General features: G+C 65.6%; 55 protein-coding genes (1 of these 55 cut by a window edge). 25 read left to right on the top strand and 30 right to left on the bottom strand.

What is annotated here, in order from left to right:
- Positions 1 to 189: 189 nt before the first annotated feature.
- The 5 genes from EWH21_RS08910 (at position 190) to EWH21_RS08890 (ending at position 3,661) form a co-directional block, all read left to right on the top strand.
- A complete protein-coding gene (locus EWH21_RS08910) occupies positions 190 to 546 on the top strand; it encodes a metalloregulator ArsR/SmtB family transcription factor (protein ID WP_277700311.1) in 357 nt (118 codons plus the stop codon).
- 9 nt (positions 547 to 555) lie between these two features.
- Entirely contained in the window at positions 556 to 1,839 is a 1,284-nt protein-coding gene (locus tag EWH21_RS08905; RefSeq protein WP_277700310.1) for an arsenic transporter, read from the top strand.
- Positions 1,840 to 1,856: 17 nt separating this feature from the next.
- Positions 1,857 to 2,327 carry an arsenate reductase ArsC gene (locus tag EWH21_RS08900; RefSeq protein WP_277700309.1) on the top strand — a complete coding sequence of 157 codons (471 nt, stop codon included), beginning with the start codon at positions 1,857 to 1,859 and terminating at the stop codon, positions 2,325 to 2,327.
- A 10-nt stretch (positions 2,328 to 2,337) separates the two neighbouring features.
- Positions 2,338 to 3,027: an arsenical resistance protein ArsH gene (arsH, locus tag EWH21_RS08895; protein ID WP_277700308.1), complete on the top strand. Its 690-nt coding sequence runs from the start codon at positions 2,338 to 2,340 to the stop codon at positions 3,025 to 3,027.
- 79 nt (positions 3,028 to 3,106) lie between these two features.
- Positions 3,107 to 3,661 carry a nucleotidyltransferase family protein gene (locus EWH21_RS08890; RefSeq protein ID WP_277700307.1) on the top strand — a complete coding sequence of 185 codons (555 nt, stop codon included), beginning with the start codon at positions 3,107 to 3,109 and terminating at the stop codon, positions 3,659 to 3,661.
- Positions 3,662 to 4,125: 464 nt separating this feature from the next.
- On the opposite strand, the gene cyoE is transcribed toward EWH21_RS08890, so the two are convergent.
- The 8 genes from cyoE to hrpA form a co-directional block, all read right to left on the bottom strand.
- On the bottom strand, positions 4,126 to 5,082 hold the full coding sequence (cyoE, locus tag EWH21_RS08885; RefSeq protein ID WP_047585551.1) for a heme o synthase: 957 nt from the start codon (positions 5,080 to 5,082) through the stop codon (positions 4,126 to 4,128).
- Complete coding sequence (gene cyoD / locus EWH21_RS08880) at positions 5,082 to 5,417, bottom strand: cytochrome o ubiquinol oxidase subunit IV (protein ID WP_179553800.1); 336 nt, start codon at positions 5,415 to 5,417, stop codon at positions 5,082 to 5,084. The genes cyoE and cyoD overlap by 1 nt, the downstream gene beginning before the upstream one ends.
- The gene (gene cyoC, locus EWH21_RS08875; RefSeq protein WP_037048821.1) at positions 5,418 to 6,044 is read right to left on the bottom strand and encodes a cytochrome o ubiquinol oxidase subunit III; all 627 of its coding nucleotides are present in this window, start codon (positions 6,042 to 6,044) and stop codon (positions 5,418 to 5,420) included. It abuts the gene before it with no gap.
- A 2-nt stretch (positions 6,045 to 6,046) separates the two neighbouring features.
- Positions 6,047 to 8,035, bottom strand: coding sequence for a cytochrome o ubiquinol oxidase subunit I (cyoB, locus tag EWH21_RS08870; RefSeq protein WP_037048823.1), 1,989 nt, complete (start codon positions 8,033 to 8,035; stop codon positions 6,047 to 6,049).
- 2 nt (positions 8,036 to 8,037) lie between these two features.
- Complete coding sequence (cyoA, locus tag EWH21_RS08865; RefSeq protein WP_037048826.1) at positions 8,038 to 8,955, bottom strand: ubiquinol oxidase subunit II; 918 nt, start codon at positions 8,953 to 8,955, stop codon at positions 8,038 to 8,040.
- Positions 8,956 to 9,830: 875 nt separating this feature from the next.
- Positions 9,831 to 10,406 (bottom strand): DUF6436 domain-containing protein, encoded by a 576-nt coding sequence (locus EWH21_RS08860; RefSeq protein ID WP_037048830.1) that lies wholly within the window; start codon positions 10,404 to 10,406, stop codon positions 9,831 to 9,833.
- Entirely contained in the window at positions 10,403 to 10,666 is a 264-nt protein-coding gene (locus tag EWH21_RS08855) for a hypothetical protein (RefSeq protein ID WP_037048833.1), read from the bottom strand. Before EWH21_RS08855 ends, EWH21_RS08860 begins: the two co-directional genes overlap by 4 nt.
- A gap of 77 nt (positions 10,667 to 10,743) precedes the next feature.
- On the bottom strand, positions 10,744 to 14,787 hold the full coding sequence (gene hrpA / locus EWH21_RS08850; protein ID WP_277700306.1) for an ATP-dependent RNA helicase HrpA: 4,044 nt from the start codon (positions 14,785 to 14,787) through the stop codon (positions 10,744 to 10,746).
- Between the two features lie 215 nt (positions 14,788 to 15,002).
- On the opposite strand from hrpA, the gene EWH21_RS08845 reads away from it, so the two are divergent.
- Both EWH21_RS08845 and EWH21_RS08840 read left to right on the top strand, forming a co-directional pair.
- Entirely contained in the window at positions 15,003 to 15,305 is a 303-nt protein-coding gene (locus EWH21_RS08845) for a type II toxin-antitoxin system RelE/ParE family toxin (protein WP_150608788.1), read from the top strand.
- Entirely contained in the window at positions 15,298 to 15,588 is a 291-nt protein-coding gene (locus tag EWH21_RS08840) for an addiction module antidote protein (protein WP_037048838.1), read from the top strand. The genes EWH21_RS08845 and EWH21_RS08840 overlap by 8 nt, the downstream gene beginning before the upstream one ends.
- 108 nt (positions 15,589 to 15,696) lie before the next feature.
- On the opposite strand, the gene EWH21_RS08835 is transcribed toward EWH21_RS08840, so the two are convergent.
- Positions 15,697 to 16,185: an Lrp/AsnC family transcriptional regulator gene (locus EWH21_RS08835; protein ID WP_277700305.1), complete on the bottom strand. Its 489-nt coding sequence runs from the start codon at positions 16,183 to 16,185 to the stop codon at positions 15,697 to 15,699.
- A 143-nt stretch (positions 16,186 to 16,328) separates the two neighbouring features.
- On the opposite strand from EWH21_RS08835, the gene EWH21_RS08830 reads away from it, so the two are divergent.
- Positions 16,329 to 16,958: a LysE family translocator gene (locus EWH21_RS08830; protein ID WP_152488274.1), complete on the top strand. Its 630-nt coding sequence runs from the start codon at positions 16,329 to 16,331 to the stop codon at positions 16,956 to 16,958.
- Positions 16,959 to 17,120: 162 nt separating this feature from the next.
- Here the strand turns inward: EWH21_RS08830 and EWH21_RS08825 are convergent, their stop codons facing one another.
- Positions 17,121 to 18,287 carry an MFS transporter gene (locus EWH21_RS08825; RefSeq protein ID WP_047586300.1) on the bottom strand — a complete coding sequence of 389 codons (1,167 nt, stop codon included), beginning with the start codon at positions 18,285 to 18,287 and terminating at the stop codon, positions 17,121 to 17,123.
- A 95-nt stretch (positions 18,288 to 18,382) separates the two neighbouring features.
- Here EWH21_RS08825 and EWH21_RS08820 point away from each other — a divergent pair, with 95 nt between their 5' ends.
- The gene (locus tag EWH21_RS08820) at positions 18,383 to 19,276 is read left to right on the top strand and encodes a LysR family transcriptional regulator (protein ID WP_277700304.1); all 894 of its coding nucleotides are present in this window, start codon (positions 18,383 to 18,385) and stop codon (positions 19,274 to 19,276) included.
- 125 nt (positions 19,277 to 19,401) lie between these two features.
- On the opposite strand, the gene EWH21_RS08815 is transcribed toward EWH21_RS08820, so the two are convergent.
- Both EWH21_RS08815 and EWH21_RS08810 read right to left on the bottom strand, forming a co-directional pair.
- Positions 19,402 to 20,271, bottom strand: coding sequence for an AraC family transcriptional regulator (locus EWH21_RS08815; protein ID WP_152488272.1), 870 nt, complete (start codon positions 20,269 to 20,271; stop codon positions 19,402 to 19,404).
- Positions 20,272 to 20,399: 128 nt separating this feature from the next.
- The gene (locus EWH21_RS08810; protein ID WP_277700303.1) at positions 20,400 to 20,912 is read right to left on the bottom strand and encodes a MarR family transcriptional regulator; all 513 of its coding nucleotides are present in this window, start codon (positions 20,910 to 20,912) and stop codon (positions 20,400 to 20,402) included.
- 85 nt (positions 20,913 to 20,997) lie between these two features.
- Here EWH21_RS08810 and EWH21_RS08805 point away from each other — a divergent pair, with 85 nt between their 5' ends.
- The gene (locus tag EWH21_RS08805) at positions 20,998 to 21,900 is read left to right on the top strand and encodes a DMT family transporter (protein WP_277700302.1); all 903 of its coding nucleotides are present in this window, start codon (positions 20,998 to 21,000) and stop codon (positions 21,898 to 21,900) included.
- On the top strand, positions 21,897 to 23,069 hold the full coding sequence (locus EWH21_RS08800; protein WP_277700301.1) for a cyanate transporter: 1,173 nt from the start codon (positions 21,897 to 21,899) through the stop codon (positions 23,067 to 23,069). Before EWH21_RS08805 ends, EWH21_RS08800 begins: the two co-directional genes overlap by 4 nt.
- 12 nt (positions 23,070 to 23,081) lie before the next feature.
- Here the strand turns inward: EWH21_RS08800 and EWH21_RS08795 are convergent, their stop codons facing one another.
- From EWH21_RS08795 to fadD2, 3 genes are all read right to left on the bottom strand, one after another.
- On the bottom strand, positions 23,082 to 24,767 hold the full coding sequence (locus EWH21_RS08795; RefSeq protein WP_152488269.1) for a methyl-accepting chemotaxis protein: 1,686 nt from the start codon (positions 24,765 to 24,767) through the stop codon (positions 23,082 to 23,084).
- 313 nt (positions 24,768 to 25,080) lie between these two features.
- The gene (fadD1, locus tag EWH21_RS08790) at positions 25,081 to 26,769 is read right to left on the bottom strand and encodes a long-chain-fatty-acid--CoA ligase FadD1 (protein ID WP_152488268.1); all 1,689 of its coding nucleotides are present in this window, start codon (positions 26,767 to 26,769) and stop codon (positions 25,081 to 25,083) included.
- A 404-nt stretch (positions 26,770 to 27,173) separates the two neighbouring features.
- Positions 27,174 to 28,862: a long-chain-fatty-acid--CoA ligase FadD2 gene (gene fadD2 / locus EWH21_RS08785; protein ID WP_037048861.1), complete on the bottom strand. Its 1,689-nt coding sequence runs from the start codon at positions 28,860 to 28,862 to the stop codon at positions 27,174 to 27,176.
- Positions 28,863 to 29,079: 217 nt separating this feature from the next.
- On the opposite strand from fadD2, the gene EWH21_RS08780 reads away from it, so the two are divergent.
- The 5 genes from EWH21_RS08780 to codA all read left to right on the top strand — a co-directional run bounded on the left by EWH21_RS08780 (position 29,080) and on the right by codA (position 34,445).
- On the top strand, positions 29,080 to 30,030 hold the full coding sequence (locus EWH21_RS08780; protein WP_037048863.1) for an alpha/beta hydrolase: 951 nt from the start codon (positions 29,080 to 29,082) through the stop codon (positions 30,028 to 30,030).
- Positions 30,027 to 30,497 carry a MaoC family dehydratase gene (locus tag EWH21_RS08775; protein WP_037048873.1) on the top strand — a complete coding sequence of 157 codons (471 nt, stop codon included), beginning with the start codon at positions 30,027 to 30,029 and terminating at the stop codon, positions 30,495 to 30,497. The genes EWH21_RS08780 and EWH21_RS08775 overlap by 4 nt, the downstream gene beginning before the upstream one ends.
- Positions 30,498 to 30,705: 208 nt before the next feature.
- Positions 30,706 to 31,977, top strand: a complete 1,272-nt coding sequence (gene codB, locus EWH21_RS08770) for a cytosine permease (protein WP_277700300.1) — start codon at positions 30,706 to 30,708, stop codon at positions 31,975 to 31,977.
- Positions 31,974 to 33,197, top strand: coding sequence for a PucR family transcriptional regulator (locus EWH21_RS08765; protein ID WP_277700299.1), 1,224 nt, complete (start codon positions 31,974 to 31,976; stop codon positions 33,195 to 33,197). Before codB ends, EWH21_RS08765 begins: the two co-directional genes overlap by 4 nt.
- A gap of 12 nt (positions 33,198 to 33,209) precedes the next feature.
- Positions 33,210 to 34,445, top strand: a complete 1,236-nt coding sequence (gene codA, locus EWH21_RS08760) for a cytosine deaminase (protein WP_179553788.1) — start codon at positions 33,210 to 33,212, stop codon at positions 34,443 to 34,445.
- Between the two features lie 514 nt (positions 34,446 to 34,959).
- Here the strand turns inward: codA and EWH21_RS08755 are convergent.
- From EWH21_RS08755 to ccoM, 4 genes are all read right to left on the bottom strand, one after another.
- Positions 34,960 to 35,811, bottom strand: coding sequence for an HlyD family secretion protein (locus EWH21_RS08755; RefSeq protein WP_179553787.1), 852 nt, complete (start codon positions 35,809 to 35,811; stop codon positions 34,960 to 34,962).
- 10 nt (positions 35,812 to 35,821) lie between these two features.
- On the bottom strand, positions 35,822 to 36,025 hold the full coding sequence (locus EWH21_RS08750; RefSeq protein ID WP_152488264.1) for a DUF1656 domain-containing protein: 204 nt from the start codon (positions 36,023 to 36,025) through the stop codon (positions 35,822 to 35,824).
- Entirely contained in the window at positions 36,012 to 38,000 is a 1,989-nt protein-coding gene (locus EWH21_RS08745) for an FUSC family protein (protein ID WP_277700298.1), read from the bottom strand. The genes EWH21_RS08750 and EWH21_RS08745 overlap by 14 nt, the downstream gene beginning before the upstream one ends.
- A 207-nt stretch (positions 38,001 to 38,207) precedes the next feature.
- Entirely contained in the window at positions 38,208 to 38,324 is a 117-nt protein-coding gene (gene ccoM, locus EWH21_RS08740; protein ID WP_017361612.1) for a cytochrome c oxidase subunit CcoM, read from the bottom strand.
- Between the two features lie 272 nt (positions 38,325 to 38,596).
- On the opposite strand from ccoM, the gene EWH21_RS08735 reads away from it, so the two are divergent.
- The 4 genes from EWH21_RS08735 to EWH21_RS08720 are packed head-to-tail and all read left to right on the top strand — an operon-like array spanning position 38,597 to position 42,203.
- Complete coding sequence (locus EWH21_RS08735; protein ID WP_037048895.1) at positions 38,597 to 39,238, top strand: TetR/AcrR family transcriptional regulator; 642 nt, start codon at positions 38,597 to 38,599, stop codon at positions 39,236 to 39,238.
- Positions 39,228 to 40,190, top strand: a complete 963-nt coding sequence (locus EWH21_RS08730) for a biotin/lipoyl-binding protein (RefSeq protein ID WP_277700297.1) — start codon at positions 39,228 to 39,230, stop codon at positions 40,188 to 40,190. The genes EWH21_RS08735 and EWH21_RS08730 overlap by 11 nt, the downstream gene beginning before the upstream one ends.
- Positions 40,183 to 41,121 carry an ABC transporter ATP-binding protein gene (locus EWH21_RS08725; protein ID WP_218571703.1) on the top strand — a complete coding sequence of 313 codons (939 nt, stop codon included), beginning with the start codon at positions 40,183 to 40,185 and terminating at the stop codon, positions 41,119 to 41,121. The genes EWH21_RS08730 and EWH21_RS08725 overlap by 8 nt, the downstream gene beginning before the upstream one ends.
- Complete coding sequence (locus EWH21_RS08720; protein WP_037048902.1) at positions 41,118 to 42,203, top strand: ABC transporter permease; 1,086 nt, start codon at positions 41,118 to 41,120, stop codon at positions 42,201 to 42,203. Before EWH21_RS08725 ends, EWH21_RS08720 begins: the two co-directional genes overlap by 4 nt.
- 13 nt (positions 42,204 to 42,216) lie before the next feature.
- Here the strand turns inward: EWH21_RS08720 and EWH21_RS08715 are convergent, their stop codons facing one another.
- The 3 genes from EWH21_RS08715 to EWH21_RS08705 are packed head-to-tail and all read right to left on the bottom strand — an operon-like array spanning position 42,217 to position 43,302.
- Positions 42,217 to 42,378 carry a hypothetical protein gene (locus EWH21_RS08715; RefSeq protein WP_167494330.1) on the bottom strand — a complete coding sequence of 54 codons (162 nt, stop codon included), beginning with the start codon at positions 42,376 to 42,378 and terminating at the stop codon, positions 42,217 to 42,219.
- Entirely contained in the window at positions 42,375 to 42,974 is a 600-nt protein-coding gene (locus tag EWH21_RS08710; protein ID WP_037048905.1) for an alpha-ketoglutarate-dependent dioxygenase AlkB, read from the bottom strand. Before EWH21_RS08710 ends, EWH21_RS08715 begins: the two co-directional genes overlap by 4 nt.
- Before the next feature lie 34 nt (positions 42,975 to 43,008).
- A complete protein-coding gene (locus EWH21_RS08705; protein ID WP_037048908.1) occupies positions 43,009 to 43,302 on the bottom strand; it encodes a hypothetical protein in 294 nt (97 codons plus the stop codon).
- A gap of 324 nt (positions 43,303 to 43,626) precedes the next feature.
- Here EWH21_RS08705 and rapA point away from each other — a divergent pair, with 324 nt between their 5' ends.
- Positions 43,627 to 46,470 carry an RNA polymerase-associated protein RapA gene (gene rapA, locus EWH21_RS08700; protein ID WP_152488258.1) on the top strand — a complete coding sequence of 948 codons (2,844 nt, stop codon included), beginning with the start codon at positions 43,627 to 43,629 and terminating at the stop codon, positions 46,468 to 46,470.
- A 138-nt stretch (positions 46,471 to 46,608) separates the two neighbouring features.
- On the opposite strand, the gene EWH21_RS08695 is transcribed toward rapA, so the two are convergent.
- Positions 46,609 to 47,844 (bottom strand): RNA polymerase sigma factor, encoded by a 1,236-nt coding sequence (locus EWH21_RS08695; RefSeq protein ID WP_277700296.1) that lies wholly within the window; start codon positions 47,842 to 47,844, stop codon positions 46,609 to 46,611.
- A 154-nt stretch (positions 47,845 to 47,998) separates the two neighbouring features.
- Between EWH21_RS08695 and EWH21_RS08690 the strand changes: the two genes are divergently transcribed.
- From EWH21_RS08690 to cmoB, 3 genes are all read left to right on the top strand, one after another.
- A complete protein-coding gene (locus tag EWH21_RS08690; protein WP_037048916.1) occupies positions 47,999 to 48,637 on the top strand; it encodes a lysoplasmalogenase in 639 nt (212 codons plus the stop codon).
- A gap of 91 nt (positions 48,638 to 48,728) precedes the next feature.
- A complete protein-coding gene (gene cmoA / locus EWH21_RS08685) occupies positions 48,729 to 49,472 on the top strand; it encodes a carboxy-S-adenosyl-L-methionine synthase CmoA (protein ID WP_179553781.1) in 744 nt (247 codons plus the stop codon).
- Complete coding sequence (gene cmoB / locus EWH21_RS08680) at positions 49,469 to 50,437, top strand: tRNA 5-methoxyuridine(34)/uridine 5-oxyacetic acid(34) synthase CmoB (RefSeq protein WP_277700295.1); 969 nt, start codon at positions 49,469 to 49,471, stop codon at positions 50,435 to 50,437. Before cmoA ends, cmoB begins: the two co-directional genes overlap by 4 nt.
- A 3-nt stretch (positions 50,438 to 50,440) precedes the next feature.
- Here cmoB and EWH21_RS08675 read toward each other — a convergent pair whose 3' ends face one another.
- Entirely contained in the window at positions 50,441 to 50,725 is a 285-nt protein-coding gene (locus EWH21_RS08675; RefSeq protein ID WP_277700294.1) for a hypothetical protein, read from the bottom strand.
- A 117-nt stretch (positions 50,726 to 50,842) separates the two neighbouring features.
- On the opposite strand from EWH21_RS08675, the gene EWH21_RS08670 reads away from it, so the two are divergent.
- Positions 50,843 to 51,727, top strand: coding sequence for a LysR substrate-binding domain-containing protein (locus EWH21_RS08670; RefSeq protein WP_277700293.1), 885 nt, complete (start codon positions 50,843 to 50,845; stop codon positions 51,725 to 51,727).
- Between the two features lie 66 nt (positions 51,728 to 51,793).
- Here the strand turns inward: EWH21_RS08670 and pdxJ are convergent, their stop codons facing one another.
- The 6 genes from pdxJ to lepB all read right to left on the bottom strand — a co-directional run.
- Entirely contained in the window at positions 51,794 to 52,540 is a 747-nt protein-coding gene (pdxJ, locus tag EWH21_RS08665; RefSeq protein ID WP_037048930.1) for a pyridoxine 5'-phosphate synthase, read from the bottom strand.
- Complete coding sequence (gene recO / locus EWH21_RS08660) at positions 52,533 to 53,222, bottom strand: DNA repair protein RecO (protein ID WP_134676305.1); 690 nt, start codon at positions 53,220 to 53,222, stop codon at positions 52,533 to 52,535. Before recO ends, pdxJ begins: the two co-directional genes overlap by 8 nt.
- Positions 53,223 to 53,276: 54 nt before the next feature.
- On the bottom strand, positions 53,277 to 54,176 hold the full coding sequence (era, locus tag EWH21_RS08655; protein ID WP_047592068.1) for a GTPase Era: 900 nt from the start codon (positions 54,174 to 54,176) through the stop codon (positions 53,277 to 53,279).
- Complete coding sequence (rnc, locus tag EWH21_RS08650; protein ID WP_037048940.1) at positions 54,169 to 54,858, bottom strand: ribonuclease III; 690 nt, start codon at positions 54,856 to 54,858, stop codon at positions 54,169 to 54,171. The genes era and rnc overlap by 8 nt, the downstream gene beginning before the upstream one ends.
- Positions 54,855 to 55,232 (bottom strand): DUF4845 domain-containing protein, encoded by a 378-nt coding sequence (locus EWH21_RS08645; protein ID WP_047592093.1) that lies wholly within the window; start codon positions 55,230 to 55,232, stop codon positions 54,855 to 54,857. Before EWH21_RS08645 ends, rnc begins: the two co-directional genes overlap by 4 nt.
- 88 nt (positions 55,233 to 55,320) lie before the next feature.
- A protein-coding gene (gene lepB, locus EWH21_RS08640; protein WP_037048943.1) for a signal peptidase I crosses the window boundary here: on the bottom strand, positions 55,321 to 55,813 show its 3' portion. Its footprint extends 362 nt past the window's final position; 493 of the gene's 855 nt are visible here — the last part of the coding sequence; its start codon lies beyond the right edge, outside the window; the stop codon is at positions 55,321 to 55,323.

The raw sequence follows: 55,813 nt of genomic DNA, 5'->3' as shown, positions 1-55,813 counted from the left end.
GATCGCTCGAAGAAGCGCAGTTTACATGCTGTAAATGAGCATTCTGAGAGCGATTTCAACGCAGCATCACCGAGCGCAGGCACTTTTCGTACAAAGCCTAGAGCAAAGCCGGCCTCGGCCACCACCGCTGTTGCCCACCACATATGGAATTACGTATATTCGCAAAACCATATATGCGAGACACCGCGCATGCCTGCCCCGCTCTCTCCAACCGAACTGTTCAAGGCCCTGGCCGACGAAACCCGCGCGCGAGCCGTGCTGCTGATCGTCGAGCAGGGCGAGCTGTGCGTCTGCGAACTGGTCTGCGCACTGGGCGACAGCCAGCCGAAGATCTCCCGCCACCTGGCGCAGCTGCGCAGCTGCGGGCTGCTGCAGGACCGCCGCCAGGGGCAGTGGGTGTACTACCGCCTCGTCCCGGACCTGCCCCAGTGGATAGGTGAAGTGCTCGCCGCCACCCTGACAGCCAACCGCAGCTGGCTGGAGCAGGACTGCACACGCCTCGCCAACATGGGCGAGCGCCCTGCCCGCCTTGCCACCTGCTGCTGAGATACCTGCATGCTGATCGCCGCCGCCATCTTCGTCTTCACCCTGATTCTGGTCATCTGGCAACCACGTGGCCTCGGCGTCGGCTGGAGCGCCTCGCTGGGCGCGCTGCTGGCGCTGCTCGCCGGGGTGGTCAGCCCGGACGACATCCCGACCGTGTGGCAGATCGTCTGGAACGCCACGGCCACCTTCATTGCCGTGATCATCATCAGCCTGCTGCTGGACGAGGCCGGCTTCTTCGCCTGGGCCGCGCTGCACGTGGCGCGCTGGGCCAATGGCAGCGGCACGCGCCTGTTCGCCTTCAGCATCCTCCTCGGCGCCGGCGTCTCGGCATTGTTCGCCAACGACGGCGCGGCACTGATCCTCACCCCCATCGTCATCTCCATGCTGCTGGCCCTGCGCTTCTCGCCGGCCTCGACCCTGGCGTTCGTCATGGCCGCCGGCTTCATCGCCGACACCGCCAGCCTGCCGCTGGTGGTGTCGAACCTGGTCAACATCGTCTCGGCGGACTACTTCGACCTGGGCTTCGCCCGCTATGCGGCGGTGATGGTGCCGGTCAACCTGGTCAGCGTGGCGGCCACCCTGGGCATGCTCTGGCTGTTCTTCCGCCGCGACATCCCGGCGCAGTACGCGGTGGACAGCCTCCCGGCACCCCGCGAGGCGATTCGCGACCCACGCACCTTCTTCGTCGGCTGGATCGTCCTGCTGGTGCTGTTGCTCGGCCTGTTCGCTCTGGAACCGCTGGGCGTGCCCATCAGCGCCATCGCCGCCGTGTGCGCGGCGGTGCTGTTCGCCATCGCCGCACGCGGCCGCCATATCGCCACCGGCAAGGTCCTGCGCGAGGCGCCCTGGCAGGTGGTGATCTTCTCCCTGGGCATGTACCTGGTGGTCTACGGATTGAGCAACGCCGGCCTGACCGCCAGCCTCACCAGGCTGCTCGAGCGCTTCGCGCAGTACGGCGTGTGGGGCGCGGCACTGGGCACCGGGCTGCTCAGCGCGCTGCTCTCCTCGATCATGAACAACATGCCCAGCGTGCTGATCGGCGCCCTGGCCATCGACGCCAGCCAGGCCAGCGGGGCCGTGCGCGAGGCGATGATCTACGCCAACGTGATCGGCTGCGACCTGGGCCCGAAGATCACTCCCATCGGCAGCCTGGCCACCCTGCTCTGGCTGCACGTCCTGGCACGCAAGGGCATCCGCGTGACCTGGGGCTACTACTTCCGGGTGGGCATCGTCCTCACCCTGCCGATCCTGCTGCTCACCCTTGCTGCTCTGGCCGTGCGCCTGAGCCTCTGACCTCGCGGAGCCTTCCGATGAAAATCCTCTTCATGTGCACGGCCAACAGCTGCCGTAGCATCCTTTCCGAGGCGCAGTTCAACCACCTGGCACCCGCCGGACAGCTGGCGGTGAGTTCCGGCAGCTTCCCGCGCGGCGAGGTGCTGCCGCGCACCCTGCTGACCCTGCGCGCGGCCGGCATCGCCACCGAGGGCCTGAGCAGCAAGGGCAACGATGCCTTCGTCGACAGCCCACCGGACATCGTCATCACCGTGTGCGACAAGGCCGCCGGCGAAGCCTGCCCGGTGTACTTCGGTCCGGCGCTGAAGGCGCACTGGGGGCTGGAAGATCCGTCCCACGTGGAAGGCGACGAGGCCAGCATCGACGCCGCGTTCCAGGCCACCCTGGCGCATATCGAACGGCGTTGCCGCGCCTTCCTCGCCCTGCCCCTGGCGCACATGAGCCGCGACGAGCTGCAACAGGCGATCAACCGCATTGGCCAAGAGTGAAGACGCACGCATGAGCGACGACCTGCCCAACCTCGACCTCGACCTGCTGCCGGCCCAAGGCAGCGACTCAGCCCCGGCGCCGCGCATCCTGCTGCTGTACGGTTCCACCCGGCCGCGCTCGTTCAGCCGTCTGCTGGTACAGGAGGCCGCACGCCTGCTGCGCCACCTCGGCGCCGAGGCACGCATCTTCGACCCATCCGGCCTGCCACTGCCCGACGACGCACCGGTGGAACACCCCAAGGTGCAGGAGCTGCGCGATCTGATGCAGTGGTCGGAAGGCCAGGTGTGGTGCTCACCGGAGCGCCATGGCGCCATGTCGGCGGTGTTCAAGGCGCAGATCGACTGGGTGCCGCTGGCCCTCGGCGCCATACGCCCGACCCAGGGCAAGACCCTGGCGGTGATGCAGGTCTGCGGCGGCTCGCAGTCGTTCAACGTGGTCAATCAGCTGCGCGTGCTCGGCCGCTGGATGCGCATGTTCACCATCCCCAACCAGTCGTCGGTGCCCAAGGCCTTTCTCGAATTCGGCGACGACGACCGCATGAAGCCCTCCCCCTACTACGACCGCCTGGTCGACGTGATGGAAGAGCTGATGCGCTTCACCCTGCTGCTGCGCGAGCACCCGGAACTGGTGGATCGCTACTCCGAACGCAAGGAGTCGGCCGAAGCCTTGATGCAGCGGGTCAACCAGCGCGAGATCTGAAGCGCATGGCAGGCACCTTGCGGCGGAAGCCGGCTCCAGGGTGTGGAGCAGCGACAGGTCGCGCTGCTAGGCTGCGCGCATGAACCTGACCACTCGACTCCAGGCGATCATCTGCGCCGACCCGCAGCGCCTGCGCATCCTCCGGCTGGTACGCGAACTCGACCTGCCCGACTGCTGGGTGGCCGCCGGTTTCGTGCGCAGCGCGGTCTGGGATCACCTGCACCAGCGCAGCGACGCGCCGCTGCCAGCGGACATCGACGTGATCTGGTTCGAACGCAGCCAGGCCTCCGCTGCGCGCGATGTCGAACTGGAGAAGCTCCTGCGCCACAGGGACGAGCGACTGCAGTGGTCGGTGAAGAATCAGGCGCGTATGCACCTGCGCAATGGCGACGCACCTTACGCCTCGGCTAGCGACGCGATGCGCTATTGGCCGGAGACGGCGACGGCGGTGGCCGTGCGACTGGATGAGCACGGTGAGGTTGAAGTCGCCGCACCACTCGGCCTGGAGGACCTGTTCGGCCTCATCGTGCGACCGGCCGGAAGGTTCAAGGGCGAGAAACAGCCGATCTACCAGGAGCGACTGCGCAGCAAGAACTGGCTGGCCACCTGGCCGCAGCTGAAGGTACTGCCGTAGGGTGGACCAAGCTTCACCGATCCACCGGCTGGTGGATGTAAAGAGCGACATCCACCCTACAGGCTGGCCGAAGCCGAAGGTACTGCCGTAGGGTGGATCGCGCTGCACCGATCCACCGGCTGGTGGATGTAAAGAGCGACATCCACCCTACAGGCTGGCCGCAGCTGAAGGTACTGCCGTAGGGTGGATCGTGCTTCACCGATCCACCGGCTGGTGGATGTAAGGAGCGACATCCACCCTACAGGCTGGCCGACGCTGAAGGTGCCGCCGTAGGGTGGATCGCGCTTCACCGATCCACCGGCTGGTGGATGCAAAGAGCGACACCCACCCTACAGGCTGGCCGCAGCTGAAGGTGCCGCCGCAGGGTGGATCGCGCTTCACCGATCCACCGGCTGGTGGATGTAAAGAGCGACATCCACCCTACAGGCTGGCCGCAGCTGAAGGTGCCACCCTACCCGTCCCGATCAGATACCGGCCACCACCGCGCAGATGCCCTGCGCACTGGCGGCGAACTGGCTGCACAGGTGGTTGATGGAGGTCACCAGCACCTGCTCCGGCGCGGAGATGAAGTCCACCGACATCATCACGCTGAGCATGGTGATGGTGACGATGGAGAAGGTGAACAACTTGCGCGCCCACACCGTATCGTCGACGGCCTTGTATCCCGATACGCCCATCCACAGCCAGTAGGCACCGCTCAGCGCGGCGACCACGAAGTAGCTGTAGCCGGCGTAACCGCTGAGCGTCAGCATCAGGGTCGCGACCACGAAGGCGGCGATGTACAGCACGATCTGCCGCTTGGCAGCCGAGATCCCCTTGATGACGGGCAGCACCGGAATGTTTGCGGCCTGGTAGTCATTGAAACGGAAGATGGCGATGGCATAGGAATGCGGCATCTGCCACAGGCTGAAGATCAACAACAGGATGGCCGCGCCAGCATCGAACTCGTTGCTGACCGCGCAGTAGCCCACCACGGGCGGAGCCGCCCCCGACAGGCTGCCGACCAGGGTGCCGTACACCGAGCCGCGCTTGAGCCACAGGCTGTAGAGGCCGACGTAGACCACGAAGCCCATCAGCACCAGCATCACCGCGAGGGTGTTGCTGGCGGCATACAGCACGGCCACACCGGCGACCCCGAGCACGCAGGCATAGACGATGGCGTGCGCAGGAGACACCAGCCCCTGCGCCAGGACCCGGTTGCGAGTCCGCTCCATCTTCTGGTCGATGTCCCTGTCGATGTAGTTGTTGAACACGCAGCCTGAGGCGATCACCAGCGCAACCCCCAGCGCTGTCGCGAGGAACAGCGTCAGGTCGGCATCGCCACGCGAAGCCAGGAAGAACCCACCCGTCACGGAAATCAGATTGCCGAAGACGATGCCTGGCTTGGCGAGGTTGAGGTACTGCTTCAGGAGCGCCAGCATCAGTTGATCATCATGTGATAGTGCATGCTCCACATGATCCAGACCGACAGGCCCACGACGAACGCGATGATCAACACGGTGAAGATCATCGATACGACGTTCCAGCGGCCTTCCGCGTCGGTCTTCATGTGCAGGAAGTACACGAGGTGGACGAGAACCTGCACCAGGCCGAAGATCACCACGGTGATCAGGGTCGCGCCACGGCTCAGGCCCAGCGCTTCAGGATGCATGACCAGGGCGAAGGGGATCACGGTAAGGATCACCGAGAGGATGAAACCGCTCAGGTAATCCTTGAAACCCACGGCGTGCGCCGCGTGATTGTCTTGATGAGCCATTTACAGCACTCCCATCAGGTAGACGACGGTGAAGACGCAGATCCACACCACGTCGAGGAAGTGCCAGAACAGGCTGAGCAGTCCGACCCGCGTCTTGTTGGTGTCGGTCAGGCCACGGCTGCCGACCTGCAGCATCAGCACCAGCATCCACAGCAGGCCGGCACTGACGTGCAGACCGTGGGTGCCGACCAGGGTGAAGAAGGCCGACCAGTAGGCGCTGGTCTGCGGCCCGGCCCCTTCATGGATCAGGTGACGGAACTCGTACAGCTCGATGCTGATGAAGCTCACCCCGAACAGGAAGGTGATGCCCAGCCAGCGCAGCACCGCGGCCTTGTCGCCCCGGTAGGTGGCGAGCATGGCCATGCCGTAGGTGATGCTGGAGAACAGCAGCGCGAAGGTTTCCACCAGCACCAGGTGCAGGCCCGGACGGAGCATCTCCTTGGCGGTGGGGCCACCGGCGAAGGCGTTGCTCAGCACCGCGAAGGTGGCGAACACCGTGGCGAAGATCAGCAGGTCGGTCATCAGGTAGACCCAGAAGCCGAACAGCTTGATGCCACTGCTGTCGTGGTGGTGCTCATGGCCGTGGCCATGAGCGTCATGTGGATAGTGGGGTTCGTATGCGGTCATGGTTATGCCTGTACCACTGCGTTGGCTTTGGTTTGATGGTGCGCCTGCTCGATCCGCGCGATCTCTTCGGGCTGCACGTAGTAGTCGATGTCCTCGTCGTAGGAACGCACGATGAAGCTGACCACGGCACCGACCAGACCGACGATGGCGAGCCACCAGATGTGCCAGATCATGGCGAAGCCGAAGGCGATGACGAACGCCGACACGACCAGGCCGTTGCCGGTGTTCTTCGGCATGTGGATCGGCTCGTAGTGCTCGGGCGCCGGCATCAGCTCGACGCCGTTCTTCTTCGCCTCATAGAAGGCGTCGATCTTGTCCGCCGTCGGGATGACCGCGAAGTTGTAGAACGGCGGCGGCGAGGACGTTGCCCATTCCAGGGTACGGCCATCCCAGGGATCGCCCGTGACGTCGACGTTGTCCTTGCGCTTGATGTAGCTGGTGACGAACTGCACCACGGTGAAGACGATACCGATGCCGATCAGCACCGCACCGACCACGGCCACCTGCACCCACGGCACCCAGGCCGGGTTGTCGAAGTGGTTCAGGCGACGGGTCATGCCCATGAAACCGAGCACGTACAGCGGCATGAAGGCGAAGTAGAAACCGATCAGCCAGCACCAGAAGGAGTAACGGCCGAAGCGATCGAGCAGCTTGAAGCCGAAGGCCTTCGGGAACCAGTAGATGATGCCGGCCAGGTAGCCGAACACCGCGCCGCCGATGATCACGTTGTGGAAGTGGGCGATCAGGAACAGGCTGTTGTGCAGCACGAAGTCCGCCGCCGGCACCGCCATCAGTACGCCGGTCATGCCGCCGATGGAGAAGGTCACCAGAAAGCCCAGGGTCATCCAGGTCATGGCGTTGAGTTGCAGACGGCCACGGAAGATGGTGAACAGCCAGGTGAAGATCTTCACCCCGGTGGGGATGGCGATGATCGAGGTCATGATGCCGAAGAAGGCGTTGACGCTGGCACCGGAGCCCATGGTGAAGAAGTGGTGCAGCCACACCACGAACGACAGCACGCCGATCGCCGCAGTCGCCCAGACCATCGAGGCATAGCCGAACAGGGTCTTGCGCGAGAAGGTCGCCACCACTTCGGAGAACACGCCGAACGCCGGCAGGATGAGGATGTACACCTCCGGGTGACCCCAGATCCAGAACAGGTTGGCGTACATCATCGGGTTGCCACCCAGTTCATTGGTGAAGAAGTGGAAATCCAGGTAGCGGTCGAGCGACAGCATCGCCAGGGTCGCGGTCAGCGGAGGGAAGGCGCCGCAGATCAGGATGCAGGTGATCAGGATGGTCCAGGTGAAGATCGGCATCTTCATCAGGCTCATGCCCGGAGCACGCATCTTGAGGATGGTGGCGATGAAGTTGACCCCGGTCAGGGTCGTCCCCAGTCCCGATAGCTGCATGCTCCAGATGTAATAGTCCATGCCCACGCCCGGACTGTACTGGATGCCTGACAACGGTGGATAAGCCACCCAGCCGGTCTTGGCGAACTCGCCCAGGCCCAGCGACAGGTTGATCAGCAGCGCGCCACCGACGAACAGCCAGAAACTCAGCGAGTTCAGGTAGGGGAAGGCCACGTCACGTGCGCCGATCTGCAGCGGCACGACGATGTTCATCAGGCCGGTGACCAGTGGCATGGCCACGAAGATCAGCATGATGATGCCGTGAGCGGTGAAGATCTGGTCGTAGTGCTCGGGCGGCAGGTAGCCCTGCCCGTCACCGTGGGCCATGGCCAGGTGGGTACGCATCATGATCGCGTCGGCAAAGCCACGCACCAGCATGACCAGCGCAACGAGGATGTACATCACGCCGATTTTCTTGTGGTCCACCGAAGTGAGCCACTCGCTCCACAGGTAACCCCACTTCTTGAAGTAGGTCACCGCGGCGAACACTGCCAGACCACCCAGCGCGACGATGGCGAGGGTGATCATGATGATCGGCTCGTGATACGGCACCGCATCCAGAGTCAGTTTTCCAAACATATTCACTCCTGCACCTCCGCTGCTTCGCGCATGGCCGTGCTGTGGGAATCCTTCAGGGTCACGTACTGGCCGATCACCTTGTTGAACAGGTTCGGCTCGACCTGGCCGAAGTAGCGGATCGGGTAGATCGGGTAGCGGTGGTTGACCATCTCGCCGGGCTCGCCCACCTGCTTGAACGCCGCGAAGTCCATGACCTCGGGCGACTGCCTGACCTTGTCGACCCACTGCGCGAAGCCTTCATCGCTGACCGAGTGGGTGGTGAAGCGCATGGCCGAGAAGCCCTCGCCACTGAAGTTGCCGGACTGGCCGAAGAACTCGCCCTGTTCGTTGGCGATCAGGTTGAGCTGCGTGCGCTGGCCGCCCATGGCATAGATCATCCCGCCGAGCTGCGGGATCGACAGCGCGTTCATCACCGTGTCGGAGGTGATGTGGAAGGTCACCGGAGTCTTCTCCGGGATCACCAGCTCGTTGACCACGGCAACGCCCTGATCCGGGTAGATGAACAGCCACTTCCAGTCGAGCGAGACCACCTCGATGTTGAGTGCCGGCTTGTCCGATTCGATCGGGCGGTAGGGGTCGAGCGAGTGCGAGGTTTTCCAGATGATGACCGCCAGTACCGCGACGATGATCAGTGGAACACCCCAGACGACCAGTTCGATCTTGTGCGAATGTGCCCAGTCGGGCATGTAGGTGGCCTTCTCGTTCGACTCGCGATAACGCCAGCCAAACAGGAAGGTCATGATGATCACGGGTACGACCACGATCAGCATGAGTCCGATGGAGATCAGGATCAGGTTGCCCTGCTCGACACCGATCTGCCCTTTCGAGTTGAACAGTGCCCAGTCACATCCACCGAGCGCTGAGCAGGCGATCGCCATCAGCAACCAGCGCACACAACGATGGTATTTCTCTTCTTTCATGTCACGACCTTCAACTGAGTGATGTCCCACATTCGGCTTCAGTCGCCGTGCGGCCCATCGAGCAAAAGGCCGGCAGCGGAAACTCTGAGCTTGAGCATCCGTGCAAGCGAAACGGTAAAACCGTGGGACGGGCGATCTTGAGGGCTGGGGCGCGCCCGCACAATTCATTAGCAACCTACTCATGAGCAAACTGACAGCCTCTTGCCGACATGTTTCGCAACAAATACGCAATGTTTTGAAACACCTTGCTGCGAGAACGCAGCAAAGATGCGCAGGGGTGCGACAAATGATCACACCCGCGTTTTAGAGCTGTTTGTCAGCAAATTGACAGGAATCATTGACATGCAAGATGCCGTCAGCCGACGGCGCCACGGCGCTTGACATCGAGGAAATTTCGGGATTCTCGAATGCGCACGCGAAGCGCGTCAGCCCTGCAGAAAGCTGGGCCTGGAACGGCGGTCGGCTCGACTGGCGGCGTAGCCCGGATGTAATCCGGGGCCACCACGGTCGGCCAAAAGCATCGCGGCTGAAGCCGCTCCCACGGGACCGCTGACCGTTTGCAGCCACCGCCTCAGGCGCGAACTACCGTGTGGGCATGCCCCAGCAGCCGCCAAGCACCTGTAGGAGCGGCTTCAGCCGCGATAGCCCTATCTGCCGAACCCGCATGCAAAGCATGTACGGACCCCATGCCCGCCCCGGATTGCATCCGGGCTACGCAACGGCAGTTGGCAGGAGGGACTCCTGTGGGAGGCGCTTCTGTGGGAGGAGCTTCAGCCGCGACCAGCCTCACGGCCGGAGCCGAACGCCGCCCAAGCCTCAGGATGCCCACTCACAAGCCACCGCCCTACTCCCGGCCCCCGCAGCTGCCATCGCCACTACTTCCAGGCGCAGTAGCAGCCCACGGCCAGACCGCTGGCCAGCGACACATGGCGCCCCTGGGTCAGCGCATCGAGCACCGGCTCGACGAAACTGTTGCTGGAATTGCACACCAGCCCCTCGCTGTAGGGTCCGGCATAGGCCAGGTTGCCATCGCGGTCCCAGATCGCCAGGGCCGGGCTGGCCGGCAGCGACTCCATGCCCTCGATGCCGGGCAATGGTTTCATCCGCCCACGCAGGAAGGGCGCGATCTCACCCTTGCTGCCGGGTTTCTGCACGCTGTAGAACTCGACATCGGCATTGCGGTGCAGACCGATCAGGTAGCGCAGGTGCGCATCGGTCTCCGCGTTGCAGGGGCAGTCAGGGTCCCAGAAGTGCACCACGCGAATGGGCCCCGGGCCTGCCAGCGAGGCGGGAAGCTTCAGGCCGTCCTGGCTGAAGATCACCGTCTGCTCCGCATAGGGACGCAGGTAGGCGGCGCCGCTGAGCCACCAGATCAGCACCACGAGCCCCAGCGCCAACACGCAGAACCCCACCACGAAGTGCTTGAAGCTCAGACGTTGCAGCAGGCTCATGGCTGATGGCCGAACTTGCGCAGGAACTGCTTTTCCATTTCCTGGCAGCTTTCCACGGTGAAGCTGCGCTCCGTGGCATCGGCGCTCTTCCAGCAGGCTTCGATCGCCTCGCGCTCGGCGGCTTCGATCTCGCCATCCTGCGGACGCGTCATGATGTAGATGAGACCGACGAACACCAGCACGACGAACAGCAGACCCGCCAGGAACAGGCCGAGGCAGCCACGGCGCCCCAGCCCGACGTTTTCATCATTCACGCTCATGCTTCTCTCTTTGCCAATTCACAGTGGATGCATCCTGTCCGTTCGGCGATGCGGACATCGCCGAACGGCACCGACCTTCAACCCTCGACCAGCATCCACTGCTTGTTCAGGCGCTTGTCCGAAACCGCCATCTTCGTCCCCAGCTGCTGGGCGAACAGCGACACGCGGTACTCCTCCAGCATCCAGCGGTACAGCACCAGCTGCGGGTCGCGCTTGCCTTCCTGGAGGTGCTTGGCGGTGCGCGCCTGGTACTGCTCCCAGTAGCCGCTCAGCTCACCGGTCCACACGCGGTCGCGCTGCACCTGCGCGCCGACCTTGTCCAGGCGCTGCTCGATGGCCTTGAGGTAACGCGGTACTTCCTTGAGCCACTCGCCCGGCGTTTCACGCACGAAGCCGGCGTAGACCAGGTTGCCCAGTTGCTGCTTGATATCGTTGAGCGCCATGGCCTGGGCCAGGTCGATCTTGCCCTTGAAGCGCTTGAGCAGACCGTGGTGCAACTTGAGGATCTCCAGCGCCAGGCGGGCGATGCGTTCGGCGTGCGCGGTCCAGTCGCCACGCTTGCGCTCGGCCAGTTGCGCCAGCGCCGCACCGTCGCGCGGCAGCGTTGCCTCGCCGTCGAGGATGCAGGCATCCAGGCTGGCCAGCAGAATGTCCTCGACCAGCGCCTCGACACGCCCCAGCTCGCGATACAGCAGGCCCAGCTCGGTCAGCCCCGGCAGCTTGCCGCGCAGGAACTTGGCCTGCTCGCTCAGCTGCTGCAGCAACAGACGCTGCAGGGCACGGCGGTGCTGACAGTCGGCCTCGGCCTGAGTCGGGAAGCGCCCTTCCTTGACCACCCCGGCCTCTTCCACCAGCGCCGGATAAACCGTCATGGAAAGTCCGGCAATCTTCTGCTGAGCCTTCTCCGCCACCTCGGCGAAGGCCTTGGCCTCCACCGTTTTCGGCGCCTTGTCCTGCTGCGGGATGGCCAGAGCGGCCTGGCTGGCCTCGGCGAAACGCGCGGTCAGCTCGGCCAGGTCACGGCCCTCGCCGAGGAACTTGCCACGCGCATCGACCACCTCGATGTTCATCTTCAGGTGGCTCTCCAGACTGTCGGCCGCTTCCGCCCAGGCCTCGTCGGAGACCCGCGCGCCGGTCATGCGCAGCAGCTCGGCGCCGAGCGCGTGCGGCAGCGAACCCTGACCGAAGTGCAGCTTGTCCAGCGCCGCACCGACGAAGTCCGGCACCGGTACGAAGTTCTTGCGCAGCGCCTTGGGCAGGCCACGCACCAGCGCCACGCACTTGGCCTCCAGCAGGCCCGGCACCAGCCAACCCAGGCGCTCGGGCTGCAACTGCGGCAGCAGCGGCGCCGGCACGCGCAGGGTCACGCCGTCACGCGGGTGATTGGGCTCGAAGTGATAGGACAGCGGCAGCTGCAGCTCACCGATGTGCAAGGCGTCCGGGTACTGCGCGGCGGTCACCTCCCTGGCATCGCGGGCCAGGGCGTCCTCCTCGCGCATGATCAGGAGCTGCGCATCGCTGGCGCTGCCCTTCTTGTACCAGCTCTCGAAACTGGCGGCCTGGTAGATATCCTGCGGGATGCGCGCCTCGTAGTAGCCGAACAGGGTCTCCTCGTCAGCGAGGATGTCGCGGCGACGCGACTTCGCCTCCAGCTCGTCGAGGCGTTCGAGCAACTGGCGGTTGGCGGTCAGGCAGCGCACGCGGCTGTTGATCTCGCCACGCACCAGGCCCTCGCGAATGAACATCTCGCGTGCCACCGGCGGATCGATGGGGCCGTAGTGCACGGGCCGGCGACCGACGATGATCAGCCCGTAAAGGGTGACCTGCTCGTAGGCCACCACCTGGCCGCGCTTCTTCTCCCAGTGCGGTTCCAGGTGGTTCTTCTTCACCAGATGCGCCGCCAGCGGCTCGATCCAGTCCGGCTCGATCTTCGCCACCATGCGCGCGAACAGCTTGGTGGTTTCCACCAGTTCGGCCGCCATCACCCAGGTGGGCTTCTTGCGCCCGATCACGCTGGACGGATGGATCCAGAAACGCCGCTGACGCGCGCCGAGGTAGTCGCCCTCTTCGGTCTTCTGGCCGATCTGACTGAGCAGGCCGGCGAGAATCGCCTTGTGCACGGCGGCGTAGTTCTTCGCCCGCACCGCCGCCTCGCTGGCCTCGGCCTGCTGGCGGGCGATGGCGTTGACGCGGGTATCCCTGGTCGGCGTCGGACTTTGAGCCTTTTCGTGGGATGGATGGCCGGAGCCATCCACCTGGGTGGACGCGCTATCCGCCTTGCGTGCGCCTTTGCCGCTCAACTGCAGGTCACGGGCGATCAGCACCAGTTGCCGGTGCGCATCGCGCCATTCGCGCAGGCGCATGTAATTGAGGAAGTTCTTCTTGCACCAGGTGCGCAGCGGGTTGCTGCCCAGCTCCTGGCGTTTTTCCTCGAAGCCGCGCCACAGGTTGATCAGCGCGGCGAAGTCGGAGTCCACGTCCTTCCATTGCGCGTGCGCCTGATCGGCCGCCTGCTGGCGATCCATCGGCCGCTCACGCGGGTCCTGCACCGACAGCGCGGCGGCGACGATGAGAATTTCCTCCAGGCTGCCCTGCCTGGCGCCTTCCAGCACCATGCGCCCCAGGCGTGGGTCGATGGGCAGGCGCGCCAGTTGCCGGCCGATGGGGGTCAGCTGGCTTTCGCGGTTGACCGCCGACAGCTCCTGCAGCAGGTTGAAGCCATCGCTGATGGCCTTGCCGTCTGGCGGCTCGATGAAGGGGAAGTCCTCGATGCTGCCCAGGCGCAGGTGCAGCATCTGCAGGATCACCGCCGCCAGGTTGGTACGCAGGATCTCCGGGTCGGTGAACTCGGGACGGCCGAGGAAATCCTCCTCGCTGTACAGGCGAATGCAGATGCCCGGTTCGACCCGGCCGCAGCGGCCCTTGCGCTGGTTGGCACTGGCCTGCGACACCGCCTCGATGGGCAGGCGCTGGACTTTGGCGCGGTAGCTGTAGCGGCTGATGCGCGCCGTACCGGAGTCGATCACGTAACGGATGCCCGGCACCGTCAGCGAGGTTTCCGCGACGTTGGTGGCCAGCACCACCTTGCGCCCCGGCATGGGCGCGAAGATCTTCTGCTGCTCGGCCGGCGTCAGCCGCGCATACAAAGGCAGCACCTCGGTAAAACGCAGATTGGCCTTGCGCAGCACCTCGGCGGCCTCGCGAATCTCACGCTCGCCGGGCAGGAATACCAGCACGTCGCCCGGGCGCTTGCCGACGCTCTGTTCGTGCGCGGCGATCTCGTCCAGCGCGGCGAGGATGCCCTGGTCGACGGTGAGGTCATCGAGCAGGCTCTCGCCCTCCTCGTCCACCTCGGCCGCCAGCGGCCGGTACCAGGTTTCCACCGGGTAGGTGCGCCCGGACACCTCGATGATCGGGGCGTCATTGAAGTGCTTGGAAAAGCGCTCCAGATCGATGGTCGCCGAGGTGATGATCAGCTTCAGATCCGGGCGACGCGGCAGCAGGGTCTTCAGATAGCCGAGCAGGAAGTCGATGTTGAGGCTGCGTTCGTGCGCCTCGTCGACGATGAGGGTGTCGTACTTTTCCAGAAAGCGGTCGTGCTGGGTCTCAGCGAGCAGGATGCCGTCGGTCATCAGCTTGATCAGCGTGCCGTCCTTGCTCTGATCCTCGAAGCGCACCTGATAGCCGACCAGCTCGCCCAGCGGCGTGCCGATTTCTTCCGCCACGCGGGTAGCGACACTACGCGCCGCCAGCCGACGCGGCTGGGTATGACCGATCAGACCATGCACACCCCGACCGATCTCAAGGCAGATCTTCGGCAACTGGGTGGTCTTGCCCGACCCCGTCTCGCCGGCGATCACCACCACCTGGCTCTTTTCCAGCGCGGCCTTGATCTCGTCGCGCTTGGCCGCAATCGGCAGCGCATCGTCGTAGCGCATCGCCGGGATGCTGCTGCGCCGCGCTGCGACCTTGTCGCTGGATGCCTGAAAACGCTCCAGCCACTGCGCCAGCTTGGCCTCGTCGGGCTGCTTCTGCAGCTCATGCAACTGCCGGCGCAAGCGATGACGCTCGGCGATCATGACGTGGTCGAGATTGTTCTGCAGGGTGGCGATGTCAGTCATCTGGATCGGGGCAATCAGGGCAAAGGCGGGATTGTCGCAGATTCCGCACCTGGACGCAGAGAGCAGGACTAACGCGGGCGGATCGGGGCGCCGTAGGGCCAACGAACAGTCGATCGACCCATGCTGAAACGGCGCCACAACCTACAGCCAGCACTACCCGACGCTGCCAGAGCCTCCACCTTGGCAATTCGTACTTTATAAACTACATTCGATTCATGCGAAAAATCGAATCCGCCACCTTCAGAAATTGGCTGAAGAAGCTCAAGGACGACACTGGCAAGGCACGCATCGTGGCCCGGATCAACCGGCTGATGGAAGGCTTGCCAGGCGACGTGGCGCCGGTCGGCCATGGCGTCAGCGAACTGCGGATTCACTATGGCCCCGGCTACAGGGTGTATTTCCACCAGCAAGGCGACACGCTGGTGATTTTGCTCTGTGCAGGCGACAAGGGCAGCCAACGCCGCGACATCGAGGCCGCCCAACAGATCCTGCAGACGTGGAGAAAACGAGATGACTGAAACCTTTAGCGACTTCGACCCCGCCGAATACCTCACCAGCCCCGCAGCCATTGCCGAGTTCATGAGCGACGCCCTGGAAACCGGCGATGCCGGCTATATCGCCAAGGCGCTGGGCGTGGTGGCACGCGCCAAAGGCATGACCGAGCTGGCCAGAGAAACCGGCCTGTCCCGCGAGCAGCTTTATCGCTCATTCAGCGAGCACGGCAATCCGACACTGAAAACCATGCTTGCGGTGATGAAGGCGCTGGGGATTGAAATGTCTGCGCGCCCACACGCGCGGTAGTAGCTGGAAAACACATTTGTCCCCTTTTCCGCACAAGGCGGCATGTGCCACGTGGCAGCTGCCGCCGCCATTGGTGCCGAAGCGCCGTGCTAACGACGCGGCCTGCAGTCAGGCCCCGCTGCTGGCCTGCGGCAGATGCCCGAGCGGCAATGCGGTCTGATCCTTGACCGTCGCGATGGCGAAGTTGCTGCGAATGTCGCTGACGCCTGGCAATTTCAGCAGGGATTCCAGCAGGAAGCGCTCATAGGCCCTGAGGTCCTGGACGACCACCTGCAGCAGGAAATCCGACTCCCCCGACACCAGATGGCAGGACACCACCTCATGCAAAGCGCTGACGGCCTGGCGAAAGGCCGTGGACGTCTCGTCCTGGTGGCGCTCGACCTTGACGCCGACAAATACGGTCAGCCCCAAGCCGATGCCGTCGCGGTCCAGATCGGCGTGATACCCCCGAATGATGCCGGCTTCCTCGAGCAGGCGTACCCGTCGGAGACAGGGCGACGGCGACAATCCCACTTCCTCGGCGAGCTGCACGTTGGTCAGCCTGGCATCGCGCTGCAGGGCCGCCAGTATTCGTCTGTCCAGATTATCCAGTTTCATAATTGGCATACTCTTAATTCTATACGTAGATCACTGGCATGATATGCCAATTATCAAGACACAAGAGGCCAAATTAGCAACTCCACGAAATCACCCTGACTGTATGCTTTTTGGCCTGGGTCATCGCAGGGTTGAGTGTGAATATGACGAACCTCGAGTTGTTCATCGGTGCATTGGTCGTGGTGTACGTGGTTCCCGGTCCGGACATGGTGCTGGTGTTGCAGACGTCCAGCATGCAGGGCCGCTGGCACGCCGTGGCGACGGCTCTCGGCCTCGCCCTGGCGCGGGCAGCGCATGTCTTGCTGGCGGCGATCGGCCTGGCCGTGCTGTTGAAAACCGTCTCCTGGGCATTCGACGTGGTCAGGCTGGCAGGTGCGCTGTACCTGATCTGGCTGGCCGTGAAGATCGCTCGCGCCCCCTCGCTGATAGCTGAGGCCTGCGCGCCGTTGCCTGCATCCTCCACCAGGGCCTATGGCGCTTCCGCCTGCCGCGGGCTGCTGACCAACATCAGCAACCCCAAGGCGCTGCTGTTCTGCTCGGTGCTTCTGCCACAGTTCGTCGATGCCAGTGCCGATGTGGCCGGCCAGTTCCTCGTGCTGGGTAGCGTGCTGGTGCTGACCGGCCTGCTTTTCGATCTGCTGTACGCCATGCTGGGCGCGGCGCTCGGGCATTGGATGCGCCGCTATCCACTGCTGCAGGTAGTGCAGCGCTGGACCTTCACCACCTTGCTGATGGGCTTCGGCCTGCGTCTGGCCATGGCGACGCGGCCCTGATAAGCGCTTGGCCTTGATCCGCAAACGGTGGATGAAAACAGCATCATCCACCCTACGGCGCCCTCGGGTAGGGTGGACAACGCGAAGCTTGTCCACCGCTCCTGCGCAACGAAAAAGGGGGCAGACCGGTTCAGTCTGCCCCCTTTTCTATCGCCGCCCTTGTTAGGCCACCGCAGCCGCTCCCGCCCTGGAACGCCAGGCAAACCCCAGCACCATCAGCAGCCCCAGCCCCGCCATTGCCGCGCCGGCCAAGGAGATTGCCGGATAGCCCAGCCCGACCTTGATCACCGCGCCGCCCAGCGCCGCGCCGATCGCGTTGCCCAGGTTGAAGGCACCGATATTCACCGCCGAGGCCAGGTTGGGCGCGTCCTTGGCTGCCTCCATCACGCGCATCTGCAGCGGCGGCACGATGGCGAAGCTGGCGATGCCCCAGATCAGGATGGCCACGGCAGCCGGCAGCGGCCAGCGCATCAGCACGGTGAACGCCAGCAGCACCAGGATCAGTGCACTCAACGAGACGATCAGGGTGCGGTCGACCGAACGGTCCGCCGCCTTGCCACCCCACATGTTGCCCAGCGTCAGGCCCACGCCGTACAGCACCAGCATGGCAGTGATGAAGGCGGTCGAGGCATGGGTTTCGCTGCTGAGGATCGGTGCGATATAGGTGAATACGGTGAACATGGCACTCGAACCGACCACCGTCAGTGCCAGCGCGGCCAGCACCGGGCCTCGGCCCAGCACGCGGATTTCGGCCAGCACGCCATCGCTCTTCGGCAGCGGCACGTTGGGCAGGGCGAACCACAGCGCCAGCATCGCCAGGACGCCCAGGCCGGTAATGCCCCAGAACGCGGTGCGCCAGCCGAACACTTCGCCAAACCAGGCGGCCAGCGGCACGCCGCCGATGGTCGCCAGGGTCAGGCCCATGAACATCGCCGCCACCGCGCCGGCGCGCTTGTCCGGCGCCACCACGCTGGCGGCGACGATGGAGCCGACGCCGAAGAAGGCGCCGTGGTTCAGCGAGGTCACCACCCGGGCAGTCAGCAGGGTGTAGTAGTCGGTGGCCAGGGCCGACATCAGGTTGCCCAAGGTGAAGATGGCCATCAGGCCGATCAGCAGGTAGCGCCGGGGAATCCTGCCGGTGGTCAGGGTCATCAGCGGCGCGCCGAGCAGCACGCCCAGCGCATAGGCGCTGACCAGCAGCCCGGCGGCCGGAATGGAAACGCCGAGATCGGCGGCGATACCCGGCAACATGCCCATGGGCGAGAACTCGGTGACGCCGATGCCGAAGGCACCGATGGCGAGTGCAACAAGGGGGGGATTGATACGCATGCAAAGGCTCCTCATCTATGCCGCGAATGCTAGGATCCAAACCCTGAACGCGGTAGATGGCATTTCTGGCAAACACCTTTGCCTATGGAGCACAAATGGATTTCAACGGCAGGTCAGGCGAAATGCTCGTGTTCGTCACCGTCGCGGAGCAAGGCAGCCTGTCGGCCGCCGCTCGCGCACTGGGGCTGACACCTTCGGCCGTCAGCCGGATCATCGCGCGCACCGAACAGCGCCTCGGCACCCGCCTGCTGCTGCGCACCACCCGCGCGCTCACCTTCACCGCCGAGGGTGAAGCCTACCTGCGCGGCGCGCGGCGCATCCTCGCCGACCTGGCGGAAGTCGAAGAGGCCATTGCCGATCAGGGCGTACCACGAGGCCGCCTGCGTGTGAGTGCAGCCCTCGGCCATGGCCGGATGACCATCGTGCCGCTGGTCGCGGCCTTCATTGCCCGCTATCCGAACATCACCGTCGACCTGTCCCTGGGCGACGAGGTGGTCGACATTCTCGGCGGCCAGGCCGACGTGGCGGTGCGTTTCGGCCACCTGCCCGACAGCCCACTGACTGCCCGCCGCATTGGTGAAACCGGCCAGGTGGTGGTGGCCTCCCCCGCTTACCTGGAACGCCACGGCACACCGCAGCAACCGGAAGACCTGTTGCAGCACAACTGCCTGCGCTTCAACTTCCGCCGCGCCGAGCCCAACTGGCCCTTCATCCGCGAAGGCCAGGGGTTTTCCCTGAAGGTCTGCGGCAACATCGCATGCAGCAGCGGCGAGGCGCTGGCGCAACTCGCCCGAGAGGGTGCAGGCATCACGCGCATCGGCGAGTTCAGCGTGACCGAGGACCTGCAACGCGGCGATCTCGTGCCACTGCTGCAGGCCTTCAACCCCGACGACCGGGAGCCGATTCACGCAGTGTTCGTCGGCGGCACCGCCATGCCGGCGCGGGTGCGGGTATTCGTGGATTTCCTGGTTGAACAGCACAGCATGTGAACGGCCGAGGCACAGGCTGGCACCCAAGCAGAGCATGGGAACCAGCCCGTAGACAGCGCCTGACGAAGGTTAAGCGCAGCTCTCGGCCGACAGCTCAGTCAAGCGTTGATGCTTCCTCGTGATCGCTAACGCAACGGCACATAAATATCCGTTTGCCACTGGTCCTTGGGCGTCTCGGGGTACACGCTCAGGTATTCAAAGAACAGCGGCTGGTCGCGCAGTTCCTCGCCGCTGTTCGGCAGCCAATCGCGGTAGATCGGATAGATCGTCTCACCGATATGATCCGGGGAGCCCGCATGCCGCACCACGGCATAACGCCCACCCGGTATTGTCAGCTCACGAATGTTGAATTCGTTCACGGCCACGGTCTCTCGAATCTCGCCGCAAATGGCGAAACGAAATTCGTGCGCGGGCGTGGTATCCGGGTTGCCGTATGGGATGCCGAAGGAGCGGTTCGATTCCACCGGCGATTGCCCGCTTTGCATGCGCCACTGGATGAAGGTATCGACGCTCCGGTCGACCAGTTCGGGAGGGCCGCAATGCTCCAGAGCGGCGACTCGCACAGGGGAGATATTCACGATTTGTACTTGCATGGCAACAGTCCTTGAAAAATGAGGGATGACGAAGACCGTATTCCACACATGCCAACTGGGTGCCTTTCTGAACGCGCGGGGCGACATGCCAAACGCTCGCCTGAACGCCCGGCTGAACGCTTCAGGGCTTTCAAAACCCGCCTGGAGGGCAGCGTTCAAGACCGAAAGCTCTGCTCGGGCCAGCAAACCATGGGCAGCGCGCCGCAGTCGCATCAGTTGCACATAACGTGAAACCGGTACGCCAACGAACGCGCCGAACTGTCGATGGAAGTGAAACGGCGAAAAGCTGGCCACCTGACTCAGCGCGCTGACCGAGAGATCGCCATCGAGGTGGGCATCGATATAGGCGAGCACGGCATCGAAACGCTGTGTGTAAGCAGAGGACGGTGATCGAGCAGACACGGTGCATAGATTCCTGAAATACGGTGAGCGCCAGCGTAGGCAATGGCGCCGCTCCCGCGCCTAGCCGCACTTGCTCAGTTGGCTCGTTGCCCTCTCACCCAGGCGGCGCAGAAGCGCAGCCGCATCACCTAGCCCTGCGCCTCCTCCTCGCGCGCCTTGACCCCCGCCAGCAACTTGCCATGCAACGCATGCAACGTTCGCTGCTCGTCGGCGGTCAACCCTGCAAGCACGCGCTGCAGATTGGCCACGTGCGCCGTGATGATGCCGTCGATCAGCTCGAAGCCCGCCGCCGTCAGCGCCACCAGGACACCGCGACGGTCGCTAGGATGCTTGCGCCGCTCGATCAGACCGGCCTTTTCCAGGCGGTCGATGCGGCTGGTCATGCCCCCCGAGGAAATCATCGCGCTCTCGTACAGCGCAGTCGGCATCAACGCATAGGGTTCGCCCGAACGGCGCAGGGTAGCGAGCAGGTCGAACTCACCGCCCTGCAGGCCATGCTCGGCGAAGAACGGCAGCAGGTGATCGCGGCTGATCAGCAGGCTCAACTCCCCCAGGCGGCCAATGACGGCCATGGAGAAAGCATCGAGATCGGGTCGTTGCTGCTGCCACTGCTCGGCAGCCAGTTGTGCGCGGTCTTGCATGTCGTCCTCGATTTATCTTGCCATCAAGATACTTTTCAAAAAGAATGTCGCCATCGTAACGTATTCACGCCAAGGAGGCATCCCCATGCCAGGTTCACGCTCCAGATCATTTCTGGCCCTGTCACTGCTGTTCACCATCGGCGCGCTGATGGGACTGACCACCAATCTGGTGAAGATCGCCGGCACGCAGGGCTGGCCACCTCTCGCCTACCTGCTGTGGAGCCTGCTCGGCAGCGGCCTGCTGCTGCTGGCGCTCAGCTGGCTGCGCGGTGAGCGGCCCGGCCTGGGTGCCACCTCGCTGCGCTACTACCTGGCCTCCGGGCTGCTCAGCATCACCCTGCCCAATGGCCTGATGTTCAGTTCGATCCCGCACGTCGGCGCCGGCTTCGCGGCCATGTGCCTGGCCTTTCCGCCCCTGGTCACCTACCTGCTGGCCCTGGCCCTGCGCATGGAGGGCCCCAGCCGGATTCGCCTGCTGGGCATCTGCGTCGGCCTGCTCGGCAGCGTGCTGCTGGCGCTGGGCAAGCTGCACAGCGGCGACAGCCCCTACCTGTGGGTGTTGGCGGCGCTCTGCGTGCCGGTGTTCCTCGCCCTGGGCAACATCTACCGTTCCCGCTACTGGCCACAAGGCGCCAGCCCGCTGTCTCTGGCGCCCGGCATGCTGCTCGGCGGCGCCTTGCTGCTGGTCCCCCTGAGCGGGCTGGGGTTCGATCTGCAACCCCGTCTGCACGCTGCCAGCGCGATCGCTCTGCTGGCCGTACAGACGGCCCTGTTCGCCATGGTCTACGCGCTGTTCTTCGTGCTGCAGAAGCTCGCCGGCGCGGTGTTCCTCAGCCAGATAGGCTCGGTGGCGGCGATCATCGGCGCGGCCATGGCCATCGGCCTGTTCGGTGAGAACGGCAGCCTGTCGATGCTGCTGGCCGCCGTGTGCATCGTCGGCGGCGTGCTGCTGGTCGCCTCGCGCGGCACCAAGGAGGCCCAAGCATGAAACGCCAGGCTCTGTTACTGCTCGCCATCGTCCTGCTCGGCCTCAACCTGCGGCCGGCGCTGGCCGCCATCGGCCCGCTGCTCGACCGCATCCAGCTCGATACCGGACTGGATCACGTCACCGCCAGCCTGCTGACCAGCGTGCCCGTGGTCATCATGGGGCTGGGGGCGCTGGCCTGCGGCCCTCTGCGCAGGCGCCTTGGCGACAACGGCGGGATTCTGCTCGGTGTGCTGCTGATCGCCCTCGCCTCGCTGCTGCGTGGTCTGTTGCCCGCAGCCTCTACGCTGCTCGTCAGTGCGGTGCTGGCCGGCGCAGGCATCGCCTTCGTCCAGGCCCTGCTACCCGGTCTGATCAAGTCGCGCTTCGCCGCCGACAGTGGCCGCCTGATCGGCTTCTACAGCTGCGCGATCATGGCCGGCGCTGCGTTCGGTGCGGCCTTCACCCCCTGGCTGGTCCAGTCGCTGGGCTGGGCCTGGGCCCTGGCAGGCTGGACGCTGCCCGCCCTGCTGGCGGCAGCGGTGTGGCGTCGCGCCGCGCCCTCCGCTGGCGCAAGCGCCGTCGCCAGCGCCCCGCCGCTGGTGGCCTGGCGCTGGCCCCGGGCCTGGCTGCTGATGAGCTTCTTCGGCATCGGCACCGCCGGCTACACCCTGGTGCTGGCCTGGCTGCCGCCCTACTACACCGCCCTGGGCTGGAGCGCCCAGGCCAGTGGCCTGTTGCTGGCCGCGCTGACCCTGTGCGAGGTCGTAGCCGGTCTGCTGCTATCCAGCCTGCTGCCGCGTTTTCCTGACCGCCGGCCGCTGCTGGCGGCGGTACTGCTGTCGCTGCTGGCCGGCCTGATCGGCCTGCAGCTGGCGCCGGAAACCCTGGTGGTGCCCGTCGCCCTGCTCCTGGGTGTCGGTATCGGCGGTCTGTTCCCGCTGTCGCTGGTGGTGGCCCAGGATCACCTGGACGATCCGCGGCAGACGGGGGATCTGCTGGCTTTCGTCCAGGGCGGCGGCTATCTGATCGCGGCGTGCGCACCGCTGCTGGCGGGTCTGCTACGGCACTACAGCACGGACCTGAGCCTGAGCTGGCAGCTGATGGCGCTGGCCACCCTGGTGCTGATGGTCATGGCCGTGCGCTTCAGCCCGCCTCGGCAACAGCGTCCGCTGGACGCGCTGACGGACTGAAGCGCCCGGCACTCAGACGCGGAACTGGCCGACCAGGCCCTGCAGGCGCCCGCCCAGGCCGTCGAGATCACGAGCGGCCTGCGCGCCCTGCTCCGCATCGCTGGCGACCTCGTCCACCGCGACGGCGATCTGGTGCACGCTGCGGTTGATCTCCTCGGCCACGGCGGTCTGCTCCTCGGCGGCACTGGCGATCTGCGCGTTCATCGAGTTGATGGTGCCGATCAACACCGCGATGCTGTCCAGCGCCTCGCCGGCATGGCTGGCCTGCTCGCGGGTGCTCTCTCCCATCTGACTGGCGCGCTGCATCGCCGCCACGGCCTCGCCCGTGGCATTCTGCAGACGGTCGATCATGCCCTGGATCTCGCCAGTGCTCTGCTGGGTACGGCTGGCCAGGGCGCGGACCTCATCGGCCACCACGGCGAAGCCTCGCCCCGCCTCGCCGGCTCGCGCAGCCTCGATGGCCGCATTGAGCGCCAGCAGGTTGGTCTGGTCGGCGATCGCACGAATCACCTCCAGCACGCTGACGATGCCCTGTACGTCGCGACGCAGGCTGTCCAGTGACTCGCTGCTGCTGCGCACCTCGCCGACCAGGTCGTGGATGTGGGCGATGCTGCCATCCACCACGCGCTTGGCATCCTGGCCCTGCTGGTCGGTCTCGCGCGCCGCCTCGGCGGCACGCTGGGCACTCTGCGCCACCTCGTGGGCCGCAGCGGACATCTCGTTGATGGCGGTGGCGACCTGATCGGTCTCCTGACGCTGCCCGGCCATCGCCTGTTCGGAGCGCTGTGCCTGACTGGACACGCCACCGACCAGACCGAAGAGCTGATCGGTGGTCACCGATACCTGCTGCACCAGCGCATGAATCTTGGCGACGAAGGCGTTGAACGAACTCGCCAGCTCGCCCAGCTCATCCTGGCTGGTGACCGGCAGGCGCTGGGTCAGGTCGCCCTCCCCGGCTGCCATGTCATCGAGCTTGCTCTTGATCAGCTGCACCGGCTTGGTGATCGACGCCGCCAGCGGCAGGGACAGCAGGGCCAGCACCAGCAGCAGGCCGATCGCGGAGCCGGCCATGACCATCAGCAGGCGGTCGACGCTGTGCTGGAACTGCCCCCGCGCCGCCTGGACATCCCGCTCGACCCCGTCGAGATTGACCGAGGTGCCGAAGACCATCTTCCACTTGGGCAGGTAGTGCGAGTAACCGACCTTGGCCACCAGCACCTTGCCGTCGCCCAACACGAAGCTGTAGTCAACGTAGTGGCTGCTATCCATGCCGGCTCGCACCAGCTCGCGAATGGCATAGACGCCATTGGGGTCGCGGTAGCCGCTGAAGTCCTCGCCGATGCGGTCGTTGGTATTGCCCTGCAGCACGCGATGGACGTTGCTGTCGTAGCCCCAGAAATAGCCATCCGCCCCGTAGGACAGGCGCTTGAGCACCTCGACGGCCTGGGCGCGCGCGTTCATGTCGCCATCGGCGGAGGCCTGGTACAGCGGATCGATCGCGTTGACCGCCAGTTCCACGTACTGCTTGATCTCCGCCTTGCGGTCCGCCACCAGCTTGGCTCGGGTCTGCGCCTCCTGCTGGTCGGCCAGATTGCCGAGGACGACGAACGCGATGGAACTGAGCAGCAGGGTCAACAGGCAGATAGGACCAAACGCCAGCAGCAGCACTTTGGAACGCAGACGCAGAGAGAAGATCATGGGCAGTACACCTTTACCGGCGCTTTGATGTTATAGAGCCGGCATATTGCCAATATGACGGCGTCAAAAAAACAGAGAAAAGCAAAAACTGGTATGACCAGCCTCGTCTCATAATGGAATGACTATCTCGTATCTGGTCACGGAGTGCCTGATCAGGATCAATGGTCATGCTGGCAGCAGCGCATCTCGCTGATGCCTGCAATCCCCTCGGGGCGGCCAGCACCGCCGCGTGCACGGCCGGCAGGATTGCCTGCCAGGAATGACGGGCAATAAAAAACCCGCCGTAGCGGGTTTTTCGTTCAACGCGGTCGCGTCACTTCTTGCCCAGTTTCTTCAGCTCTTCGTCACGCAGCTCGCGGCGCAGGATCTTGCCGACGTTGGTGGTGGGCAGCACGTCGCGGAACTCCACGGCCTTGGGCACCTTGTAGCCGGTCAGGTTGGCACGCATGTGCTCCATCACCTGCTCCTTGGTCAGGCTCTCGCCCGGCTTGACCACCACGAACACCTTGATCGCCTCGCCGGACTTCTCGTCCGGCACGCCGATGGCCGCGCACTGCAGCACGCCCGGCAGGGTCGCCAGGACGTCTTCCAGCTCGTTCGGATAGACGTTGAAGCCGGACACCAGAATCATGTCCTTCTTGCGGTCGACGATACGCAGGTAGCCGTCTTCCTGGATCAGGCCGATGTCACCGGTCTTCAGCCAGCCGTCGGCACCGAGGATCTCGTCGGTCGCTTCCTGGCGCTGCCAGTAGCCCTTCATCACCTGCGGCCCTTTCACGCACAGCTCGCCGATCTCGCCGATGGCCAGGTCCTGGCCTTCGTCGTTGATGGTCTTGCACAGGGTCGAAGGCAGCGGAATGCCGATGGTGCCCAGCTGGATGGCGCTGAACGGGTTGACCGTGGCCACCGGGCTGGTCTCGGTCATGCCGAAGCCTTCGCAGATGGCGCAGCCGGTGACTTCCTTCCAGCGTTCGGCGGTAGCCAGTTGCAGGGCCATGCCGCCGGAGAAGGTCGCCTTCAGGCTGGAGAAGTCCAGCTTGCGGAAGTCTTCGTTGTTGCACAGGGCAACGAACAGGGTGTTGAGGCCGACGAACCCGGTGAAGCGGTACTTGGCCAGGTCCTTGACCACCGACGGCAGGTCGCGCGGGTTGGTCAGCAGGACATTGTGGCCACCGATCAGCATCATCGCCATGCAATGGAAGGTAAAGGCGTAGATGTGGTACAGCGGCAGCGGCGCGATCAGCACCTCGCAACCCTCATCGAGGTTGGCGCCCATCAGCTCCTTGACCTGCAGCATGTTGGCGACCAGGTTGCGGTGCGTGAGCATCGCGCCCTTGGCCACACCGGTGGTACCGCCGGTGTACTGCAGCACGGCGATATCGCCGTTGCTCGGCTTGGCTTCGTTGAAGCTCTGGCCACGGCCCTTGGCCAGGGCGTCATTGAGCTTGATGGCGTGCGGCAGGTTGTAGGCCGGCACCATCTTCTTCACGTGCTTGATCACGAAGTTGACCAGCAGACGCTTGAACGTCGGCAGCATGTCGCCCACTTCGGTGACCAGGACGGTCTTCACCCCGGTCTTCGGCACCACCTGTTCGGCCAGGTGCGCCATGTTGGCCAGGCAGATCAGCGCCTTGGCGCCGGAGTCGTTGAACTGATGTTCCATTTCCCGCGCGGTGTACAGCGGGTTGGTGTTGACCACCACCAGGCCGGCACGCATGGCGCCGAAAACCACGACGGGGTACTGCAGCACGTTGGGCAGCTGCACGGCGATGCGATCGCCCGGCTTGAGGTCGGTGTGCTGCTGCAGATAGGCCGCGAAATCACCGGAGAGCTGGTAGATCTCGCCGTAGGTGAGCGTCTTGCCCAGGTTGCTGAAAGCAGGCTTGTCGGCGAAGCGTTGGCAGGACTCTTTCAATACCGCGAGGATGTTCGGGTACTGGTCGGGATTGATTTCGGCAGCGACCCCAACGGGATACTTGTCCTTCCAGAAGTTTTCGGTCATGGAAGCCCACTCCTAAGCAACAGCTGATCTTCACCGCGCGCAGGCGGTTGTTTGTTGTGTGTTTAGCTCGCTTTCCCGCTGGCCAGGGGCCCGGAAGCGCGCCGAGAGTAGCAGCTTTACCGGAGGCTCACCAGCACCAAGCATGGCCTGCGGAGTCAGAAAAATGACCAGAAAACACCATCCAGTCACAACCCAACTTTCGCTCTGAGAATCGAACAAAGGCCTCTAGCTCGGCTTATGCAGCGCGCAGAGCCTAACCTGAACAGGCGTCAGGCACAGTGCTGGGCTCGACGAAACGAGGCTTGCCACCCTGCCGGTGGTTACCAAATCACAACAAATGCTCCGCCGTGCTGGCGGACAGAGGCGGGAAAACCTCTCCCCCGGGCCGGGGGAGAGGTTTCGGCTCAGGCGATGTCGCGCAGCTCGCGACGCAGGATCTTGCCCACCGGCGTCATCGGCAGGGCGTCCTTGAACACGATGTGCTTGGGCACCTTGTAGCCGGTGAAGTTTTCCTTGCAGTAGGCCTTGAGCTCTTCCACGGTCACCCCGCCATCGCGCGGCACCACGAACAGCTTGACCACTTCCCCGGACTTCTCGTCCGGCACGCCGATGGCCGCGCAGCTGGCGACCTTCGGGTGAGCCATGACCACGTCCTCGATCTCGTTGGGATACACGTTGAAGCCGGAGACGATGATCATGTCCTTCTTACGGTCGACGATGCGCACGAAGCCATCCGGGTCGATCACGGCGATATCGCCGGTCTTGAACCAGCCGTCGGCATCCAGCACCTCGGCCGTGGCCTCCTCGCGCTGCCAGTAGCCCTTCATCACCTGCGGCCCCTGGATACACAGCTCACCACGATCGCCCAGGGGCTGCTCGTTGCCCTCGTCGTCGATCACCTTGAACGCGGTACCCGGCACCGGAATGCCGACGGTGCCCAGGCGCGCCTTGTCGCCATAGGGGTTGGTACTGGCGACCGGCGAGGTCTCGGTCAGGCCGTAGCCCTCCACCACGGTGCAACCGGTCATCTGCTGCCAGCGCTCGGCGGTGGCCTTGACCAGCGCGGTACCGCCGGAGTTGGTGACCTTGAGGTGGGAGAAATCGAGGTTCTTGAACTCGGGATGATCCATCAGCGCGACGAACAGGGTATTCAGGCCCAGCAGGGCGGAGAACTTCCATTTGCCCAGTTCCTTGACGAAACCGGGGATGTCGCGCGGGTTGGTGATCAGCACGTTATGGTTGCCGTTGACCATCATGCACATGCAGTTCGCGGTGAAGGCATAGATGTGGTACAGCGGCAGCGGCGCGATCATGATCTCCTGGCCCTGCTTCATCAGCGGCGTACCGTCCGGGCCGAGCTGCGACAGGCAGGCATCGACCTGCAGCATGTTCGCCACCAGGTTGCCGTGCGTGAGCATCGCGCCCTTGGCCACGCCGGTGGTGCCACCGGTGTACTGCAGCACGGCGACATCCTCGTGGCTGGCGGTGACCGGCGCCAGCGCCTGGCCGTGCCCCTGCCTGAGCACCTGCTTGAAGGCGATGGCCTGCGGCAGGTGGTAGTCGGGCACCATCTTCTTGACCTTCTTCACCACGGTGTTGACCAGCCAGCCCTTGAGGCTCGGCAGCAGGTCACCCATCCGCGCTTCGATCAGGTACTCGATCTCGGTGTCCGGCAGCACTTCCTGCACCAGCTTGCCGAACATGTTCAGGTACACCAGCGCACGCACGCCGGCGTCCTTGAACTGGTGGCGCATCTCGCGCGCGGTGTACAGCGGGTTGGTGTTGACCACGATGAGGCCGGCGCGCATGGCACCGAACACGGCGATCGGGTATTGCAGCACGTTGGGCATCTGCACGGCGATGCGGTCGCCCGGCTTGAGGTCGGTGTGCTTCTGCAGGTAGGCGGCGAAGGCAGCGGAGAGACGGTCCAGCTCGGCGTAGGTCAGCGTGACACCGAGGTTGCTGAAGGCAGGGCGGTCAGCGAAACGCTTGCAGGAGCGCTCGAAGACTTCGATCACCGACTTGTAGCTGGACAGGTCGATATCGTTGGGCACGCCAGGGGCGCGTTTGTCGTTCCAGAAATCAGGTTGCATTGTTCTTGTCCTCTTCCCCTGAAGTGATCTGACTGGCCGGAAAGTAGCAGCTTAGAGCTGAACCGCATATAGCTCGAAGGCGTCATTGATGGGCTGAATTTCGCAATAAATGTAGCGATTCGTAACCGATCTTTGGCATTCGCGAATAAACCGCGACGCTTTGCCTGATGACGAGCAAGGTGCACAATGCCGCCAACCTTCGGCACAAGGATTCGCCATGCGCCACGACGCCTTCACCCTCAACGCCAGCGACGGCCTGCCGCTGCACGTCAACCACTGGTACGGCGATGAGCCACCCCGTGCGATGGTCATGCTTGCCCACGGCATGGCCGAGCACAGCCTGCGCTACGAACGGCTGGCCGAAGCCCTGGTGACGGCGGGCTTCGCCCTCTACGCCCTGGACCAGCGCGGCCATGGCCGCACGGCCGAACGCGGCACCCTGGGGCATTACGCCGACGAGGACGGCTGGAGCAAGGTCGTCGGCGACCTCTCCACCCTCAATCACCACATTCGCCAGCAGCATCCGCACACGCCGATCTTCCTCTTCGGCCACAGCATGGGCAGCTACATCGGCATTGCCTACCTCATGGGCCACAGCTGCAGCCTGCAGGGCGCCGTGCTTTCCGGCTCCAACTACCAGCCCGTGGCGCTGTACAAGGCGGCACGCCTGATCGCCGGTTTCGAACGCTGGCGCCTGGGCGCGAAAGGCCGCAGCAAGGTCATCGACTTTCTCTCCTTCGGCTCGTTCAACAAGGCGTTCAAGCCCAACCGCACCGCCTTCGACTGGCTCAGCCGTGACCCGGCAGAAGTGGACAAATACGTGACCGATCCGCTGTGCGGGTTCGTCTGCACCACGCAGTTGTGGTGCGACCTGCTCGACGGCCTGCAACACATCACGCCCCCCGCCAACCTGGCGCAGATCGATGCCGACCTGCCGCTGCTGGTCATCGGCGGCTCGCGTGATCCGGTCAGCGACGGCAAGCGCCTGGGTGACCTGGCTGGCGCCCTGCGTGAGGCCGGCGTGCGCGACGTGCAACTGAAACTTTATCCCGAGGCCCGCCACGAGTTGCTCAACGAGAGCAACCGCGACGAGGTCACCGCCCATCTGATCGACTGGCTGCAACAGGCATTGAGCCACGGTCGCAAGCCCACTCAGGAGTGTTCATGACCCAGGTAACCAACATCCCCTACGAGGCGCTCGAAATCGGCCAGCAGGCCAGCTTCGAAAAGCAGGTGGAAGAACGTGACGTGCAGCTGTTCGCCGCCGTGTCCGGCGACAACAATCCGGTACACCTGGACGCCGCCTTCGCCGCCGAGACGATGTTCAAGGAGCGCATCGCCCACGGCATGTTCACCGGCGCGCTGATCAGCGCCGCCATCGCCTGCAACCTGCCAGGCCCGGGCACCATCTACCTCGGCCAGCAGCTGAAGTTCACCCGCCCGGTGAAACTCGGCGACACCCTGACCGTGAAGCTGGAAGTGCTGGAGAAACTGCCGAAGAACCGCGTGCGCATCGCCACCCGCGTGTTCAACCAGGACGGCAAGCAAGTGGTCGACGGCGAAGCCGAAGTGCTCGCCCCGAGCGCCGAGCAGACCGTGACCATGCCGCCGATGCCGCAGGTGACCGTCGCCTGATCCGCTGCACACTGGTGCGCGGCAGCAGCGCCGCGCACCACTTTTGTTCTACACTCACAAGCCTTGAGCGATCTGGCACTCCAGAAGTGCAATTCCTTGTGCGCTTTGCACAAACCCCTTTGACTACCTTGCCAAGCGGCCATGCCCGCTGACTCTGGCACGTCCCCTGCTATCGCCAAGGCCTACCCCCCCTACCGGAGCCAGGTCCATGAGCAACGCCACCCCCGATAGCGACTACCCTCTGAGCGAGGTCCCCAGCGGCGCCCGCAAGGGGCTGTTCTCCACTGCCATCCTGTTGTTCGGTTTCACCTTCTTCACCGCCACCATGTTCGCCGGCGGCAAGATCGGCATGGCCTTCGATTTCACCACCCTGCTCTGGGCCGCAGTGATCGGCAACCTGCTGCTGGGCCTGTACGCGGCCGCACTGGGTTTCATCGCCTGCCGCAGCGGCTTGAACTCGGTGCTGATGGGGCGTTTCTGCTTCGGCGAAGTGGGCAGCAAGCTGTCCGACATGCTTCTGGGTTTCACCCAGATCGGCTGGTACGCCTGGGGCACGGCGACCGTCGCCATCGTCCTGGTGAAGATCCTCGGCCTGCCGGAGGGCCTGACCATCCCGCTGATGGTGTTGTTCGGCTTCGCTTTCTGCCTCACCGCCTTCGTCGGCTACAAGGGCCTGGACCTGCTCTCGCGCGTCGCCGTGCCGGCCATGCTGGTGCTGCTGGTGGCGTCGCTGTGGATCGCCACCCGTGACGTCGGCGGCCTCGCCGGGCTGCTGGCGGTGGAGCCGTCCGAGAGCATGAGCCTGAGCGTGGCCATCACCCTGGTGTTCGGCACCTTCGTCAGCGGCGCCACCCAGGCGACCAACTGGACCCGTTTCGCCCGGAGCGGCCGCGTCGCGGTGCTGGCCAGCCTGCTCGGCTTCTTCATCGGCAATGGCCTGATGATCGTCGCCGGTGCCTACGGTGCCATCGTCTACCAGCAACCGGACGTGGTCGAGGTGCTGGTGCTGCAGGGTCTGTCCATGGCCGCCGTGATCATGCTGTTTCTCAACCTGTGGACCACCCAGGACAACACCATCTACAACTTCGCCGCCGCCGGCTGCAACCTGCTGCGCACCGGCAAGCGCAAGACCGTGACCCTGGCCGGTGCCGGCATCGGCACGCTGCTGGCCATCGGCGGCATGTACGAACTGCTGATCCCCTTCCTGATCCTGCTCGGCTCGATCATCCCGCCGATTGGTGGCGTGATCATGGCCGACTACTTCTACGGTCACCGCGCACGCTACCCGAAACTGGCCGACGCCCGCCTGCCGGCCTTCAACTGGGTCGGCCTCGGCGCCTACCTGATCGGTGCGCTGAGCGCCTACTTCTCGCCCTGGGTCGCGCCACTGGTCGGCATCGCGGTGGCGGCGCTGGCCTATGTCGCACTGTTCGAGCTGAACAAGGCACTGGCGGGCCGTCAGCAGGTCGCCGGCGCGTGAGCCTGACCGTCGCCGACGTACTCGCCCTGCCGGATCTGGCCAGCATGCGCCTGCGTGCCGGCCAGGCCGGACGCGACAATGCCGTGCGCTGGCCCTACGTGGCCGAGAACGAGGGCATTGCCGACTGGGTGATGGGCGGCGAACTGATCTTCGTCACCGGCATCAACCATCCGCGCGACGAAGCCAACCTGCTGCGTCTGGTGCGCGAGGGCCACGAACGCATCGTCGCCGGCATGGTCATCCTCACCGGCGCCGAATACATCCAGGCGATCCCGCCCAGCGTGATCGCAGAGGCCGAGCGCCTGGGCCTGCCGCTGATCGAGCAGCCCTATGCCCTGAAGATGGTGGTGGTCACCCAGGCCATCGGCACCGCGCTGGTCCATGCGCAGCAACTGGGCCGCTCGCGCCAGCACGTGCTGGAGCAGGTGCTCGATGGCGACTACCAGTCGCTGGACCTGCTCCAGCAGCGCGGCGACAGCCTCGGCCTGGCGCTGCACGTGCCGCGTCAGGTGGCACTGCTGCGCCTCGACGGCAGCGAGCAGCTGTTCGGCGACCTGGCCGGCGAAGACGCCGAGCGCCAGTTGCAGAGCCGCCAGCAACTGCTGCAACGGCGCCTGGAGCAGAGCTTGGGCGAGCGTGGCGAGGCGCTGCCACTGGTCAGCCAGGGCCGGCACTGGATCGCCCTGCTGCCCTGCCCCACGCCACAGGATGAAGCGCGCAACCGCCAGGTGATGACTGCACTGCTCGACGAGCTGCGCCCGCAACTCGGCCCGCTGCGGCTGTTTCTCGGCCTCGGCAGCGCCGGCTGCGACGCCCCGCGCTTCGCCCAGGGCCTGGGTGAGGCGCGCCAGGCACTGGCCGTGGCGCAGCGTTTCCCGGAGCGCCTGGGGCTGTGCAGTTTCAACGAGCTGGGCGTGCTGGAGCTGCTGGGCGCGATCCGCGATCGCAGCCTGCTCGACCGCTTCGTCGAGCGCGTGCTCGGCCCGCTGATCGGCGACGACTCGCGCCACCAGCCGGTGCTGATGCCGACGCTGGAGGCCTGGTTCGCCGAGAACGGCAACCTGGCCCTGGCCGCGCAGCGCCTGAACGTTCACCGCAATACCCTGAGCTACCGTCTACAGCGCATCGAAGCGCTGACCGGCTGCTCCTTCGATACCCCGCACGACCGCCTGAACATCAGCGTCGCGCTGCTGATCCGGCGCCTGTCGTCGCCTGCCTGAGAGGAACCCAGCATGATCATCCACAACGCCCGCCTGCGTGGCCGCGACGGCCTGTACCGCATCACCCTGAACGGCGCCGAGATCGCCGCCATCGACATCCAGACCGCCAGTGCCACCCCGGCGGCGGACGACCTCGACGCGGCCGGCAACCTGGTAGTGCCGCCATTCGTCGAACCGCACATCCACCTCGACGCCACGCTGACCGCCGGCGAGCCGGCCTGGAACATGAGCGGCACGCTGTTCGAAGGCATCGAGCGCTGGGCCGAGCGCAAGGCACTGGTGACCCATGAAGACACCAAGACCCGCGCCAAGAAGACCATCGACATGCTGGTCGACCACGGCATCCAGCACGTACGCACCCACGTCGACGTCACCGACCCGACCCTGGCGGCGCTCAAGGCCATGCTCGAGGTGCGCGAGGAAACCCGCCACCTGATCGACCTGCAGATCGTCGCCTTCCCCCAGGAAGGCATCGAGTCCTACGCGAACGGTCGCGCCCTGATGGAGCAGGCCATCGAACTGGGCGCCGACGTGGTCGGCGGCATCCCGCACTTCGAGAACACCCGCGACCAGGGCGTGTCGTCGATCAAGTTCCTCATGGAGCTGGCCGAACGCACGGGCTGCCTGGTGGACGTGCACTGCGACGAGACCGACGACCCGCAGTCGCGCTTTCTCGAGGTGCTGGCCGAGGAAGCCCGCGTGCGTGGCATGGGCGCGCGCGTCACCGCCAGCCATACCACGGCCATGGGTTCCTACGACAACGCCTACTGCTCCAAGCTGTTCCGCCTGCTGAAGATGAGCGGCATCAGCTTCGTCTCCTGCCCCACCGAGAGCATCCACTTGCAGGGCCGCTTCGACACCTACCCGAAACGCCGCGGCCTGACCCGCGTGGCCGAGATCGACCGCGCCGGGATGAACGTCTGCTTCGGTCAGGACTCCATCGTCGACCCCTGGTACCCGCTGGGCAACGGCAACATCCTGCGCATCCTCGAGGCCGGCCTGCATATCTGCCACATGCTCGGCTACGACGACCTCAAGCGCAGCCTGGACCTGATCACCGACAACTCGGCGCGCGCGCTGAACCTGGGCGAACGCTACGGCCTGGAAGTCGGCCGCCCGGCCAACCTGCTGATTCTCTCGGCGCCGGACGACTACGAGATGGTGCGCAGCCAGGGCCACGCCCTGGTGTCGGTGCGCCACGGCAAGGTGCTGATGCGGCGTACCCCAGCCAGCATCGAACGCAGTTGATCACGTTCCTTGGCGCGCAGGGTGGATGACGCTCCATTCATCCACCATCGCATCACACCGTAGCCGGCCGTCGAGCGAAGCGATGCCCAGGCGACAACAACCACGCCCAGCTGGTGGACAAGCTTCGCGTTGTCCACCCTACACACCTCGCCGTAGGGTGGATGACGCTCCATCCATCCACCAGCGCACCACCCCGTAGCCGGCCCTCGAGCGAAGCGACACCCAGGCGACAACAACCGCGCCCAAGCGGTGGACAAGCTTCGCGTTGTCCACTCTACGCACCTCGCCGTAGGGTGGATGACGCTCCATCCATCCACCAGCGCATCACCCCGTAGCCGGGCGTTGCGCAAAGCGACACCCAGGCGACAACAACCACGCCCAGACGGTGGACAAGCTTCGCGTTGTCCACCCTACGACCCTAGGCACGCAACAGCGGTACCGTGGGAGGGGCTTCAGCCGCGAGCCCCCATGAAGAGCTCGCGGCTGAAGCCGCTCCTACAATTGCGAGAGCACCCTACTCCACCCGCACGCTGGCGGTCATGCCGGCACTCAGGGCGATGTCTTCGGGCAGGCTGGTCAGCTTGATGCGCACCGGAATGCGCTGCGCCAGGCGCACCCAGTTGAAGGTCGGCTCGACATCCGCCAGCAGCTGCCCATCCGGGCTGGCGTTGCGGTCGGTGATGCCACGGCTGATGCTCTCCACCTCGCCGCGAATCTCGTCCGTGCCGCCCATCAGCCAGACCTCGACCGGCGCGCCGACCTGGATGCGCGGCAACTTGGTTTCCTCGAAATAGGCCTGCACGTAGAACGACTGGGTGTCGACCAGGGCCATGACCGCCTGCCCGGCCTTGACGTAGTTGCCCTGCGCCAGGACCAGGTTGGTCACCTGGCCATCGCGCGGTGCACGCACTTCGCTGCGCGCCAGGTTCAGCTCGGCGATACGCAGGTCGGCCTGCGCCTCGCGGTATTCGCCACGCGCCATCTCGGCGCTGATCTTGGCGTTGTCCAGCAGTTCGGCGCTGATCGCCTTGGCGCCCAGACGCGAGCGGCGCAACGCCTCGTGCTCACGCAGGCTGAGCTGCTGGCGGCGGATGTCCACCACGGCCTGGGCCTTCTCCACCGCAGCCTGGTAACGATCGCGATCGATGGTCATCAGCAGGTCGCCGGCCTTGACCTGCTGGTTGTCGCGCACCTTGAGCTCGAGCACCCAGCCGGACACGTCCGGGGCGATGGTCACCACATCCGCGCGCACCCGGGCGTCACGCGTCCAGGGCGAATACATGTAGTGCTGCCAGATCCACGAGCCGGCGAAGATCGCCGCCGCCACCATGGCCAGAGTGATACCGACACGAATGGTCGAATGCATGCTTCTCTCCTCAACGCGCCAGGACGGCCATCACGGCCGCCAGGACGCAGACATATAGGGCACAGTCGAACAGGGCCTCGTGCCAGATCCAGCGCGTCAGCCCGATGCGCTGCAAGCCGAGGCGCAACGCGCCGGTCAGCAGCAGCGCCAATACCGCGTAGATCGCCATGGGGCTCAGCAACACGCCGCCCAGCGACCACTCATGCAAGCCCATGGGCTTCTCCTCTCAGGTGACACCACTGGCGCCAGCCGTTCTGCAATTGCGACAGGGCGGCGTCGGCCAGGCGCCGTTCGATGCTCGGCGCCAGGGCAGCCAGCGCCTGGCGCAGCTCGGTCGCGGGCGCATCCAGCGCATCCCGACGGCCCGGCGTCGGGCCCCGCTCCAGCACCTCGTCCAGCTGCTGCAGGAAACGCTGTTGCGCCTGCGTCAGGTCGGCGTCGACATGCGCCAGGCAGGCGCGCAGGTGCAGCAACTCGTCACCCAGATCGAGCCCGGCGACACCATCGTCCCAGCGGCTGCGCGCACGGTCCGGTCGTGCCGGGTAGTGCCGCGCCAGCTGCAACAGGCGATCGGCCATGCGCCCGCCGAACCAGTTCTCCGCACGCCCCAGGTCACGCCGGGTCAGGCGGCCGAGATCGAGCAGGATGGCCTGCATCAGGCGCCGGCCATGCCACACCGGGTCACGCAGGCCGATCAGCTTGAAGGCCAGCACCGCACAGCCCACGCCCAGCAGCATGCCGGGGGCCTCGTTGAGGAAGTAGGCCACGTCATAGCCGACACCGGCCGGCGGCAGGCAGAGCACGATCAGGTGCAGGCAGAACGAGGTCGAGGTCGCCGCCAGCGCTGGCTTGGCCATGCCCAGGACGCCGAAGAACAGTGGCACCCCGAGCACCAGGGCGAGCATGGGGAAACCGTCGATCTGCGGCATCAGGATCTGCCCGACGAAGAACGCCACCGGCAGCGCATAGAAAATGCCGCGCAGGAACATCATGCCGATGGCCGGGGCCGCCTCCAGCCGGGCGAACAGGCTGCAGACCACCGCGCCGAGCAGCATCGCACCGATCGCGTGGGTCCAGCCGGTGGCCATCCAGAATGCGGCCAGCGCCAGAAAGGTCAGGCCGCTGCGCGCGCCATAGACCAGCGCCGTCTGCCAGTCGTAGTGCCAGGACAGCGCTCGCGGCGCATCCTCCGGTGCCTGACCCTGCTCCACCGCCTGCAGCGCGCGACGAGCCTCAGCGACGCGCAGCAGGAGAACGGCCAGGCGCTCCAGGCACAGCTGCTGGGTGGCGCTCAGGGTCTCGTCCAGCGCCGCCTCGCGCAGGCGAGCGAGCAGTTCGGAGAGTTCCCCGGGCTGTGCCTGCAACTGCGCCTGCACCTCCTGCAGCCAGGGCGCGACCCGCTGCGCCTCGTCGGCACCGAGCTGTCGCCATTGCCGTGCCACGCCACGGGCCAGGCGCAGCATGCCGAGCAGGTCGCGACTGAGCACACGCAGGGCGATGGCCCGCTGGCGCCCCCGCTCGCCTTCGAACCAGGCATGTTCGCGCTGGGCGTCCACGGCGACGATACGCGCCAGCACTTCCAGCAGGCCCTGGCGCGAGTCGCCCTCCTCCCCGGCCAGGGCCTGGCACACGGCCTTGACGCCGGCCAGCCAGGTGTCGCGCGCCTGCTGTACCAGCTGCCGCTCGACCCGCTGCGGCCAGAGCAGGGCGCTGCTCAGCGTGGCGCAGACCAGCCCCAGGCAGATCTCGGTGGAGCGGGCGATGGCTTCGTCGAAGATCACATGGGGCTTGCCGATGGCCGGCAGGCCGATGATCGCCACCGTGTAGCCGGCCAGGACGAAGGAATAGGCCCAGGCGCTGCGCAGCATGGTCGAAACGGCGGTACAGAGCGCCAGCCACAGGGCGAAGGCGAGCAGGAACAGCCAGGGTGTCTGGGCGAACAGGGCCATCATCACCACGGCCATGAAGGTGCCGACCATGGTACCGAGCAACCGCGCCAGGCCCTTCTGCACCACCATGCCGGACAGCGGCTGGGCGACGATGAAGGCCGTCATCAGCGCCCATTGCGGCTGTTCGAGGCCGAGCCGCAGCGCGAGCCATAGCGCCAGCCCGCCGCCAAGCAACGTCTTGACGGCGAACTGAACAGCCTGGGCACTGGGCGCCAGGAAAGCCTGCAGGGAATCTCGCATGGACAGGGATTCGGAACGTGACGATCTGAAGATAGACGACGGCTCGAGCGAGCAGCCAAACAAAGCCAATTATTAGCTAGCTATCTAATTTCGTCCAGCCCCCTGCCCAACTTTCCCTGCCAGGAGACCGTCAACCGGAACGACAGGCAAAAAAATGGGCGACCGAAGTCGCCCGAATTGCCTTGCGTGCCCAGTTGACCGGAAGGATCAGCTCTGCTTGCGCTTGTGAGCATCCTTCCAGATGAAGTAACCAACACCCCCGAAGAACGCGACCATCAGAAGAACGGTGCCGACTCCGGCGAGAACCACTGTATCGACGAACATGGCTGCCTCCTGTTGTGCCTGTCTGTCTGGGATGGCTTCACGTTATCAGCGCCAGCCCCGACACCATTGATCTGGATCAATGCTCGCCACCCCCTCACCCGACGGTTGCCCGGGAAACTGATCCAGGTCAACGAAACCACCCCAACGCAGCACGCCAAGGCCTGCCACTGCCCCTTGCACAGGGCCGGCGCCCCGCTCGTCGACATCGCAGCTTGCGCTTGCACAAAAATTAATTGAGTATTTAATTAATAATTTTCCAGGACCTTCCAGCCATGCCCCGCCCACGCACTCCAGGTCGTCCCAGCGGTGAAGCGCAGCAGCGTGAACGCCTGCTCGACGCCGCCTGCCAACGCTTCGCCCAGCAGGGCATCCAGGCCAGCAGCCTGCGCGGCATCGCCGAGGCCGCGCAGGTGACGCCGGCACTCATCCACTACTACTTCGGCAACAAGCCCAAGCTGACCCAAGCGGTGATCGACGAGCGCCTGATGCCCGAGTTCGAGCGCCTCGCCGGATGCCTGGAGCAGGCCGGCGATACCCCGCTGGAACAGGTCCGCACGCTGGTCACCGAACTGGCGGCCATCGTGGCGAAACATCCCTGGCTCCCGCAGCTGTGGGCGCGGGAAGTGCTCACCGAAGGGGGCGCCCTGCGCAGCCTGCTGACCCAGCGCATCGCTCCCTTGCTGCCGCTGCGCCTGGCCCAGCGTTTCGCTGCGGCGCAGCAACGCGGCGAGCTGCACGACGCCATCGACCCTCGCCTGCTGGTGGTCTCGCTGATCGGCGCCACCATGCTGCCCTACGCCGCCGCTCCGCTCTGGCGCGGCATCTTCGCCAGCGCCGAGATCGCCGACCAGAGGATGGTCGAGCACACCCTGGCGCTGTTCGCCCATGGACTGGAGGTGCCTGATGGCCATTGATCGACGACTGCTCTGCCTGCTGCTGGTGCTGCCATTGGCCGCCTGCAACGAACCGGCGCAGCAACCGCTGCTGGGCACCCTGGAGTGGGACCGCATCGGCCTGCCTGCCGAGGTTTCGGAGCGCGTGCTGGAGTGGAAGGTCAGCGAAGGCGAGCAGGTCGTGTCCGGCCAGTTGCTGCTGGAGCTCGACCCGCGCCGGCTGGACGCCCGCGTCCGTCAGGCCGAGGCCGAGCTGAACCAGGCCAACGCCCGTCTGGAAGAGCTGAGCAACGGCGCACGTATCGAACAGATCCAGGCCGCCAGCGCCAGCCTCCAGCAGGCCAGGGCCGAACGTGACGAAGCCGTGCGCGACGAACGCCGCATCAGCGCCCTGTATGCCCGTGGCCAGGTGGCCGTGGCCGAGCGTGACCGCGCCCGCGCCGCCCGCGACCGCCTGGTGGCCGCCAGTGAGGCCAGCGCCGCCCGCCTGCGCGAACTGACCAACGGCACTCGCCCGGAGCAGGTCGAACAGGCCAGCGCCGCCGTCGAAGCCGCCACCGCACAGCTGGAACGACTGCGCCTGGACCGCGAACACCTGAGCCTGCACGCACCGCGCTCCGGTCGCGTCGACGCCCTGCCGTTCCACCCCGGCGATCAGCCACCGATGAACGCGGAACTGGTCAGCCTGCTGGTCGGCGAGGCGCCCTATGCGCGCCTGTTCGTACCCGCCTCGGTACGCCCGACGCTGGCCATCGGCGCTACCCTGCGGGTCCGGGTCGAAGGTCATGAACGACCGCTGCAGGCACGCATCCGCAGCATCGCCAGCGAAGCCAGCTTCACCCCCTACTACGCCCTCAACGGCGATGACGCCAGCCGCCTGACCTACCGCGCCGAAGCCGTGCTGCTGGGTGACGAGGCCCGCGATCTGCCAGCCGGCCTGCCGCTGCAGGCGGAGCGTAGCGACGATGAGTGAGACGGTGATCCGCGCCAGCGGCCTGAGCAAGCGCTTCGGCGATCTGACCGCCGTCGACGGCCTCGACCTGCGCGTCGAGCGTGCCGAGGTATTCGGCTTCCTCGGTCCCAACGGCTGCGGCAAGTCGACCACCATCCGCATGCTCTGCGGTCTGCTGCTGCCCAGCGCGGGAGAGATCGAGGTGCTGGGCTACCGGATTCCGCAGGATGCCGAAGCGCTCAAGCGACGCATCGGCTACATGACGCAGAAATTCTCGCTGTACGAGGACCTGACGGTGGCCGAGAACCTCGATTTTCTCGCCAGCATCCAGGGCCTGGGGCGGGCGCAGGCACGCAGACGGGTCGCGGAACTGCTCGAGCGCTACTGGCTGGGCGACCTGCGTGACCGCCTGTCCGGCACCCTCAGCGGCGGCCAGAAACAGCGCCTGGCCCTGGCCGGCGCCGTGCTGCACGAGCCCGACCTGCTGCTGCTCGACGAACCGACCAGCGCCGTCGACCCGCAGTCACGCCGGGAATTCTGGGACTCGCTGTTCGAGCTGGCCGAAGCCGGTACGACCCTGCTGGTCTCGACCCATTACATGGACGAGGCCGAACGCTGCACCCGCCTGGGCATACTCGACAGCGGGCGACTGGTCGCCGACGGCAGCCCCGCCGAGCTGATGGCGCGCCTGCCCGGACAACCGCTGCTGGTGGAATGCGCCCAGCCGCGCCAGGCGCAACGGGCGCTGCAAGGCCTGCCGGCGATCTATGCCAGCGCGCAGATCGGCGCCTCGCTGCGTCTGCTCAGCGCCACCGACGATGCCCGCGAGCAGGTCGAACGGCGTCTGGCCGAGGCTGGCGTGCAGGCACGGGTCCGCGCGACCGAAGCGAATCTGGAGGATGTCTTCGTCGCCGTGACGCGCCGCCCCGACATCCAGGGAGCGAAGCCATGAACCTGCGTCGACTGGCCGCCATCGTGCTCAAGGAACTGCGCCAACTGCGCCGCGACCGCCTGACCTTCGCCATGATCGTCGGCATTCCCGTGATGCAGCTGGTGCTGTTCGGCTATGCCATCAATCTCGACGTGCGCGGCCTGCCCAGCGCCGTGCTCGATCAGGCCAATACGGCCCACTCGCGCGAAGTGGTGGCCGAGATCGGCGCGAGCCAGGTGCTCGACCTGCGCTACCGGCTGTCGAGCGAGCAGCAACTGCAGACGCTGCTGCGGCGGGGCGAGATCAGCGCCGCGCTGGTCATCCCCGCCGATTTCGAGACGCGCCTGGCCCGCCCCAACCCCGAGCGCACGCCCCTGCAACTGGTGGTCGACGGCTCCGACCAGGTGGTCCAGGCCTCGGCGCGGCAACTGGCGAGCTACCCGCTACCCGGTTGGCACGCCACGCCGTCGATGACGGTGGTGAACTTCTACAACCCCGAACGCCTGGCACCCCTGAACACCGTGCCCGGCCTGATCGGCGTGATCCTGACCATGACCATGGTGCTGTTCACCGCCATCGCCCTGGTGCGCGAGCGCGAACGCGGCAACATGGAAATGCTCATCACCACGCCGGTCTCGCCCTGGGAGCTGACGCTGGGCAAGGTGCTGCCGTTCGTCGGCATCGGCCTGGTGCAGGTGACGGTCGTCCTGCTGGTCGGCTGGCAACTCTTCGCCGTGCCGGTGCGCGGCTCGCTGCTGGCGCTGTACGCGGCGTCACTGCTGTTCATCTTCGCCAGCCTGACCCTTGGCGTCTTCATCTCGACGCTGGCGCGCAGTCAGTTCCAGGCGATGCAGATGGCCTTCTTCACCTTCCTGCCGCAGATATTGCTGTCAGGTTTCATGTTTCCCTTCGCCGGGATGCCCAAGGCCGCGCAGTGGCTGGCCGAGGTGCTGCCGCTGACGCATTTCCTGCGCCTGGCGCGCGGCATCATGCTGCGCAACGCGACCCTGGCCGAACTCTGGGTGGAGGTGCTGGCACTGAGCGTCTTCACCCTGGCGATGCTGGTGATCGCGGTATCCCGCGTGCGCAAGCGCCTGGACTGAGCAGGCTGGCGGCTCAGCGTTTCTTCGGTTTGCTCTTCGACTTCTTCTTGCCCTTGCCCAGTGGCAGGACCTGCTCGAAGACCTGACGCATGTCGTTGAGGCGCTTGTCGTTGAGGTCGTGGATACGCTTGTCGCGCTCGGCGGCGAAGTCGATCAGTTTTTCGTCATTGCTCATAGCGGAAACCGGATCAGGCGAAAGGTCAGATTCAGGCGCGGCGCGCAGGCTTGGCGCGTCTTCGCCACTTGATGTTGCCAATGATGCTGGGTCGGCCCGCGCATGACCAGTAGCGAGCCATGCTCCAGGGTCAGCGAATGCTCGATGCGCGTGGCGCCCACGCGGCGCAGGTCGAAGCGCCGGCTGCCGCCCAGGTTGAGCGAGGCGATCAGCGGCTCGCGCCCCAGTTCGGGCTCGGCGTCGCTGTGCCAGCCCATGGAGTCCTGGCCGTCGCGGTAGTAGTTGAGCAGCACGGCGTTAAGCGCCTGCCCCACCTCGGCCATGAGCCGCTGGCGGATGTCGTCGAGCAGCGCCGTCCACGGCAGCGGCTCGTGCACCTTCCCGGAATAGCGATAACGTGCCTCGGGCTCGCCATACCAGGCGGTCAGGCGCGGCGTGCGGTGGTAACGCCCATGGATGAACAGCTCCGGCTGCTGCCAGGGCGTCTGCTCGACCAGCGCCTGCAGCCAGCGCTCGGCCAGCGCCGCGTCCACCCAGCCAGGCAGGTAGTCCAGCTCGGCATCGGCGATGGCGGGTAACGGGTCGGCGAACAGCATGAAGATCTACACAGCAAGAAATGAAAGGAGTGTCTCAGACTTCCACATCCACCCACAGCCCCTGCCGTGGCAGATCACCCAGCGCCTCCTGCATCTCCTCCGGCTCGGCCTCGGCCAGTTGCTCCGGGGTGTAGCCTCGCCGCTGGCGGCGGCGCTGCTCTTCACGCAGCAGTTCCTCGGCTTCCTGCGGGTGCCGCTTGTCCAGGCTCAGCGCACTCTCCTTGGCGCTCTCCTCGGCCGGGGTTACCGGTGGAATCTCGGGCTTGGGCTTGATCACGTCCTGCGAGGCAGTGACCGGCACCAGGCTGTGGGGGATCGGTGGCAGCATGCAACAGCACCTCCTTTGTAAGGCTGTCGGCCCCGTCATCCGCGACTTTAGCAGGCCGTTGAAAAGCTACCAGCGCTGCCATTGCTGCGTTAAGAACAGGCTCGTGCGCGAGCCCGATCAAAATGCTCACTTACAGCGGGTAAACTTCGCTTCTCGCCTGTTCTTGCCTTGCCCTGGCTGCCTCGCCTGCGTTTTTCGACGGCCTGTTAGCCGGTGCTCACTACACTTTCGACTGACGGGCACTGCGATAGTGCCACGAGCGCTTTGGCCGTGGCGCGGCATCCGTTACCATAGCCGGCTTTTTCACGCGGGAGACAGACAGGCATGGCGCAATATCAACCGGGGCAACGCTGGATCAGTGACAGCGAAGCGGAACTGGGTCTGGGAACCATCCTTACCGAGGAAGGCCGCCTGCTCACCGTGCTCTACCCGGCCACCGGCGAAACGCGCCAGTACGCCACGCGCAATGCCCCGCTGACCCGCGTGCGCTTCGCACCGGGTGACGAGATCACGCATTTCGAGGGCTGGAAGCTGACCGTGCAGGAGGTCGAGGACATCGACGGCCTGCTGGTCTATCACGGCCTCAACGCCCAGCATCAGCCGGTCACCATGCCGGAAACCCAGCTGTCGAACTTCATCCAGTTCCGCCTGGCCAGCGACCGCCTGTTCGCCGGCCAGATCGATCCGCTGTCCTGGTTCGCCCTGCGCTACCACAGCCTGGAACACAACAGCCGCCTGCTGCAGTCGTCCCTCTGGGGGCTCGGTGGCGCCCGCGCCCAGCCGATCGCGCACCAGCTGCACATCGCTCGCGAAGTGGCCGACCGTATCGCCCCGCGCGTGCTGCTGGCCGACGAAGTGGGCCTGGGCAAGACCATCGAGGCCGGCCTGGTGATTCATCGCCAGCTGCTCTCCGGGCGCGCCGGGCGCGTGCTGATCCTGGTGCCGGAAAACCTGCAGCACCAGTGGCTGGTGGAGATGCGCCGCCGCTTCAACCTCGACGTCGCCCTGTTCGACGCCGAGCGCTTCATGGAAAGCGATGCCAGCAACCCCTTCGAGGATTGCCAGCTGGCGCTGGTCGCCCTGGAGTGGCTGAAGGACGACGAGAAGGCCCAGGACGCGCTGTTCGCCGCCGGCTGGGACCTGCTGGTGGTCGACGAGGCGCATCACCTGGTCTGGCACCCGGAGCGCGTCAGCCCCGAATACGCCCTGGTCGAGCAGCTGGCCGAGGTCATTCCCGGCGTGCTGCTGCTCACCGCCACCCCGGAACAGCTCGGCCAGGACAGTCACTTCGCCCGCCTGCGCCTGCTCGATCCCAACCGTTTCCATGACCTGGAGGCCTTCCGCGCCGAAAGCAGCCAGTACCGCCCGGTTGCCGAAGCGGTGCAGGAGCTGCTCGATCAGGACAGCCTCAGCGCCCAGGCACGCGATGCCATCGGCGGCTTCCTCGGCGACGAAGGCCGTGAGTTGCTCGATGCCATCGACGGCGGCGACGACGAGGCCCGTGCGCGCCTGGTACGCGAGCTGCTCGACCGCCACGGCACCGGCCGCCTGCTGTTCCGCAACACCCGCGCCGCAGTACAGGGGTTCCCCGAGCGCGAGCTGCACGCCTACCCGCTGCCGAGCCCGGACGAATACCTCGAGCTGCCGCTGGGCGAGCATGCCGAGCTGTACCCCGAAGTCAGCTACCAGGCCCAGGACGAGATCGACGACGAGCAGCGCTGGTGGCGCATCGACCCGCGCGTCGAGTGGCTGATCGACAACCTGAAGATGCTCAAGAAATTCAAGGTGCTGGTGATCTGCGCCCACGCCGAGACCGCGCTGGACCTGGAAGACGCCCTGCGCGTGCGCTCCGGCATCCCGGCCACGGTGTTCCACGAGGGCATGAGCATCCTCGAGCGTGACCGCGCCGCCGCCTACTTCGCCGACGAGGAATTCGGCGCGCAGGTGCTGATCTGTTCCGAGATCGGCTCCGAAGGCCGCAACTTCCAGTTCGCCCATCACCTGGTGCTGTTCGACCTGCCGGCCCACCCGGACCTGCTCGAGCAACGCATCGGCCGTCTCGACCGTATCGGCCAGAAGCACCGCATCCAGGTGCACGTGCCGTACCTGGAGAACAGCCCGCAGGAGCGTCTGTTCCAGTGGTATCACCAGGCGCTCAACGCCTTCCTCGCCACCTGCCCGACCGGCAACGCCCTGCAGCATCAGTTCGGCCCGCGCCTGCTGCCGATGCTGGAGAACGCCGACGACGGCGAGTGGCAGCAACTGGTCGACGAGGCCACCGCGGAGCGCATCCGCCTCGAAGGCGAGCTGCACAGCGGCCGTGACCGCCTGCTGGAACTGAACTCCGGCGGCGCCGGCGAAGGCGAGGCGCTGGTAGAGGCGATCCTCGAACAGGACGACCAGTTCACCCTGCCGATCTACATGGAAGAGCTGTTCAACGCCTTCGGCATCGACAGCGAAGACCACTCCGACAACGCCCTGATCCTGCGCCCCAGCGAGAAGATGCTGGACGCCAGCTTCCCCCTCGGCGACGACGAGGCGGTCACCGTCACCTACGACCGCGACCAGGCCCTGGCCCGCGAGGACATGCAGTTCCTCACCTGGGAGCATCCCATGGTGCAGGGCGGCATGGACCTGGTGCTGTCCGGCTCGATGGGCAACACCGCCGTCGCGCTGATCAAGAACAAGGCGCTGAAACCCGGCACCGTGCTGCTCGAACTGCTCTACGTCAGTGAAGTGGTCGGCCCGCGCAAGCTGCAGCTCGGACGCTTCCTGCCGCCGGCCGCACTGCGCTGCCTGCTCGATGCCAACGGCAACGACCTGGCGCCGAAGGTCGGCTTCGAGACCCTCAACGACCAGCTGGAAAGCGTGCCACGGGCCAGCTCCAACAAGTTCGTCCAGGCTCAGCGCGACGTGCTGGCCAAGCAGATCAACGATGCCGAGGCCAAGATCATGCCGCGCCATGTCGAGCGCGTGGCGGAAGCCAAGCGGCGCCTGGTCGCCGAGCTGGACGAGGAACTGGCGCGCCTGGTCGCGCTCAGCGCGGTCAACCCCAACGTGCGCGACAGTGAAGTGGCCGCCCTGCGCGAGCAGCGCGAACAGAGCCTGGCGATGTTCGACAAGGCTGCCCTGCGCCTGGAAGCGATCCGCGTGCTGGTAGCGGGCTGACACGGTCTCGTCCCGGCGCAGGGTGCGCAATGCGTACCCTGCGCCAGCACACTGGCCCGGATGCAATCCGGGAACGTTCGCCAAAGTGAGTCCCCGGATTGCATCCGGGCTACGGACTGACTGGCTCTCGGGTGCGCCCTACAGGCTGCCCAACTCCTCCAGCCGCTTCTGCAGAAACTGCCGGTCCGCCCCCTGCTGCGCCAGCGCCAGGGCCTGGCGATAGACCGCAATGGCCTGATCAGTGCGCCCCAGCCGCCGCAGCAGGTCGGCCCGTGCGGCATGCAGCAGGTGGTACCCATCCAGCTCGCCGCTGGCCAGCAGGCGCTCGACCTCCATCAAGCCGACTTCCTCGCCCTCGTGCATGGCCAGGGCCACGGCCCGGTTGAGGGCGACCACCGGCGACGGATTCAGCCGCAGCAGCTCGTCATACAGGCCAACGATCTGCGCCCAGTCGGTCTCCTCCAGGCTGGCCGCCTCGGCATGTACCGCAGCGATCGCCGCCTGCAGGCTGTAGGGCCCGAAGCGACGGGAATGCAGGGCCTGCAACACCAGCGCCTCGCCTTCGGCGATCAGCTCGCGGTCCCACAGGCGGCGGTCCTGCGCCTCCAGCAGGATCACCTCGCCATCGGCAGCACTGCGCGCCTGGCGTCGAGACTCGTGCAGCACCATCAACGCCAGCAGCCCCTGCACTTCCGGCTCGGGCAGCAGTTCCAGCAACAGCCGGCCCAGGCGGATGGCCTCATCGGACAGCTGGCTGCGGGTCAGCGAATCGCCGGAACTGGCGAAGTAACCTTCGTTGAAGACCAGGTAGACCACCCGCAGCACCGCCTCCAGGCGCTCGGGCAGCTCGTTGCGCCCCGGCACTTCGTAAGGAATCCGCGCATCGCGGATCTTCGCCTTGGCCCGCACGATGCGCTGGGCCAGGGTCGAGGGGCTGGAGAGGAATGCGCGGGCGATCTCCTCGGTGCTCAGGTCGCAGACCTCACGCAGGGTCAGCGCCACCTGCGCGTCGCTGGCCAGCGCCGGGTGGCAGCAGGTGAAGATCAGCCGCAGGCGATCGTCTTCCAGCAGCTCGACCTCCTGCGCATCGTCCTCGCCCGGCACGTCGACCCGCTCGTCCAGAGGCTGGAAGCGGCGTTGCCGCCGCAGGCTGTCAATGGCGCGAAAGCGTCCGGCGGACACCAGCCAGGCCCGCGGATTGTCTGGCACGCCCTCACGCGGCCATTGCTCCACCGCACTGCGAAACGCCTCGTGCAGAGCCTCTTCGGCCAGGTCGAAGTCGCCCAGCAGACGGATCAGCGTCGCCAGCACACGGCGCGACTCGTCGCGGTACAGGCGTTCGATCAGCTCGGTGAGGGGGGGCGATATCGACATGCGCGTCTCCAGGGCAGGTGCATACGTTGCCCAATCCTGCCGGCGGCGTCGAGCCTCGGCACGATCTGCCCCTCCATTTGGCACCCGCTGCATTGGCAGCCAGGGTCGCGCTGGGCATAGTCGCGCCATCGAAGATCACCAAGGGAGTCCTGTTATGCGTTGGTTGCTGCTCGGTCTGGCGGGTGCTGCGGTATTTCTCTATGGCCGTGTCAGCGGCGACGCACAGCTCAGCCTGCTGAGCAAGGGCATCCCGGTCATCGCCCTGCTGTTCTGGCTGCGCCAGGCGCCTCCTGGCACCTACCGCCGCTGGATCGGCATCGGCCTGGTGTTTTCCCTGGCCGGCGACATCCTCCTCGACTGGCCCGGCGACCTGTTCGTGTTCGGCCTCGGCGCCTTCCTGCTGGGCCATCTCGCCTACGTGCGCGCCTACTGCTCCGACAGCCGCCAACCGGCCCTGGCCGCACTGCTGCTGGCGCTGATTGCCGGCGGGGCGATGTTCGCCGTGCTGGCCAGCAGCGGCCTCGGCGAGCTGCTGATACCGGTTGCCTGCTATGCCACGGTGATTTCCCTGATGCTCTGGCGCGCCCTGGCACGGATCGGCCACCGCGCCATTGCCGCGCGCTCCGCCGGCCTGGCCGCCGCCGGCGCCGCGCTGTTCGTGATTTCCGACAGCCTGATCGGCATCGACCGCTTCGTCATGAGCTTCGACGCCGCGCCCTACGCCATCATCCTCACCTACTGGCTGGGCCAGTGGGGCATCACTGCCTCGGCGTTCGCCCGCAGCAAGGCCTGACAACAAGCCCGACGCGCCGTCAGGAAAGCCCTGACGGCAGGGCCGCACTTGGCTAAAATGCCGGCCTTTTCCGCTACCCGTCGCAATCGCCGTGAGCCAAGAATCCGACCGTCTGTTCGCCCAGCCCCTGGCCGATGTGCCCGACTTCGTCTTCAACGAGGACGTCGTGCGGGTCTTTCCCGACATGATCAAGCGCTCGGTGCCGGGCTACCCGACCATCGTCGAGAACATCGGCGTGCTCGCCGGCCAGTTCGCCCAGGCGCATACCACGCTGTACGATCTCGGTGCATCGCTCGGCGCGGTGACCCAGGCGCTGCGCCGGCACGTGCGCAGCGACGGTTGCCGGGTGATCGCCGTGGACAACTCGCCGGCCATGGTTTCGCGTTGCAGCGAATACCTGCACGCCCAGGACGCCATGTTCCAGGAGCTGCTGCCGGTTGAAGTGATCGAGGCCGATATCCTCGCCCTCCCCCTGCAACCGACTTCGCTGGTCACGCTCAACTTCACCCTGCAGTTCATCCCGCCGGAGCGCCGCCTGGAGCTGCTCACGCGCATCCGCCAGGCGCTGCTGCCGGGCGGCGCGCTGATCCTCTCGGAGAAGCTGCGCTTCGAGGACGAAGCCCAGCACGAACTGCTCACCGAACTGCACGTTGCCTTCAAGCGCGCCAACGGCTACAGCGAGCTGGAGATCGCGCAGAAGCGCAGCGCCATCGAGAACGTGATGAAACCCGACAGCCTCGAGCAGCATCGCGAACGCCTGCTGGCGGCAGGATTCAGCAAGGTGGTGCCCTGGTTCCAGTGCCTGAACTTCGCCTCCCTGGTGGCCCTGCCATGATGCGCGACCTGGATCTCGACGCACTGCAGGCACAACTGGCCGGCACGCCGCTGCAGGACTGGGCCTGTTCACTGCCCGGCCAGCTCGATGCCAAGCTGGCCATCGGTCATGGCGACCTGGCGCGCTGGTACGGCGCGGTGCAGGCGCTGCCCGCGCTGACGCCGAGCGACATCGAACTCGATCAGCGCTTCGCGTTCGACGGCCCTTGCGACGAGGTGAACCGCGCCCAGTTGCAGGGCGCCCTGCAAGGCCTGATTCCCTGGCGCAAGGGGCCTTTCGAGCTGTTCGGCGTGCACGTCGACACCGAATGGCGCTCGGACTGGAAATGGCAGCGCGTCGCGCCGCATCTGGACCTCGCCGGCAAGCGCATCCTCGACGTGGGTTGCGGCAACGGCTACTACATGTGGCGCATGCTCGGCGCCGGCGCGGACAGCGTGGTGGGCATCGACCCCAACTGGCTGTTCCTCTGCCAGTTCCTGGCGATGAAGCGCTACCTGCCGGACCAGCCGGTGTGGCACCTGCCGCTGGCCTTCGAGGAGCTGCCAGCCAGGCTGCAGGGCTTCGATACAGTGTTCTCCATGGGCGTGCTCTACCACCGCCGCTCGCCCATCGATCACCTGCTCGACCTCAAGGATGCATTGCTCAAGGGCGGCGAACTGGTGCTGGAAACCCTGGTGGTGGAAGGCGACGTCGAGCAGGTGCTGGTGCCCGAGGATCGCTACGCGCAGATGCGCAATGTGTGGTTCCTGCCGTCGGTACCGGCACTGGAGCGCTGGCTGCGCCGTGCCGGTTTCGAGGACGTGCGCTGCGTCGATGTCAGCACCACTTCGGTGGAGGAGCAACGCGCCACCGAGTGGATGCGCTTCCAGTCGCTGCCGGAGTTTCTCGATCCGGCCGACCACAGCCGCACCGTCGAAGGCCTGCCGGCACCGACCCGCGCCGTGCTGATCGCGCGCAAGCCCTAACCTTCAGCCTGGCCGGTTGCACCCGCCCTGCGGGCGCAGCCAACGTGCCCGCCGCTGTGTGATCGAGCGCAGCGGTTCAGCCGCCCCCTGCTCGACCACACCACGGGCGCCGCCCAGACGGATGCGCCCCTCGATGTCCTGGGCCAGCAGACGGCGCATGCGGCGGCGCCAGAACCAGGCGCCGATCCAGTCGACGATGGCATTCTGCAGGTCCAGCGGCCACATGGCCGGCATGTAGAACTCGGGCATGGCTGGGCGCGGCTTGTCGTGATGGTTCGAACTTTTCATGGCGTTTCCTCCTTCTGCGCTGCCGGGTCGTACCGGGCTTGCGATCAGGATGAAACGCGCCTATCGTTCAGACAAACGACAAATTTCAAATCATCGATTAAGTAATATTTAACGATAATGAACGCGACCGCTCCCCTGCCATTGCCACTGCTGGAAAGCGATGTGCTGCGTACCTTCGTCGCCATCGCCGACAGTGGCAGCTTCACCCGCACCGCCACCCAGGTGTTTCGCAGCACCGCGGCGGTCAGCCTGCAGATCAAGCGCCTGGAGGAAACCCTCGGCCAGCGCCTGTTCACCCGCGAAGCCAGGCGCGTGCATCTGACGGCCGAAGGCGAGCTGCTGCTGGGCTATGCCAGGCGCCTGCTCAAGCTCAACGAGGAAGCGGTAGCGCGCTTCCTGACGCCAACCCTGACCGGCCGCGTGCGCTTCGGCACGCCGAACGACATCGGCGACCGCGTACTTCCCGGCGTCCTGACCCTGTTCGCGCGCAGCCATCCGGCCGTGGAGGTCGAGGTCAATGTCGGGCGCAGCGTCGATCTGGTGGCGAAGCTGGATGCCGGCGAGCTGGACCTGACCCTGATCAACGCGGGCAACGATGGTCTGGACGACTCACGCGGTGATGTCATCTATTCCGAGGAACTGGTCTGGGCCGGTCGCGATGGCGGCCTGGCGGTGCAGCGCTCGCCACTACCGCTGGCACTGGCCAACTCGGGTTGTGCCTGGCGCCGGACCGCGCTCGACGCGCTGGACCGCCAGGGCCTGAGCTACCGCATCGCCTACTCGTGCGAGCAGTGTGCCGGCCAGGAGGCGGCGATGACTGCCGACCTGGCCATCGCCCCCTTCCCCCGCAGCCTGGTCAAGCCTCCTCTGCGCCGCCTGGGCGCGGAACAGGGCCTGCCGGCGTTGGGCGAGTACCACATCAAACTGATTCGCGGCCATCAGCACAACGACGCCATCGAGGCACTCGCCATGCAGATGACCCAGGCGTTCAGCCAGGGCTGAATCGAAAGCACTTCAGCGGCGACAGGCTATGGAAAGTCGCGGCTGAAGCCCCTCCCACAACGTCCGCTAGCCGCGCTCGGCCGCCGCGACGATCAGCGCCTTCATCTCCGCGACCGCCTGCTTGAAGCCGACGAACAGCGCATGGGCGACGATGGCGTGGCCGATGTTCAGCTCGTTGACCCCGGGAATCGCGGCCACCGCTTCGGCGTTGTGGTAGTGCAGGCCATGGCCGGCATTGACGATCAAGCCGTGGTTCAAACCGCAGATCACCCCGTCGCGGATGCGTGACAGCTCCTGGGCCGCCTCCTCCGCCGTATGGGCATCGGCGTAGCGGCCGGTGTGCAGTTCGATGACCGGAGCACCGACGCGCATGGCCGCTTCGATCTGCCGCTCTTCGGCGTCGATGAACAGCGACACCTCGCAACCGGCCAGGGACAGGCGCTCGACTGCCGCGGCAATGCGCGCCTCCTGCCCGGCCACGTCCAGGCCGCCTTCGGTGGTCAGCTCCTGGCGGGTTTCCGGCACGAGGCAGACATGCGCCGGACGGATCTGCTCGGCGAAACCGAGCATGAAGTCGGTGACGCCCATCTCGAAGTTCATCCGTGTCTGCAGCACATCGGCCAGCACCCGCACGTCACGGTCCTGGATGTGCCGGCGATCTTCGCGCAGGTGCACGGTGATACCGTCGGCACCGGCCTCCTCGGCATCCAGTGCGGCCTTGACCGGGTCCGGGTAGCGCGTACCGCGAGCCTGGCGCAGGGTGGCGACGTGGTCGATGTTCACGCCGAGCAGAATACGATTGGCCTCAGTCACGCTTGGACTCCTTGAGCGTCATGAAAAGTTCGCGGCTGACCAGTGGTCTGCCGCCAAGATGGGGTGCCAGTGCCTGGCGCATCAGGCGCTTGGCGGCAGCCAGCGCACCCGGCGTCTGCCAGTCCGCTTCGGCCATGGCCAGCAACTCGCGGCCCTGGAATACCCCAGGCTGCAGTTGTATCACCTGCACCAGGCCGACGTCCTGCTGCCAGCGGTACAGCGCAGCGGGGTCGATGGGCTGGTCATGCTGATCGCGATCGAGGGCGAAACCATAGCCCAGCTCGTCCAGCAGGCGCCATTCGAATGCGCGCAGCAGCGGCTCCAGGGGCCGGCCGGCAGCCAGCGCCTGCAGGGTCAGGCCATAGTGGTCGAGCATCGCAGGGTGCGGATCCTCGGCGGGCAGCAGGCGGATCAGCAGTTCGTTGAGATAGAGCCCGGAGAACAGCGCCTCGCCAGTCAGCAGCAACGGGATGCCGGCGCTTTCCAGACGGCCGACGGTCTTCAGCTCGCCACGGCCACGCAGTTCGAGATCGAGCGGCGCGAACGGACGGGCGATGCTGCCGACCTTGCCGCGCGCGGCTCTCAGTACCGCACGGATGCGCCCCTGAGCGGTGAAGAAATCCACCAGGGCGCTGCTTTCCTTGTAGGGACGGCTATGCAGGACATAAGCGGCAAGGTCCAAGCTGCAAGCCTCAAGCGCGGACTATGGCGCAGCGCATGGCGTGCAGCCCGCGGCTCAATCCAGGTAGCCCAGCGAACGCAGCGCGCGCTCGTCGTCGGACCAGCCGCCTTTGACCTTGACCCAGAGATTGAGCATCACCTTGGAATCGAACATGGTTTCCATGTCCTTGCGCGCGTCCTGGCCGATGCGCTTGATGCGCTCGCCCTTGTCGCCAATGATGATCTTCTTCTGCCCGTCGCGTTCCACCAGGATCAGGCCGTGGATGTGCAGCACGCGGCCTTCCTGCTTGAACTCCTCGATCTCCACGGTGATCTGGTACGGCAACTCGGCACCGAGCTGACGCATGATCTTCTCGCGGATCAGCTCGGCCGCCAGGAAGCGGCTGGAGCGGTCGGTGATCTGGTCTTCCGGGTAGAAGTGTTCGGACTCCGGCAAGCGCTCGCCCACCAGCGCTTCCAGGGTGTCGAGGTTCTGCCCCTGCAACGCGGAGATCGGCACGATCTCCGCCTGCGGCAGTTGCTCGGCCAGCCAGTTCAGGTGCGGCAGCAGCTCGCTCTTGTCTTCCAGACGGTCAGCCTTGTTCACCGCCAGCAGGATCGGGCACTTGACGTGCTGGACCTTCTCCAGCACCAGCTGGTCCTCGTCGGTCCAGCGCATGCGGTCGACCACGAACACCACGACATCGACATCCTTCAGCGCCGTGGAGGCGCTGCGGTTCATGTAGCGGTTGAGCGCTTTGTCGTTGTGCTTGTGCAAGCCGGGCGTATCGACGTAGACGGCCTGCACATCACCCTCGGTCTTGATGCCGAGCATGTTGTGACGGGTGGTCTGCGGCTTGCGCGAGGTGATCGCCAGCTTCTGTCCGAGGATGTGGTTGAGCAGCGTCGACTTGCCCACATTGGGCCGGCCGACGATGGCGACGTAACCACAGCGGGTCACGGGTGCATCAGTCATTGCCATTCTCCACCCCGAGGGCGATCAGCGCCGCAGCCGCAGCGACCTGCTCGGCGATACGCCGGCTGCCGCCCTGGCCCAGGGTCTTTTCATTGAGCAGGGCCACCTGGCACTCGACCATGAAGGTACGGCAGTGCGGCTCGCCCTGAATGTCCACCACCTCGTAACGAGGCAGCTCGCAGGCGCGCGACTGCAGGAACTCCTGCAAGCGCGTCTTCGGGTCCTTGTTGGTATCGACCAGGGTCAGGCCATCCAGCTCGCCGGTCAGCCAGTCCAGCACGCGCTCGCGGGCCGCATCCATGCCGGCATCCAGATAGATCGCGCCGATCAGGGCTTCCAGCGCATCGGCGAGGATCGACTCGCGGCGAAAACCACCGCTCTTGAGCTCACCCGAGCCCAGGCGCAGGTATTCGCCCAGCTCGAAACCGCGCGCCAGCACGGCCAGGGTCTCGCCCTTGACCAGACGAGCACGCAAACGCGACAACTGACCTTCGCGCGCCTGCGGGAAGCGCTCGAACAGCGCCTCGCCGGCGACGAAATTGAGAATGGCATCACCGAGAAATTCCAGCCGCTCATTGTTGCGGCCGGCGAAACTGCGATGGGTGAGGGCCAGGATCATCAGATCCTGGTCCTTGAAGCTATAGCCGAGCTTGCGCTCGAGGCGGGACAGATTGGGACTCACGGCATCCGTACACGAAATTCTTTGTCGAAATTCACCACCAGGTCGAGGTTCTCGATCAGCGGCTCACGTTTTTCATACTTCAGGTGGACCCGGAACTCGTTGTTCTCCACCTTCACTTGCATCACGTCACGCAGGTTCAGGTCGCGAATGCTGTTGACCTGCATGCCACGGTCGACGTGGCTGTAGAACTCGCCAACGGTGCGCACTTGCGCAGCCTGGTCGGTCTCCACCGAGGTAATGATCTTTTCCATCGACATGTAGTCGAGATAATGCGGCAGGACCTTGAAACCGGTGCTGGCGAAGAACGCCACCACGGCCAGAGCCACCAGCCAGCCCAGAATGGAAAGCCCCTGCTGCGAACGCGCGAAAGTCATGTTCATCCCCCAATAAACGGTCTTGTTGTAGCCTCGTGGCTAGAACTATTTATAGCCTGCGGCGCTGCCTTGAACAGCGCGCCAGTACTCAATGAATCAGGCCGACCCGCGAGAAGTTGGGCAGATTGCCGGTTTTCGGCTCCGGCCAGCTCATCCAGATGGCGAAGGCCTTGCCGACGATGTGGTCGTCCGGAACCATGCCCCACAGCTCCTGAGGGATGTTGCGATCACGCCAGAAGCGACTGTCGTTGGAGTTGTCGCGGTTGTCGCCCATCATGAAGTAGTGCCCTTGCGGCACGACCCACTCACCGCCCGGATCACGCCGCATGCGGGTCATTTCCTTGCGGATGGTGTGCTCGACCTGCCCCAGGCGCTCCTGATAGAGAACCGCGCTGCCCAGGCTGCCCGGCTCCTCGCCCAGCAGCTTCTCGGCCACCGGCTCACCGTTGATGAGCAGACGCTTGCCCTGGGTGTACTGGATGCGATCACCCGGCAGCCCCACGACACGCTTGATGTAGTTGATGCTCGGATCGCTGGGGTAACGGAACACCATCACGTCGCCACGCTGCGGGTCATCCACC

Source organism: Pseudomonas sp. REST10 (genome assembly GCF_029542605.1).
Classification (GTDB): Bacteria; Pseudomonadota; Gammaproteobacteria; order Pseudomonadales; family Pseudomonadaceae; genus Aquipseudomonas; species Aquipseudomonas khazarica.
The sequence above is the reverse complement of the archived record's forward strand: the minus strand, read 5'-3'. Positions and strand labels throughout refer to the sequence as shown.

Coding starts and splice junctions, on each gene's coding strand:
- EWH21_RS08910 (WP_277700311.1), top strand. CDS start 190: ATGCCTGCCCCGCTCTCTCCAACCGAACTGTTCAAGGCCCTGGCCGAC.
- EWH21_RS08905 (WP_277700310.1), top strand. CDS start 556: ATGCTGATCGCCGCCGCCATCTTCGTCTTCACCCTGATTCTGGTCATC.
- EWH21_RS08900 (WP_277700309.1), top strand. CDS start 1,857: ATGAAAATCCTCTTCATGTGCACGGCCAACAGCTGCCGTAGCATCCTT.
- arsH (WP_277700308.1), top strand. CDS start 2,338: ATGAGCGACGACCTGCCCAACCTCGACCTCGACCTGCTGCCGGCCCAA.
- EWH21_RS08890 (WP_277700307.1), top strand. CDS start 3,107: ATGAACCTGACCACTCGACTCCAGGCGATCATCTGCGCCGACCCGCAG.
- cyoE (WP_047585551.1), bottom strand. CDS start 5,082: ATGCTGGCGCTCCTGAAGCAGTACCTCAACCTCGCCAAGCCAGGCATC.
- cyoD (WP_179553800.1), bottom strand. CDS start 5,417: ATGGCTCATCAAGACAATCACGCGGCGCACGCCGTGGGTTTCAAGGAT.
- cyoC (WP_037048821.1), bottom strand. CDS start 6,044: ATGACCGCATACGAACCCCACTATCCACATGACGCTCATGGCCACGGC.
- cyoB (WP_037048823.1), bottom strand. CDS start 8,035: ATGTTTGGAAAACTGACTCTGGATGCGGTGCCGTATCACGAGCCGATC.
- cyoA (WP_037048826.1), bottom strand. CDS start 8,955: ATGAAAGAAGAGAAATACCATCGTTGTGTGCGCTGGTTGCTGATGGCG.
- EWH21_RS08860 (WP_037048830.1), bottom strand. CDS start 10,406: ATGAGCCTGCTGCAACGTCTGAGCTTCAAGCACTTCGTGGTGGGGTTC.
- EWH21_RS08855 (WP_037048833.1), bottom strand. CDS start 10,666: ATGAGCGTGAATGATGAAAACGTCGGGCTGGGGCGCCGTGGCTGCCTC.
- hrpA (WP_277700306.1), bottom strand. CDS start 14,787: ATGACTGACATCGCCACCCTGCAGAACAATCTCGACCACGTCATGATC.
- EWH21_RS08845 (WP_150608788.1), top strand. CDS start 15,003: ATGCGAAAAATCGAATCCGCCACCTTCAGAAATTGGCTGAAGAAGCTC.
- EWH21_RS08840 (WP_037048838.1), top strand. CDS start 15,298: ATGACTGAAACCTTTAGCGACTTCGACCCCGCCGAATACCTCACCAGC.
- EWH21_RS08835 (WP_277700305.1), bottom strand. CDS start 16,185: ATGAAACTGGATAATCTGGACAGACGAATACTGGCGGCCCTGCAGCGC.
- EWH21_RS08830 (WP_152488274.1), top strand. CDS start 16,329: ATGACGAACCTCGAGTTGTTCATCGGTGCATTGGTCGTGGTGTACGTG.
- EWH21_RS08825 (WP_047586300.1), bottom strand. CDS start 18,287: ATGCGTATCAATCCCCCCCTTGTTGCACTCGCCATCGGTGCCTTCGGC.
- EWH21_RS08820 (WP_277700304.1), top strand. CDS start 18,383: ATGGATTTCAACGGCAGGTCAGGCGAAATGCTCGTGTTCGTCACCGTC.
- EWH21_RS08810 (WP_277700303.1), bottom strand. CDS start 20,912: ATGCAAGACCGCGCACAACTGGCTGCCGAGCAGTGGCAGCAGCAACGA.
- EWH21_RS08805 (WP_277700302.1), top strand. CDS start 20,998: ATGCCAGGTTCACGCTCCAGATCATTTCTGGCCCTGTCACTGCTGTTC.
- EWH21_RS08800 (WP_277700301.1), top strand. CDS start 21,897: ATGAAACGCCAGGCTCTGTTACTGCTCGCCATCGTCCTGCTCGGCCTC.
- EWH21_RS08795 (WP_152488269.1), bottom strand. CDS start 24,767: ATGATCTTCTCTCTGCGTCTGCGTTCCAAAGTGCTGCTGCTGGCGTTT.
- fadD1 (WP_152488268.1), bottom strand. CDS start 26,769: ATGACCGAAAACTTCTGGAAGGACAAGTATCCCGTTGGGGTCGCTGCC.
- fadD2 (WP_037048861.1), bottom strand. CDS start 28,862: ATGCAACCTGATTTCTGGAACGACAAACGCGCCCCTGGCGTGCCCAAC.
- EWH21_RS08780 (WP_037048863.1), top strand. CDS start 29,080: ATGCGCCACGACGCCTTCACCCTCAACGCCAGCGACGGCCTGCCGCTG.
- EWH21_RS08775 (WP_037048873.1), top strand. CDS start 30,027: ATGACCCAGGTAACCAACATCCCCTACGAGGCGCTCGAAATCGGCCAG.
- codB (WP_277700300.1), top strand. CDS start 30,706: ATGAGCAACGCCACCCCCGATAGCGACTACCCTCTGAGCGAGGTCCCC.
- codA (WP_179553788.1), top strand. CDS start 33,210: ATGATCATCCACAACGCCCGCCTGCGTGGCCGCGACGGCCTGTACCGC.
- EWH21_RS08755 (WP_179553787.1), bottom strand. CDS start 35,811: ATGCATTCGACCATTCGTGTCGGTATCACTCTGGCCATGGTGGCGGCG.
- EWH21_RS08750 (WP_152488264.1), bottom strand. CDS start 36,025: ATGGGCTTGCATGAGTGGTCGCTGGGCGGCGTGTTGCTGAGCCCCATG.
- EWH21_RS08745 (WP_277700298.1), bottom strand. CDS start 38,000: ATGCGAGATTCCCTGCAGGCTTTCCTGGCGCCCAGTGCCCAGGCTGTT.
- ccoM (WP_017361612.1), bottom strand. CDS start 38,324: ATGTTCGTCGATACAGTGGTTCTCGCCGGAGTCGGCACCGTTCTTCTG.
- EWH21_RS08735 (WP_037048895.1), top strand. CDS start 38,597: ATGCCCCGCCCACGCACTCCAGGTCGTCCCAGCGGTGAAGCGCAGCAG.
- EWH21_RS08730 (WP_277700297.1), top strand. CDS start 39,228: ATGGCCATTGATCGACGACTGCTCTGCCTGCTGCTGGTGCTGCCATTG.
- EWH21_RS08725 (WP_218571703.1), top strand. CDS start 40,183: ATGAGTGAGACGGTGATCCGCGCCAGCGGCCTGAGCAAGCGCTTCGGC.
- EWH21_RS08720 (WP_037048902.1), top strand. CDS start 41,118: ATGAACCTGCGTCGACTGGCCGCCATCGTGCTCAAGGAACTGCGCCAA.
- EWH21_RS08715 (WP_167494330.1), bottom strand. CDS start 42,378: ATGAGCAATGACGAAAAACTGATCGACTTCGCCGCCGAGCGCGACAAG.
- EWH21_RS08710 (WP_037048905.1), bottom strand. CDS start 42,974: ATGCTGTTCGCCGACCCGTTACCCGCCATCGCCGATGCCGAGCTGGAC.
- EWH21_RS08705 (WP_037048908.1), bottom strand. CDS start 43,302: ATGCTGCCACCGATCCCCCACAGCCTGGTGCCGGTCACTGCCTCGCAG.
- rapA (WP_152488258.1), top strand. CDS start 43,627: ATGGCGCAATATCAACCGGGGCAACGCTGGATCAGTGACAGCGAAGCG.
- EWH21_RS08695 (WP_277700296.1), bottom strand. CDS start 47,844: ATGTCGATATCGCCCCCCCTCACCGAGCTGATCGAACGCCTGTACCGC.
- EWH21_RS08690 (WP_037048916.1), top strand. CDS start 47,999: ATGCGTTGGTTGCTGCTCGGTCTGGCGGGTGCTGCGGTATTTCTCTAT.
- cmoB (WP_277700295.1), top strand. CDS start 49,469: ATGATGCGCGACCTGGATCTCGACGCACTGCAGGCACAACTGGCCGGC.
- EWH21_RS08675 (WP_277700294.1), bottom strand. CDS start 50,725: ATGAAAAGTTCGAACCATCACGACAAGCCGCGCCCAGCCATGCCCGAG.
- EWH21_RS08670 (WP_277700293.1), top strand. CDS start 50,843: ATGAACGCGACCGCTCCCCTGCCATTGCCACTGCTGGAAAGCGATGTG.
- era (WP_047592068.1), bottom strand. CDS start 54,176: ATGACTGATGCACCCGTGACCCGCTGTGGTTACGTCGCCATCGTCGGC.
- EWH21_RS08645 (WP_047592093.1), bottom strand. CDS start 55,232: ATGACTTTCGCGCGTTCGCAGCAGGGGCTTTCCATTCTGGGCTGGCTG.